The organism is Litorisediminicola beolgyonensis (genome assembly GCF_042679605.1).
GTDB classification, from domain to species: domain Bacteria; phylum Pseudomonadota; class Alphaproteobacteria; order Rhodobacterales; family Rhodobacteraceae; genus Litorisediminicola; species Litorisediminicola beolgyonensis.
Genome location: NZ_JBHTMU010000014.1, coordinates 54,644 through 100,146, shown reverse-complemented (window position 1 = coordinate 100,146; position 45,503 = coordinate 54,644). Strand labels below are relative to the sequence as shown.

Here is a 45,503-nt window from a genome sequence, read left to right as displayed (position 1 = left end):
GTCGCGCGCACGGGCGCGCGGGTCGGGGGTCTGGGCCTTGGGAGTGGTTTCGGGCGCGGATGCCGCCAGCCGTTCCGCCCGGCGGCGCGCCAACCGTTCGGCGCGGCTTTCGAGCGGCGGGACCGGGCGCAGATCGTCCTCGGGCGAGGCCGGGTCCGGCGCCGGTGCGCGGCGGGAGAATTTCTTGCGGTCCATGAGCGTCACCGGCCGCTCCGCGTCATTTGCGCGGTCGGTGCGATCCGGTCATCTGCCGGCTGCCGGAAATTCGGTCTGCTCATCTCACGCGGCCTTCGTTCATGCGGGCGCTCCAAGAGTTAACTCTGATCCCTGAATCTGTCAGGAATGGGGACAAATCTCGGGCATTGTTGACGCAAGAGAGTTCAAAATCCGAACAGCCCTGCCGCGTCGATCGCCTCTTTTAGGAACTCCTCGCGGGTCGGGACCGGCCTCCAGCCAAGCTGATCCACCGGCTTGCTGTTGTCGAACCGGGAGAGATGCGCGCGGCTCTTCCAGTCCGACAGCGACGCGCGCACAACGCCAGGGCGCTTCAAGGCATGGGTCTTCAACGCCGATTTGACCGCATCTGTCGCCCAGAACGCGTGCAGATTGCCGGGACTGACGCGGATACGGGCACCAAGCCGGGCGTGGATCGCGTCGAAATAGTCCCGCGCGCTCATGCGGTAATCGCCGACGAGATTGTAATCCTCGCCGAGCGCAGCCTCGCTTTCGGCCATCAGGATCAGACCGTCGGCGACATCGTCGTTCAGAACGAAGGGCAGCGCGTTGCGCCCGTCGCCCCAGATCCGCACCGCGCCCGCGCCATGCCAACGCCCGATGCCCCAATGCTGAAGCGGACCGCCTGCTCCGAGCACGATACCCGGGCGCGCGATGGTGAGCGGCAGGCCTTGGTCGCGATGCATCGCCATGAGCCGCTTTTCGCATTCGGCCTTGGAGCGCGCGTAGAGATTGCGGTCGCTCATGTCCTCGGCGAAGCCGGTCGCCTCGGTGATGGTCCGGGACGGATCGGACATGTCGTAGCTGGCGATCGTGCCGGTATAGACCAGCCGCTTCACGCCCGCGTCGAGCGCGGCCTCGGCGATGGTCACCGCGACGCCCACATCGCGCCTGAGGCAATCCTCCCAGTCGGCGCCATGGGCGCGGGCGAGGTTGTAGACGTGGTCGATCCCCTGCATCGCATCGGCCAGAGCGGCGCGGTCGGACAGCGATACGCCGACGGTCTCGACCTGATCGGGCAGATCCGGGAACGGTCCGTGCCGCCCGCGCGAGACGACGCGCACATCGCGGCCCTCCGCCACCAGCCGACGGGTCAGGGCGCGTCCGATGAAGCCGGTCCCGCCGATCACCATCGCGCTGGGCTTAGGGTGCCGCGTGGCGATAGCGGGCGCTTTTGGAGTGAGTTTCTCGGCAGGGACATGGCCCAGCGCGGCGTCGAGTGCCTCCATCACCCAGACGGCGCGCTCGGGTGAGAGCCGTGGATCCGGTGTGTCTCCCCAGGCGGCGGCACAGAGGCCGCGGAAACTTTCGGCATAGGGATTGCGACGGTTGAGAGAGCGCAGGTGCTTGGCCGCGTTGCCGAGCCCCGCCGTCAGGTGCTGGCGCGACAGGCCCATCTGGCGGCGCACCGGGTTCAGGACCAGGTCCGAGGCGTTCTCGCGGTCGACGACCAGCGTATCGGCAGCGAAGTCGAGCGCGGCACGGGCCGACGAGCCCCGCAGCACCACGCTGCGCTGATCCACCGTTTCGACGAGCGACAGGGTGAAGGTCAGGTCGACATGCCCGGCGCGCGCCAGGATGCGGATCGATTGCGGGCGCATGTCGTCGCCGGGCAGGGCGACCGGCTTCGAGAAGACCGTATGCTCGATCTCGACCGGTCCGAACAGGTCGACCGCAAAGGCCATCAGATGCGGCCCGATCTCGAGAAGCAGGTTTCGGGGCTCGCGCAGGAGCCAGAGAGTGTAGGGCCCGGACCGCAGCGGCGCGAGCGGCAGCGCCCAGGTGATCTCAGCCGCGGAAATACGCCCGAGATCGCCGGTCTCGGCCAGGTCTTTCATCCGGACATAGGAGGGCAGGCAGAGAAAATTGTGCCCCGGCACGAGGCGCCGACGCGTGTCGCGTGCGATCTCTGCCAGCGCGCGCGTCTCCTCGGCGCTCTCAGCGACGGGCTTTTCGATCAGCACATCGAGCCCGGCGTCCAGACAGGTGCGCGCGAGCGGAACGTGCAGATGCGGCGGGGTCAGGATGTGGACGGCGTCGCAGCTGCCCGACGCGATCAGGTCTTCGACCGAGGTGAAGACCTGTGCGCCATGCGCGGCGGCCAGCGCCTCGGCGGCGCTCTGTGCGGGGTCGCAGACGGCGGCAACCTGCACACCCGGCGTCGCGCGAAGCGCGTCGGCGTGCCAGGTGGCGATGTATCCGGCGCCGACAAGTCCGATGCGGCGGTCAGTCATGGGCGGATCTCCGGTCCCTTGTATTCGATGAGGCGCATCTCCGCGCCGCGGAGGCGACGGAGGTGAAACCGCGCCATGCCGATGAGGTTGGGCAGCTTCGACAGCGTGAGAAGTGCTGCGAACCCGGTTGGGTCGCTGGCCTCTTCTCGGCGCAACCGGGCGCGGGTTCTTTGGAAGTTCAGCCCATAGGCTGCGAGCGGGCCCAGGACGAGCGGCGGCCAGAGCAGGCCAAGCGCGCAAGCGCCGAGGGGCAGCGCGGCCCCGTAGACCAGCGCGCGGCGCCGTTCGGTGACGAAATACTGCGGGTGCAAGTGTCCGACCTGCGCAAAGCCGTGCCCGGTGCGCTCGGCCCTTCGCCACCATTGTCCGAAGCGGGTCATCGCGGCGTCGTGCCGTGTCATCTCGTGCGGGAGACGGTGCAGAGACCAGCCGGCCTTGCGCAGGCGCTGGCACAGCTCGTCATCCTCGGCGGCGATCACGGTCGGATCGAAGCCCTCGGTCGCCTCGAAGGCGCTCCACCGCACCAGCATGTCGCCGCCGCAGGCCTCGATCTCGCCCGCAGGCCGATGCCACTCCCAATCACAGAGCCGATTGTAGAGGCTGGCCTCGGGAGATTTCTCGGACCGCCAGCCCGCCACCAGCGCGTGGCCGGGGTTCTGATCGAGAAACGCAACGCCAGCGGCGACCCATCCGGGCACAAGCGCGCAGTCCCCGTCGATGAACTGCACATAGTCCGGCGGATCATAGGCCAGAGCGGCGGCGCCTGCATTCCGGGCGCGGGCGGCGGTGAAGGGCGTGCTTGTGTCGAGCGTGACGATTTCGGCCCCGGCGGCCCGCGCAGCGTCGACCGAGCCGTCGGTCGAGCCGGAATCGACATAGACGATCCGACGCGCCTGGCCGGTCGCGGCGCGCAGGGCGTCGATCAGCCGTTGGCCTTCGTTGCGGCCGATCAGGACGAGATCGACCGTGCTCATGTCTCCGCCTCGATCAGGGCCGAGAGCTTGGCGCCCTCGCGGCGGCTGTCGAACTCGGCGCGGACCTTGCGCTGACCGGCGGCTCCCATGCGTCGACGCCTGTCCGGGTCGGTGATCAGCGTGGCGATGGCGGAGGTGAGCGCCTCCGGATTTCCGGCGGGCACCAGAAGGCCGGTCTCGCCGTCCTCGACCAGCTCGGGCACGCCGGCGATCCGGGTCGTGACGACCGGAACGCCCGCGGCCATGGCCTCCATCAGGACGACCGGCACGCCTTCCGCGAAGCTTGGCAGCACGAAGAGGTCGGTCTCGACGAGCGCGTCGGCCACGGCCTCCTGGTTGCGATAGCCGAGAAACCGTATCCGGTCCGAGAGGCCGGCGTTGGTCACCTTGGCCTCGAGCGCGGCGCGGTCGGGACCGTCGCCGATGAGATCGAGTTGCACGTCGGGATGGTCGGATGCGAGCCTGCGCACGGCATCGACGAGGAGCGGCACGCCCTTCACGCCCGCGAGCCGTCCGACGAAGAGAAGCCGCGTCCCCGGCCCTTTCTCGGACGCCTCGCGCCCGTAGCGATCCGGTTCGACGCCGCAATGCACGATGTGCAGCCGGTCCCAATGCTCCGGCGCGGCAAAGCACATGAGCTGCGATCTTGCGAAACTGGAAATGCAGATCGTGAATCGCGCCCGGGCGGCTTTCTCGTCGATCCGCCAATGCATCGGCTCGAAGAAGATGTCGGGACCGTGCAGCGTGAAGCTGAAAGGGATGCCCGACAGCTCCGAGGCGAGCATCGCCACGGAGCAGGACGCCTTCGCGATATGGTTGTGCAGATGCGCGACGTTGCGGCGCCGGAGCATGTCGGCGAGAACCAGCGCCTCGATCAGGTAGAAGCCCTGCCAGAGCTTAGCGCGCAGCCCCTTCGGAGCGGTTCGCCACGCCAGACCCGCGGTCTTGGCCAGCGCTCCGGGCCTCGCGATTGCCGCCCCAAGCGCGCGGAGGAGCGTCCCGGGCCGTTTCGCGGCCTCCAGGACGTGCCAGGTTTCGGATTGCAGCGCCCGCTGCTCGGGGCCGACGAGATGTTCGGGACCCGTGCGCCGGATCGAGCAGGGCAGAACCTCGTGCCCGAGCGCCCTCAGCGCGGCGATCTCGCGCTGGATGAAAGTGTCGGAGGCGCGGGGAAATTCGCCGGTGAGATAGGCCACGCGCTTCATGCCGCGCCCTCGCGGACGGCCCGGGCGAGAAGCTGCTCGAACCTTGGTTGCGCGCGTGGTTTCAGGCGCTTTCGAAGCTGATCGTTGGGATAGCTGAGCGGCATCAGCCGGGCCTTGAGCGCCGGGCCGCGCAGAAGCCCCGGCAGGCGCGACTCGATCGGCGACAGCGTGCCGCTCACCGCCTGCCAGATGGCAAAGGGCAGGGGCAGCACGAGGCGCGGCCAGCCGGTCTGGCGTTCGAGCGCCCTGAGGAACCGCTCGCGGTCGGGGCGGTCGTCGTCGAGGAGGTTCAGCGCCCCGGGCTCCGGCGTCGGGGTCAGCGCGGCGCTGACCAGCGCTTCGGCCACGCGGTCGACATGCACGAGCGGCAACTCGCCGCCCGATCCGCAGCCGATCAGAACCGGTCCGGCCTTGATCCCGAGATGGGCATTCCAGAGCCGCGCCGCGCCGAACACGATCCCCGGCCGCAACAGCCACAGCTCCGAGCCCGATGCGGTCGCGTGGCTGCGGCAGAGCTGCTCCTGCGCAAGTTTCGCGCCGACATAGGCGTCGCGCGGGGCGCTCCCGTCATCGAGCGCGGTGCTTTCCGTCACGTCTGCACCCGGATCGAGCGCGGATGTGCGATAGACCGCGATGGTGCTGACGAGCACGATCCTCGGAGGTGCGTCGGGATCGAGCGCCGCAAGAAGCCGCTCGGTCGCCTCCACCGTGTCGGTGGCGTGGCGGCGGGGGTCGGCCCCGAGATGGGCCGCGCAATGCAGAACCGCGCCGACGCCCACGGCCGCCTCGCGCAGCACGACTTCCGCGCCCGGCTCCGAGAGATCGGCGCGCACCAGCGTGATCTCAGGGTCGCGTTCCCAGTCGACGGGGCGCGATCCGCGGATCACGGCGCGGACGGCAAGGCCGCGGCGGCGCGCTTCGGCCACGGTCGCGCGACCGATGAAACCGCCCGCGCCGGTGATCAGGACGGTCATCTCGCCCATGGCATCGGCTCCATCGGGGCGCATCGGGTGCTCATGTTCTGCGGACCGCTGGTCAATCCGGCATTCTGGATCGCGAGCGTCACCTCGGTCATGTGCAGCGCGTAATCCCCCGCAAGACGGCTGTCGCGCCCGGTCTCGATCGCGTCGGCCAGCTCGGCGGGACCGAGCGCGAAATTCATCGACGCCGCCCCGCGACGTCCCAGCTTGGGATGGGTCGGCCCGGAGAGGCGCAGGCGGCGCGGAAAGGGATGCTCCATCAGTCGCCGTCGCAGCCGAAACCGGCGCGCGAAGCGCACCGGCGCGGCATTGTCCCAGGCGGCGTTGCAGGACAGGACGCCTTCGTCGCCGATAAGTCGGATGCGGTGATCATGCGGCGCGACGATCGAGCAGGTCAGCCGCGTCAGGGGCCCGTCCTCGAACTCCAGCACCGCGACCGAGAGGTCCGGCGCCATCGGACCGGTGCCCAGCTTGTCCGGCACCGTCTCGGCCGAGATCGCGTGAACGGTCGTCACGCTGCCGAACCAGGCGATGAGCCAGCTCAGCCAATAGCCCGCGTGTTCCAGCGTGCAGCCGGTGCGGAACTCGTCCTCGGCGGGCCAGGGCGCGCCCGATTCCGAGAGCCATTTGTCATAAGCGGCCTGCGGCACGAACCCGTCGTCCAGCTCGGCATAAATCGCCCGCAGCGCACCGGCGGTGCCGTCCCGGACCGCGCGCCCGAGGGTCTGCGCGGCTTCGCCGAGCACGGAGCATGGGGCCGAGGCAAGCTGCAGGCCCCGGTCCCTGGCCAGGGTCACGAGATCCCGCGCCTGATTGATGTCGAGCGCCAACGGCTTCTCGCAATAGACATGGTGACCGGCCAGGAGACAGGCGCGGTTGACCGCGAAATGCTCCGACGGGTTGGTGAGGTTCAGGACGATCCCGCCCTCGGGCAGATCGGCCAGCATCTGGTCGAGACCCTGCGCGGCGGGCACTGACCAGAACGTCGAAAACGCCGCAAGCCGCTTAGGGTCGCTATCCCAGGCCGCGACGACGGCCAGTCCCGGAAAGGTCGCGAGCCCGCGCATGTAGAGATCGGCGACGAAGCCGCAGCCGATCAGCGCGACGGGAACGCTCATAGGTCCCGCGCGGCGCGCTCATCGCCGTCCCTGATCCGCGTCGCGGTCATCTGCCTGCCTTTCAGCCTGCCGGCCCCTCGATTCGCCCGGTGCCGGTCGTTCGGACTGCTTCAAGCAGCCGATCATGGCACCAGTTCGACCATTCTTCGCTGATGCGGAAAAAGTCTCAAGCCGGGCGCGGGATTGTTGCGCGATCCGTGGCGATCAATCCCGGAAAACTCCGGATTCATTGCATTTTCCGGCTCCAAATGAGGTAGGATTGTGGTATTGAGATGGCGGGGGCAGCGATATGGGGTTGCCTGTTTCATGGAGTTTCTGGTCGACGAGTGTCGTGTGACCGTCAACGTGCCCGACTGGGCCGCGTTGGATGCCGCTGTCTCCGGGCGGCTGGCCGCACGGCGTGGATTTTCTCTCGCCACGCTGAATCTCGACCATCTCGTGAAGCTCGCCGGGTCGCGCGACTTCCGCACCGCCTACGCGGCGCAGGATTTCGTCACGGCGGACGGCAACCCCATCGTCTGGATGTCGCGTCTCGCGGGCAAACCGGTCTCTCTCGTCCCGGGCTCCGACGCGATCCTGCCGATATGCCGCATCGCTGCGCGCATGGAGGTTCCGGTGGCGCTCGTCGGCAGCTCTCGGCCGACGCTCGCCGCCGCCAAGGCGCATCTAGAAGAGGCCGTCCCGGGCCTGACCGTCGCACTGACCCACGCGCCGGATTACGGGTTCGACCCCGAAGGCGCCGCTGCCGAGGATGTGATCGCGCAGATTCGCGACAGCGGCGCGCGGCTCTGCTTCCTGGCCCTCTCTGCTCCGAAACAGGAGATGTTCGCCGTGCGCGCGCGTGACCGTCTTGGCGAGGTCGGCTTCGTGTCCATCGGCGCCGGTCTCGATTTCTTCTCGGGCGAGCAGCGCCGTGCGCCGAAGCTGGTCAGGCGGTTGGCGCTGGAATGGCTCTGGCGGATGGCGATGAACCCGGCGCGGCTCGGCCCGCGCTATCTGCGCTGCGCCGCGATCCTGCCGGGGCAGGCGGCGCAGGCGTTGGGCCAGCGTTTCCGCGCGGCCTGATCAGTCGATCGGTCGCGGCGCAGGTCCGTCGGTGCCGCTCAGAACCCAATCGTAGACCTGCCGCACCTGCCGCGCTTTCGCGCTCCAGGTGAAGGATTGCGCGACCCGTTGGCGCGCCGCGTCCCCGATCGGACAAAGAGGCGACGGATCCTCGGCCAGCGCGGTCAGTCGCGCCCTCACATCCGCGACGATCCCCGCGCGGTCCGAGCAGGGGACGGTGAACCCCGTCTCCGGCGTCACCAGCTCGGCCGGTCCGCCATATTCTACCACGAGCGGGGGCAGCCCGAGCGCCATCGCCTCGAGCACCACGCCGCCGCCGAACTCGCGGATGGACGGAAAAAGCAGGATATGCGCCTTGGCCATGATGTCCTGCACCTCCTTGTGCGGACGCCACCCGTGGAAGCGCACGGAGGTTCCGAACCGCGCGGCCTGAGCTTCGAGCAACGCGCGCATCGGACCATCGCCGACGATGTCGAGGCTCATGCGCCCGGACTCGATCAGCGGTGCGGCGGCCTCCAGCGCCATGTCCGGCCCCTTGTAGGGCACGAGCCGCCCCACGAAGACCGCTCTCAGAGGCTCCCCGGGGGAAGGCGGAGCGGCGCGGCGATTGAACCGGGCCGGGTCGATGCCGTTCTCGGGCAGCCAGACGAGTTTCGAGGCAAGGCGCTCGGGGATTTCCGACGCCGTGTGGCGACTCCCGGCCAGGATGGCCGAGGCATGGTCCAGCGTCGCATTGCGGCCCGGCAGGATTTTGTAGACCGAGCGCAGGTTCGTCAGCCACTCACGCTCGGCCCGGCGCTCGGCGTCGAACCCGGCGGGCCAGGGCACGCCGCCGTTCAGCGGTCCGATCACGAAGGGCACGCCCGCGCGCGAGATCCGGGGCGCGAGCGGCGAGGGGGCGGTGGGCGAGAGCGGCGTCACCCGGTGCACGATATCCCAGTTGCCGCGGGCGATCTGGGCGCCGAAGCGCTGCCAGACCAGGCGCTCGAAATAGGGATAGCTGAGCGAGCTGAGCGCGGTGACGAGCGTCCAGCCCTTGCCCTCGCCCATGCGCAGCCATTCCGAGAGCTTCCAGAGCGGCTTCGCGATCGCGTCGCTGTCGATGGCCGTGAAGTCGCGCCCCTCGACCTGGCCTGCGCGCAAAAAGGCGTCGCGGTTGCGCAGATGCGTGACCACATGCGTGTCTGCGACCTCGCCAAGCGCCTGAGACATGGACCAGCCCACGAGCGGGACCGAAACCCATTCCGGGTTCGCCGCCTCGGCGATCACGAGAACCTTCGGGCGGGCCATCTCAGATCACCGGCTTCCACGTCAGGGGATCGGTCGCGGTCGATAGCGGGGCCTTGCTGCGCACCCTGTCGCAATAGCTCAGGAGCATCCCGGCCACGATCCAGGTCACCACCGTCAGTGTCGCGTTCGGCAGGAGGTCGAACATGTTCACCGCCAGAAACAGCGCCATCGTCGCGCTGAGCGGGCTGACGGCCCCAGGATCCCGGGTGCGGAACTGCCACCAGAGCGTGATGAGCGGCAACAGCAGAAGGCCGAACTGCGCGACGAAGCCGAGGAACCCGAAGGTGCCGAGCACGATCACCCATTCCCCGTCCGAGATCGTCACGCTTTCGCCGCTGCGGGGGTCGAGGATCTGGTTTCTGCCCCAGCTGCCCCATCCGAAGAGCGGTTTCTCCATCGCGCGGTCGCGCAACACGTTTTCGTTGGCGAAGCGGAAGGAGATCGAGCGCGAGCGATCCTCGTCGATCTGAGCGACGCGCTCGACAATGACGCGCTCGGGGATCAGGTCGATGCTCTTCAGCGCCGGATAGGCGACGGACACGCTGGCGATCACCAGCGCGAGGAGCATCTGCTGGCGTGCCCCCAAGAGCACGACGGCCGGGACGACCACCATGGCGAAAAGCAGCGCTCCGAGGGATTTCGCGAGCACCAGGACCACAGCCAGATAGGCCGCGGCGAGGAACCACTTCCGGCGGTCGCCCTCGCGATCGTGCTTCCACAGGCCGACAGCGGCGATGAGCGCGGCGAAGCAGAAGAACGCGACCCAGAGCCCGTGATAGAGAAAGACCATGGGGCGGAACCCGCCGAAGCGGATCGTCTGGGCGAAGGAGTGCTGGTAGTAGCCGTAGACCCACATGTTGAGCTGCGGCGACAGGCGGACCTCGATCAGCATCAGGACGCTGTAGGCGAGGCCTGCGATGACGAGCGCGATGAAGGTGTCGCGCAGGTCCTTGGACGTATGCAGAACCTGCGCCGCCAGAAGAAACGGCAGGATGTGCATGAGGTGCTGGAGCGGCAGCGCAATGGCGTCTTTCAAACCAAGGCCAGGAAGGCCGATGCGGCCCCAGAAGACCGGCTCGGTATTGGTGATGACGGTGAAGACCGGCGTCACCGCATAAATTGCTAAGAGCACGCGCGCCGCGGTCGACCGGGGGATCAGCGTCTGCAACTGGCCCAGCGCCATCATCGCGCCGATGCAGCTGAGCGACGGGATCACGTGTTTCGTCAGAGGCGGAAAGAGTGGCAGGTCGAAGGCGGCAGGCGGTTCCGGCAGCAGGAGGTAGCCGCCGAGCATGGCCGCTAGAAAGGCGTGCTGAACCGACAGCCGCCGGAACAGGACGACCGTCACCACCGGCCAGAGGGCCAGCATCAGAAAGGCTATCGCGTTGGGCATCCGGCCCTGTCTCGCTTCTCTGCCTCGGTAGGTCCGGCGGCGCCGCCTGGCGCATGCCGGTCCCGGGTCTGCATCTCCGCCCGGTTCAGACTACCCTAACCCGACCGATGTGGCAGCCTTATGGCGACGAGGTGCCGGGTTCAGCGCTTGGCTTGTCGGCTCCGGCTGACCTTTGCGCGGGTCTTGGCCGATTTCTTGCGCGCCTTGTCGAGCTTGCGCTTGGGGCCGCCCTTCCCGGGTTTGCCGCCGCGGCGTCCGCCGCCGCCGCGCCTGCGGTCGTCACCGCGGCCGCCGGGCATCTCGCGGTCTTCGAGCTTGATCAGTTCGAGCCCGATGCCGCCCGTCACCGGCGCGACGTCGACTAGCTTGACGGTGACGCGCTGGCCGAGCCCGATCTCGACCCCGGTATCGGCGCCCATGAGCGTCTGGCTCGCCTGGTCGTAGTGGAAATACTCGCGGCCGAGATTGCGCATCGGGATCAGCCCGTCGGCGCCGGTCTCGTCGAGCTTCACGAAGACGCCGAACCGGGCGATGCCGCTGATCCGGCCCCCAAGCTCGGCGCCGACGCGGTCCGAGAGGAACGCGGCGAGATAGCGGTCCGTGGTGTCGCGCTCGGCGGTCATTGAGCGGCGTTCGGTCTGCGAGATATGCTCGGCCGTCGCCTCGAGCCGCTCGATATCGCGCTCGGTCAGCCCGTCCGTGCCCCAGCCATGCGCCGAGATCAGCGCGCGATGCACGATCAGGTCGGAATAGCGCCGGATCGGCGAGGTGAAATGCGCGTAATGGGTCAGCGCGAGGCCGAAATGCCCGAAATTCTGCGGGCTGTAATAGGCCTGCGTCATCGCACGCAGCGTCGATATGTTGATCAGCTCGGCCTCGTCCAGACCGGCCGCATCGTGCAGAAGCCGGTTGAGATGCGCGGTCTTCAGGACCTGGCCCTTGGCGAGCGTGAGCCCCGAGGCCTGGGCCGTCTCGCGCAGCGCGTCGAGCTTCTCGGGCGGCGGCTCTTCATGCACCCGGAAGAGAAGCGGCGTCTTCTTCGCGATCAGCGTCTCGGCTGCGCAGACATTGGCGAGGACCATGAACTCCTCGATCAGCCGATGCGCGTCGAGCCGTTCGGCGAAATTCACGCTCTCGACAGTGCCATCCTCGGCGAGAACGATCTTGCGCTCCGGCAGGTCGAGATCGAGCGGTTGCCGACAGTGCCGCGCGGACTGGAGCGCGTGGAAGGCGGCGAAGATGGGCTTGATCACATCCTCGACCAGCGGCGCGGTCTTCTCGTCCGGGTTGCCGTCGAAGGCCGATTGCGCCTGACGATAGTTCAGCGCGGCGGGCGACCGCATCAGGCCGCGGTGGAAGCTGTGGCTCTTCTTGTCGCCATGCGCATCGATCACCATGCGCACCGCGACGCAGGCGCGCGGCACGCCCTCGTGCAGCGAGCAGAGATCGCCCGACAGCCGGTCGGGCAGCATCGGCACGACGCGGTCGGGGAAATAGCTGGAATTGCCGCGCCGCCAGGCCTCCTGGTCGAGCGCGCTGCCGGTGTGGACGTAATGGGCGACATCGGCGATCGCGACCCAGATCACGTGACCGCCCTCGTTGGCGGGATCGGTGTCGGGCTGCGCGAAACAGGCGTCGTCGCGGTCGCGGGCATCGACCGGGTCGATGGTGATAAGCGGCAGCTCGCGAAGATCCTCGCGGCCCATCAGGCCCGCGGGCTTCATCGCGTCGGCCTCGGCCAGGACCTCTTCGGGGAAATCGTCCGCAATGCCGTGCTGGTGGATAGCGATGAGCGAGACCGCCTTCGGCTCGGACGGATCGCCGACCCGCTCGGTGATCCGCGCGCGGGGCAGGCCCATGCGACCGCGCGGGCCGATCTGTTCGGCCTCGACCAGCTCGCCTTCCTTGGCGCCCGCGGTCGCGTCCGCCGCGACGCTCCACTCGGCGTCGGCGCCCTTGTCGATGGCGACGATCCGCCCGCCTTCCGAGCCCTTGCGGAAAATGCCGACGATCCGCTTCGGGCTCGCCCCGATCCGCCGTATCAGCCGCGCCTCGTAGCCGATCTCGCCGTCATTGACCTGGGTGAGACGCGCGAGGATGCGGTCGCCCTTTCCCAGGGCCGGATCGCTGTCGCGCGGGATGATCAGGACCACCGGCTCCGCGCCGTCTCCGTGCCATTCCAGCGGCTTGGCGAAGAGATCGCCGTCCCGGGACGGGGCCTTGACCTCCAGGACCGAAACGGGCGGCAGCCGGTCGGGATCGCGGTAGGTCTTGCGGCGCTTCTCGAGATGGCCTTCGGCTTCCAGCTCTTTCAGAACGCGCTTCAGGTCGATGCGCTGGGCACCTTTCAGGCCGAAGGCCTTGGCGATGTCGCGCTTGGCCGACAGGGTCGGATTGTCGGCGATCCAGTCGAGAATCTGCGCCTTGGAAGGAAGCTCTTTCATGATCGGCACCTAGCACGCGGCAAGCGGAGCGTCACGGGCGAAGACGCGCACGATGCCGTGCCTGCCAAAGCTCCAGAAACGCGAGCGGGACGAGGTAGAAGGCGAAGAACATCGTGATGTCGAAGGCGCCGGTGAAGGCCTCGTTGCTCCAGAGGCCATCGGTCGCGAGATACCACAGCCCATAGGCCACCCGGTAGACCCAGGATCCGAGCGCGAGGACGGCCAGCCTGAGCGCCCAGGCGCGGTGCCGCTCGAAATCTCGCGCGCGGGCGGCGCTCCAGGCGCACCCGGCGGCGGCGCCAAGAAGAAGCCCGTAAAGCGCGAAGCCCGCCGACATCCACGGCCCGCCAATCGTGCCGCGCCAGACGATATAGGCAAGCCCGGCCAGCGCGGTGAGAAGGGCGAGCGACACGGCCAGCCGCCCGGTCCAGCGGTGGAAGGCCGGAAACTGGCTGCGGAGCGCGCGCGGGACCTGCAGGAACACCAGAAGCGTCAGCACGCCGCCCGTCGCCATATGCGCGTAGACGGCCGCGGTGGCGATCGGTCGGTCCGGGGCGAAGAAGCGCGACGGCTCCGACGGTCCGCCAAGGGCATCGACCGCCAGCGCGACCGCGTAAAGCGCGAAGGGCGCCGCCAGGAGCGCCCCGAGCGCCGCGGCCAGCGCGCCCGGCCAGCCGGAGGGAAGGCGTCTTGCGAGCGACATATGTTCAGTCTTGCCCGGAATCCGCGCCGGTGAAAGCCTGTCTTGAAACCGTGGGTTGCCCTTGAGATGCGCAGGCATAGACTCCTGCGAGAAACCGGAAGGCGGCGGGCATGGCAGAGAAACATCGTTCCTTCGGCGTCGTGGGCCTTGGAAACTTCGGGAGCACGGTCGCGCGCGAGCTGACCCGGTTCGGCAACGCCGTGATCGGCATCGATATCGACGAGGCGCGCGTCTCGGCCCATGCCGATGAGCTCAGCCAGGCGCTGATCGTCGATGCGCGCGACGAACAGGCGGTCCGCGAGTCAGGGATAGGCGAGTGCGACATGGTGCTCGTCGCGATGGGCTCGGATCTCGAGGCCTCGATTATCACCGCGATCAACCTCAAGCTCGTAGGCGTCGAGAAGATCTGGGCCAAGGCCCGCACCAAGACCCATCACCGGATCCTGTCGCGCCTCGGCGTCGACCGGATCGTGCATCCCGAGGTCGAGGTCGGCCAGCATGTCGCGCAGGTCCTGAACAACCCGGTCATCCGCGACTTCATCAGCCTCGGAAACAGCTACTACGTCGTCAATGTGCGCGTGCCCGAGGCGCTGGAGGGCAAGACGCTCGACGATCTCGATCACCGCGAGGAGTTTTCGCTCAGGTGCCTTGGCGTGATGCGCGGGACCGAGTTCATCGGCGACGATGGCAAGCCCTGCGAACTGCGCTGCGACGACCTGCTCCTGCTTCTGGGCAAGCGCGGCGATCTGCGGCGCTTCGCGGCGCAGATCTAGACCGGTGGCGATGATCGGCATCCGCGCTCGGCTCCGCTACCGGGCGTTGCACCTGTCGCCGCCGATGCTTCTGGCGACCTTCTACCTGTTCTTCGTGGTCCTCGGCGGCTTCGTCCTCTGGCTGCCCTGGTCGAACAACGTTCCGCTGAGCTTCATGGAGGCGCTGTTCACCTCGACCTCCGCGGTGACGGTCACGGGGCTCGTGGTGGTCGATACCGGCGCGACCTTCACGATGTTCGGACAGGGCGTCCTGATGGTGTTGATGCAGCTCGGCGGCCTCGGGCTCATGACCTTCGCGGTCTTCGTGCTCTCGGCCATCGGCGTCTCCGTGGGCCTCAACCAGCGCCTGATCCTGCGCGAGGACCTGAACCAATCCTCGATCGGCGACCTCCTGACGCTCGTGCGCATCATCTTCTTCGTGGCCGTGGGCTGCGAGATCGCAGGCGCGGTGCTCCTGGCTTTCGTTTTCGTGCCCGAGCTTGGCTGGGGCAGGGGGCTCTGGTTCTCGGCCTTCCACGCGGTCTCGGCGTTCAACAACGCGGGCTTCGGGCTGAAATCCTCGAGCCTCATGGACTATGTCGGCGACCCGATCGTGAACCTCGTGATCCCGACGCTCTTCATCCTCGGCGGGCTCGGGTTCATGGTGCTGGGCGATCTCTACACGCGCCGGAAATGGCGCAGCCTGACGCTGCATTCGAAGCTCATGCTGGCGGGCACCGCGGGTCTGATCGTGTGGGCTTTCGTGACCTTCGCGGCGCTCGAATGGACCAATCCCGGCACCCTGGGCGGGCTCGAGACCACCGGAGAGCGTCTCATGGCCGCGTGGTTCCAGTCGGTCACGCCGCGGACCGCGGGGTTCAACACGCTCGACTATTCCAGCATGCACGACACCACGATCCTGATGACCATCGCCCTGATGATCATCGGGGGCGGCTCAACCTCGACCGCGGGCGGCATCAAGGTCACGACCTTCATCGTGCTGATCCTCGCCACCATCGCCTTTTTCCGCCGCCGCCCGTCGCTCAACGCCTTCGGGCGGAGCCTCGGCGTCAACGAGGTCATGAAGGTGATGGCGCTGATGACGGTCTCGACGCTGATCATCTTCGTCGGCCTCTTCGTCGTCTCGGTCAGCCATGACGGCGATTTCAAACGGCTGCTCTTCGAGGTGGTCTCGGCCTTCGGCACGGTCGGCCTGTCGATGGGCGAGACCGCGAACCTCGACTTTGGAGGCCGGATCGCCATCATGGCGGTGATGTTCCTGGGACGAGTCGGTCCTCTGACGCTGGGGTTTTTCCTGGCCCGGCATTCGGTGGCCAAGGTGCGCTACCCGGCCGGGCAGGTTTTCCTCGGGTGAGGCTGTTTTTGACCCCGGGCCCGCCAAGCCTATCTTTTTGGTGGGAATCTTCTTGTGCTCCGGGGCGACATTTCGGAGACACGTTGGCACCGGTCGGAGAACCGGAACCTTAGGGAGGGACACACGTGTCGCTGTTCTTAGTGGTTGCCATGCCGTTTCTCGGCGCGCTTCTGCCCGGTCTTCTGATCGGCGCGGGCCGTCGGACCTGCGCCCTCGGAACGCTCGGGGTGACGGTCACGGCATTGATCGGCCTGATCTCGAACCTGCCCGCGCTCCTGCGCGGCGAGACCGTGATGGCGCGGCTCGAGTGGATGCCCGAGCTTGGTCTGAACGTCACGCTGATGCTCGATCCCTTGGGGTTCTTCTTCGCCGGGCTGATCCTCGGGATCGGCATGCTGATCATCATCTACGGGCGCTACTACCTCTCCCGAAACGACAATATGGGCGAGTTCTTCACCTATCTGCTGCTCTTCCAGGGCGCGATGGTGGGGATCGTGCTCTCGGACAACATCCTGCTTCTCCTGGTGTTCTGGGAGCTCACGTCGCTGTCGTCCTTCCTGCTGATCGGCTACTGGAAGCACCTTCCCGAAGGCCGACAGGGCGCGCGCATGGCGCTTGCGGTCACCGGCATGGGGGGCCTCGCGCTGATCGGCGGCATGCTGATCCTCGGCCAGATCGTCGGCAGCTACGACCTGAGCGTGATCCTCGAGAACCGCGAGGCGATCCAGGCCTCGCCGCTCTACACCCCGGCGCTGATCCTGATCCTTCTGGGCTGCTTCACCAAGTCGGCGCAATTCCCGTTCCATTTCTGGCTGCCGCACGCGATGGCAGCGCCGACGCCGGTCTCGGCTTACCTGCACTCGGCGACGATGGTGAAGGCGGGCATCTTCCTGATGGCGCGGCTCTGGCCGGTGCTCTCGGGGACCGAGGCCTGGTTCTACACCGTCACCACGGCGGGGCTCGTGACCATGTGCCTCGGCGCGGTGATCGCGCTCTTCAAGCACGACCTGAAGGCGCTTCTGGCCTTCTCGACGGTCTCGCATCTGGGTCTGATCACCATGCTCCTCGGCACCAGCACCGCCTTCGGAGCGCTGACGGCGGTGTTCCACATCCTCAACCACGCGACCTTCAAGGCGGCGCTCTTCATGTCGGCGGGCATCGTCGATCACGAGGCGCATACGCGCGACATCCGGCGGCTCGGAGGCCTGCGGCATCTGATGCCCGTGACCGCGACGATCGCCATCGTGGCCGCGCTGTCGATGGCGGGGATTCCGCTCTTCAACGGCTTCATCTCGAAGGAGATGATGCTGGAAGAGGCGCTCCACACCGAGCTGTTCGGCCCCAACTGGCTGGTGCCCGCGCTCGCGACCTTCGGGGCGCTCTTCTCGGCGGCCTATTCCTTCCGCTTCATCGTGCACACGTTCTTCGGCAAGGTCCGCGACGACTACCCGCACAAGCCGCATGATCCGAACATGGGCATGTGGGTGTCCCCGGCCTTCCTCGCCACGCTCGTCATCATCATCGGCCTCGCGCCGTTCCTCGTGGAACCCGCGGTCAAGGCGGTGACCGGGGCGGTTCTGGGCGGCGTCGCCGAGGTGCCGTCCTACCACCTCGCGATCTGGCACGGTGTCACGGTTCCGCTCTTCATGTCGGGCATCGCAGTCGCGGGCGGCATCCTGCTTCTCCTGACCCACAAGGCGCTGCAACGCGGCTGGGACGGCGCGCCGCGCCCCGAGGCCAAGGTGATCTTCGACGGCCTGATCGAAACCTGCGCCGGTATTGCGCGCTGGATCACGCACACGCTGCATGACGGCGCCTTCACCCGCTACGCCGCGATCTTCACCGTGGCCGTTCTCGCGGCGGCGGGCCATGCGTGGCTGACCGGCACACACGGCGTCCACCTGCGCCCCGCCGAACTGCCGAACCTTGCCGCGACCGCGGGCTGGCTGATGCTGGTGGCGGCGACCGGGTTCCTGGTCTTCAAGCATCGCGACCGGCTCGTCGCGCTGATCCTGATGGGCATCATCGGCACGATCGTGTCGGTCGGCTTCGTCTATTTCTCGGCCCCCGACCTCGCCATGACGCAGATCTCGGTCGAGGTCGTGACCATCATCCTGATGCTTCTGGCGCTGAACTTCCTGCCGAACTCCACTCCGCTGGAAAGCTCGGGCGGCAAGCGGGTCGTCGACGGCGTGATCGCCATCCTCGGCGGGCTCGGAGCCGCGACGCTCTCCTACCATCTTATGCTGGGCGATTTCGTCGAACCGTCGATCTCGGCCTATCACCTGGAGAACTCCTACGATGGCGGCGGCGGCACCAACGTCGTCAACGTGATCCTCGTGGACTTCCGGGGCTTCGACACCTTCGGCGAGATCATCGTTCTGGGCATCGCGGCCCTTGTGATCTACGCGCTGACTGAGGCGCTCCTCGCCGGACCGATCCGCGCGCGCCTTCTCAACCGCGAGCCGGACAAGGCGCTCTCGGGCGAGCGTCATCCGCTGATGATGGTGGTCCTGACCCGCGTCATGATGCCGGTCGTCCTGATGGTGGGCGTCTTCATCTTCCTGCGCGGCCATAACGAGCCCGGAGGCGGCTTCATCGCCGGTCTGATCGTCGCGATCGCGGTGGTGATGCAGTACATGGCCTCGGGCTTCGCCTGGGCCTCCGACCGGCAGCGCTATCCCTACCACACGATCATCGGCGCGGGCGTTCTCTGCGCCGGGCTCACGGGAATCGGCGCGTGGTTCACCGGGCACGAATTCCTCACCTCGTCCTTCGGCTACGTCACCATCCCGCCGCTCGAGAAATTCGAGATCGCCAGCGCCATGGCCTTCGATCTCGGCGTCTTCCTCGCGGTCGTCGGCGCGGTGATGCTGTCTCTCGAAAGCTTCTCGCGGCTCGCCCGGCGCGCCCATGTCGAGGACAGCGACGAGCCCATGGATATCGATCCGTCCCGCGACACCATCGAGGGAGGCGCCTGATGGAGCTGCTCGTTTCCTCCGCCATCGGCATTCTCACCGCCGCAGGCCTCTACCTCGTCTTCCGTCTCCGGACCTTTCCGGTGATCCTCGGGACGGCGCTTCTGACCTACGCGGTCAACGTCTTCCTCTTCGCCTCCGGGCGGCTGGTCGTCGGCGCGCCTCCGATCCTGATCGACGGGGTCGAGACCTATACCGACCCGCTGCCGCAGGCGCTGGTCCTGACTGCCATCGTGATCTCCTTCGGCATGACCGCGGTGGTCGTGGTCATCGCGCTCGGCGCCTATCTCGGAGCCGATGACGACCACGTCAACGACCGCGAGGGCGAGTTCGACGAGGTGCGCGCACGGGAGGGCCGGTCGTGAGCCACTGGATCATCGCTCCCGTCGCCCTTCCGGCGCTCTTGGCAGCCTTCATCGTCCTCGTGACGCGCTATCACCTGAACATGCAGCGCGTCTTCTCGCTCGCCGGGACCGTGGCGCTGGCGATCATCGGAGCGGGGCTCTTCTGGCGCGCCTCGGACGGAACGATCACGCTCTACCAGCTCGGAGACTGGGCCGCGCCCTTCGGGATCGTGCTGGTCGGAGACCGGCTGTCGACGCTCATGGTGCTTCTGACCTCGATCCTCGCGGTCTGCGTGCTTCTGCACGCCATCGGAACGGGATGGGACAAGCGCGGACGCCATTTCCACGCGCTCTTCCAGTTCCAGATCATGGGGATCATGGGGGCGTTCCTGACCGGCGACATCTTCAACCTCTTCGTGTTCTTCGAGGTTCTGCTGATCGCCTCCTACGGCCTGATGATCCATTCGGGCGGCACGCCGAGGGTCAAGGCCGGCACGCAATACGTGCTCTACAACCTCCTGGGCTCGACGCTCTTCCTCTTCGCGCTGGGCGCGCTCTACGCCGAGACCGGGACGCTGAACATGGCCGATCTCGCGGGGCGGGTGGCGGCGATTTCGCCGGATGCCTCGGCCGGGATCCGCGTCGCCGCGGTTCTTCTGATCATGGTCTTCGGGGTCAAGGCCGCCATCGCGCCGCTGCAGTTCTGGCTCCCGTCCTCCTATGCCGAGGCGCCCGGGCCGGTGGCTGCGCTCTTCGCGATCATGACCAAGGTCGGCGCCTACTCGATCATCCGCATCTACACTCTGGTCTTCCCGCCCGATCTCGAAGTTACCTCAGGCCTGATGGGCGCCTGGCTTCTGCCGGTCGGCCTGATCAGTCTCGTGATCGGCATGGTGGGCGTGCTTGGGGCCAAGCGTCTCGACCGGCTGGTGGCGTTCTCGGTGATCGGGTCGATGGGCATGCTGACCATCACGCTCGGCCTTTTCACCGAAGAGGGCACCGCCGCGGCGCTCTATTACGTTGTGCATTCGACCTTCGCCACCGCGGCGCTGTTCCTGATCGTCGACCTGGTCGCGCGGTCGCGTGGCGGGCTCGACCTCTCGGCAAAGCGGCCGGTGGCAGGGGCACCGCTTCTGGCCGGCATGTTCTTCGCCGCGTCCATTGCCATGACCGGACTGCCGCCGCTCTCGGGCTTCCTCGGCAAGCTGCTGATCCTCGATGCGGCCTTTGCCTCGGATTGGGTCGTCTGGGCCTGGGCGGCGATCCTCGGCTCCTCGCTCATCGCCGTTGTCGGCTTCGCGCGCGCGGGCTCGACCGTCTTCTGGAAGAGCCACGCCGTCGCGGCCGACCTGGAGAAAGCACCGAAACCCGATCCCGACGCGCGTGTGCCGAGCCTCGCGGCGGTGGCCGTCGGGCTGCTGATCGCGCTTCTCGTCGCGCATACGGTGCTCGCGGGCCCGATCATGCGGGTGATGTCGGCCACCTCGGCGCAGCTCTACGCGCCATCGCCCTATATCACGACCGTGCTCGACACGCCGGGCAAGGAGATCGTCGCGCATGGAGACGATCATGGCGACGGGCACGGCGAGGACAGCCATGACGACGGCGAGGGTGGCGACGATCACGACGGCGGCGCCGATGCCACGCAGGGCAATGCCGATCACGGCGACAGCGCATCGGAGGGACACTGACATGCCGACAAGCACGGTAAGACGCCTCGTTCCGCACCCGTTCCTGACGCTGGTCCTGATCGTGACCTGGTGTCTTCTCGCCAACACGATCAGCCTCGGGACGCTGGTCCTCGGGATCATCCTCGGGCTCCTGATCCCGCAGGTCACCTTTGCCTACTGGCCCGACGCGCCGCGCAACAGCCGTCCGATGAAGCTCATCGGCTACAGCCTGCTCGTCATCTGGGACATCGTGGTCGCAAACGTCGAGGTTGCCTGGATCGTCCTGACCCGCCGCAACCAGGACATGCGCTCGACCTGGGTGACGATCCCGCTCGACATCCGCACGCCCGAGGCGATCACCATCCTGGCGGGCACGATCACTCTGACGCCGGGGACGGTGTCGGCGGATCTCTCCGATGGCGGGCATTGCCTTCTGGTCCACGCGCTCGACGCGGATGACCCGGTCGCCGTCCGGAACGAGATCAAGTCCCGCTACGAGGCCCGTCTCAAGGAGATCTTCGAATGAGCGCCTTCGCGGAAATCAGCCTCGCCATCGCCTTCGCCGCCGTGAGCCTTGCGCAGATCCTCGCCATGGTGCGCCTCGTGAAAGGTCCCGGCACCGGAGACCGCATCCTCGCGCTCGACACGATGGTTCTGAACGCCATCGGCATGATCGTCCTCGTGGGGCTCGCGCAGGGCAGCCAGATCTATTTCGAGGCCGCGCTGATTGTGGCGATGCTGGGCTTCGTCTCGACCGTCGCCTATGCGCGCTTCGTTCTGAGGGGGGACATCATCGAATGATCTGGCTTGCGGATATCCTTATTGGCCTGTCGCTTCTGATCGGGGCCGCCTTCACGCTGATCGGCTCGTACGGCCTTGTGAAGCTCGACCAGCCGATGAAGCGCCTGCATGCGCCGACCAAGGCCGGAACGCTCGGCATCGGGTCGCTGCTGATGGCGTCTATGGTCTATGCCTTCGCCTATGGCGACGGCTCGCTGCACGAGGTTCTGATCATGGCGTTTCTCTTCGTGACCGCGCCGATTTCGGCGCATTTCGTCTCGAAGGTGAACCTCCATCACGGCACCTGCGAGGCGCCGCCGCCGCCGCCTCTCGACGAGACCTGGTCGACGCTCGACACCGGCACGCAGGAGCAGGCGGCGCCGAAAGAGACGCGCGCCTAAAGGCTCGCTCGAATCGACCTGCGTGTTAGGCTGGCGGGACCCGGAATAAGGAATCCCGCCATGCGCCTCGCCCCAGCCCTGATCCCCATCCTTCTCGCCGCCCCTCTCGCGGCGCAGCAGGCCGCAGATGCGGTCGATCCCGAGGCCGCGTCCGAGGCACCCGCCGCGTTCGCGTCGCTGTCGGAGGCCGGTCAGGCAGCGCTCGCGGCCAAGGAGGCGGGCGAGCCCACCACCGCCGAGACCTGGATGGTCGCCGCGGCCAATCCGCTCGCGGTCGAGGCCGGGGCCAAGATCCTGCGCGCGGGCGGCACCGCGGCGGATGCGATGGTTGCCGTGCAGACGGTCCTGGGGCTCGTGGAGCCGCAAAGCTCAGGGTTAGGCGGAGGCGCCTTTCTCGTATGGTACGATGCCGCGAGCGGCGAATTGACGACGCTCGACGCGCGCGAAACCGCGCCCCTGGCCGCCACGCCCACCTATTTTCAGGACGAGACCGGCGCGCCGCTCGGCTTCTTCGACGCCGTGGTGGGCGGACGGTCCGTCGGCACGCCCGGGACGCCGATGCTCTTGGAAGAGGCCCATCGCCGCTGGGGCAAATCCGAATGGACCGCGCTGTTCGAGGACGCCATCGGCCTTGCCGAAGAGGGCTTCGCCGTCTCGCCCCGGCTGGCGTCCCTCGTCGCGGGCGACAGTGAACGGCTGCAACGCTTCGCAGCCACCGCCGCCTATTTCTTCCCCGACGGCGCTCCGTTGGCCGAAGGCGCGGTGGTGACGAACCAGCCCTATGCCGACACGCTTCGCGCCATTGCCGAGGGGGGCGCGAGCGCCTTCTACACCGGCGAGATCGCCGAGGATATCGTGGCGACGGTGCAGGGTGCAGAGGGCAATCCGGGCCTGCTCTCGACCACCGATCTGTCGCTCTACCGGGTGATCGAACGCCCGCCCGTCTGCGCGACCTACCGCGCCTTCGACGTCTGCGGCATGGGCCCGCCGTCCTCGGGCGCGCTGACCGTCGGGCAGATCCTCGGAACGCTCGACTGGTTCGAACTGGGCGACAAGTCCCCGCTCGACCCCGAGGTGTGGCGGCTCGTGGGCGATGCCTCGCGGCTCGCCTTCGCGGATCGCGGCCGCTACATGGCCGACAGCGATTTCGTGCCCATGCCGACCGAGGGTCTGGTCGATCCCGATTACCTCGAGACCCGCGCGGCCCTTCTGGAGCCCGGGGCCGATGGGGCCGCGGCCTTGGAGAGCGCGGAGCCGGGGACCCCTTCCTGGGATCACGCCGCGCTCTGGGGCGACGATCAGTCCATCGAGTTCCCCTCGACCTCGCATATCTCGATCGTCGATGGCGACGGCAACGCCCTGTCGATGACCACGACTATCGAGAACGGGTTCGGGTCGCGGCTTTTCGTGCGCGGCTTTCTCCTGAACAACGAGCTCACGGATTTCTCGTTCGCCACCCATGAGGACGGGCGCCCCATCGCCAACCGGGTCGAGCCCGGCAAGCGCCCGCGCTCGTCCATGGCGCCGACCATCGTGATGCGCGACGGAGCGCCCCGCATCGTGATCGGCTCGCCCGGCGGGAGCCGGATCATCGGCTATGTCGCGCAGACGATCATCAACCATCTCGATTTCGGGATGAACCCGCAGGAGGCCGTCGCCGCGCCGCATATCGTCAACCGCTTCGGCCCGATGGATGTCGAGCTCGGCACAGCGGCCGAGGACATCCTGCCCGCGCTGACCGAGCTTGGCTTCGAGGCGGGCGCGCGCGATCTGACCTCGGGTCTGCACATGATCGTCATCGGTGAGGACGGTCTGACCGGGGGCGCCGATCCGCGCCGCGAAGGCATCGCGCTCGGCGAGTGACCTTACCGGAGAGCGGGCCGCCCGCTCTCCGTCACGTCTCCGAAGGACACGGCGTGTCTCACGCCGCGCCGCTCAGATGTCGAGCCAGGGCGTGTCGCCGCTGTCTTCCAGCGACCAGAAGGCGCGCCACGCGCCCTTGCGCCGCTCGAGCACGAGGAAATTGCGCTCAGCGCAGTAGAATTTCCGCTGTCCCGGCAGGGGATGAATCCGGATCGGATGCTTGCTCAGCGGCGCTTCGCCCAGCCGCGCCAAGAGCGACAGCGCCCCAGCCCAGGCGCTTGGCGGCGCGCGGTGCGAGATGCCCGAGGCCACGAGCTGGTGCATCGCGCCTTCGGGAGCCGCGAGGGTCGCGCGCGTCGCCAGGTGGATCTCGCCCGAGAGCGCCGTGACCCGCGGCCCCTCGGCCTCGATGGCGATCACCTGGCGCAGCATCCGCTTCCATTCTTCGCGATGCGCGCGGCTCTGCCACTGATCGCGCAGGTCGTCCTCGTATTTGTTGATGCCGGGCCACCAGTTCAGCAGCGATTCAAAGAGCGACAGGCGCGGCCCGAGAAGCGGCACCGAGGAAATCAAGAGGACGCGCTCCTCGGTGTCCCGGAACGCCTGCGAGACCGCCGCCCAGCCGGTTTCGGCCATCACCTGGTGCTTGGTCCGCTCCGAGCGCAGGTCGGGCGCGATGATCGAGACGCCCGGGAAATCGCGACGCCAGCTCAGGGACGACCCCGTCGGGTCGAGGAACAGCTTATCGATCTCGTCCTCGGTGCAGCCATGCTGGTAGAGCAGGTAGGCCTCGCGCGCGCATTCGAAGAGCATCTGCCCGGCCTGGCTGCCGGTGAAGTCGGGACCGAGCGAGCCCCATCCGTCGCAGATATCGTGATCGTCCCAGACCATCAGCGACGGCACCTCGCGGCCCAGCTGATCGAAGCCCGGGGCGGCGTAGGTCATGGCGTAGCGGTGCAGGAAGCCCAGCCGCAGGTGATCGCGGAGCGTCTCGAGCTCTCCGGGCTCCGGGGACGGCGGCGCCTTGTCCGGCCAGGCATCGGTCAGCCGGTGGCCGTTCGTGACCTCGTCGGCATAGACCTGATCGCCGCCATGCAGCAGGATCTGGAACCGGTCCTCGTGGTGGCGGTCGAGCAGGCGCAGCCACATCAGGTTGCGCTCTTCCGAGTCGCGGTCGAGATCGCCGTCCTCTTCGCCGTTGCAGGAGACAAAGGCGATCCGCAGGTCGCCGCCGAACTCCGTGCTGACCGGATACTCGACGCCCTCGAAGCGGTATCCGGTCTCCCGGTCCGGCGTCAGCGCGAACTCGGCGCGCCAGACGACATGCTCGCCGATGCGCGCAAGCTCCTTGAAAGGCGCGCTGCGTCCCTCGGCCTCGATCGGCTCAGGCGCGGTGTCTCCCTCGCGCACGAGGATGGTCGCGAGCGTCACCGCGAAGGGGCCTGCCTCGCGCAGTATCAATACCGGTCCGAACTGCACTAGGATGGTCCCCGCTTCTTTCGCTCCTGACCAACATAGGGACCCATGCGTCAGGTTCCATGCGGGCGCACGTTTCTCATTGCGGCCCGAGGCTTTCGCGCCATCGCGCGATGAAGCCCGCCCGGGTCTGGCGGTCGAGCGCGACAAGAAGCGTCGGCGCCAAAGCGATGGGCCTGAGGGCGGTTTCAGAGAGGGCCCCGGTCTCGGCGACGACGTCGGTATCGAGAAGCGGCGAGATCAGTCGCTGACGTTCGAGCTCTGCCCGACCTTCGGGACCGAGGAGGTAGTCGAGCAGCGCCTGCGCCTCCGCCGTCCGGTCAGCACCCTTGGGGATCATAAGGGCACGCGACAGCACCAGCGTGTAATCGGCGGGCAGGACGATTCCGAGCCGCGGATCGGCGGCGGCCGCGCCCTGGGCATAGGAGCCGAGGACGTTGTAGGCGATCCGGTACCGGCCCTCGGCGACGCCGCGGATGATCTCGACCGAACAGCAGGTCGCGACCGCTCCGGCGCGCCCGAAGCCTTCGAGAAGCGCCCCGAAGGTGGTGGCCTGGCGCGCGTCCGAGAAAGCGAAAAGATAACCCAGGCCCGAGGCCTCGATATCGTAGGTCGCGACCCGGCCGCGATAACCCGGATCGGAGCGCAGGAGGTCGAGCAGGTCGAACCGGGTCACCGGCACCTCCTCGGGCGGCACCGAGCTTCGGTCATAGACCATCACCGCCGGTTCGCGGGTGATGCCCCAGAGCTCGTCGCGCCAGTTCAGCCGCTCGGGCAGGGCCAACGTGAGGTCCGAGGTGTAAGGCTGGGCGCAGGCCTCGTTGACCAGCATGACCATCTGGTGAACGCCCGAGGAGATCACCATGTCGGCCTCGAAGTCTCCCTCGTGGCATTCCGTGCGGCTGCGGTCGAACAGCGCGTTCGATCCCCATTGCTCGTAGCGCACGGCGGTGGCGGGTCGCGTCTCGAGCCAGGCTTCGAGAACCGGGGCGAAGATCGCGATATCCGTAGTGGAGCGCAGCACCATCGGCTCCGTCCCCGCGGCGCCGAACAGCGCGACATCCTCCGGCTCGGCGCGGAGCGACGTCGTGAGGCAGACGGTCAGGAGCAGGGCGAAGGCGAGCCTCATCGCGCCTCCGGCAGGATCAGCGCGGCGCGAAATCCGGTCTCGGTCTTCGCGAGATCCAGCCGCCCGTCATAGGCCTCGGCGACCGCCCGGGCGATGGCGAGGCCGAGACCGGTGCCCCCGGAGCGACCCGCGCGCAGGAACCGGTCGGTATTGCCAAGGATCTCCGGCGACGGTCCCGGACCGCTGTCCGAGACGAAGATCATGCCGTGGCCGTTCTCCAGGTCGGCCCCCAGAACCACAGGCGGCCTGCCGTGGCGCAAGGCGTTGCCGAGGAGATTCTTGACCGCCTCGTTCAGCGACAGCGCGTCGCCCGAGACGCAGACCGGAGCGTCGCCGAGCCGCAGCTCGACCCGGGCGCCGGGGGCCAGGATCGCGTGATCGCCGGTCTCGAAGATCTCGAGCGCCACGTCCCGCAGATCCACCTGTTCGCGCGGCGCGCTGTCGGTCCGGTGCACGACCAGCGCCCGGCTCAGCATCCGGTCGAGCAGCAGCCCCAAATCCACTGTGCGGCGGTGGATCAGCGCGACGATGTCGGCGCGCCGCGCCGGATCGGGTTCCTCGGCGGCGAGATCGGCCTGCGCCCGGAGCGCGGCGACCGGCGTGCGAAGCTGATGGGCGCTGTCCGAGATCAGGCGCTTCATCGTCTCGACCTGCCGGTCGATCCGCCCCATGAAGCCGTTCAGCGCCAGGACCATGCCCTGCGCCTCAGAGGGCACCGCCTGATTGACCGGCGTCAGGTCGAGCGGGTCGCGCGCCGCGAAGCTCTCGGCCATTCGGTCGAGCGGTCGCAGGGCGCGGCGGATCACCAGCGCGGCCAGCAGGATCATCGCGACGCCTGCGGAGAAGACCGTCACGAGCGCGCGGCGGGCAATGTCGAGTGCCAGCGCTTCGCGGGCGCGCAGGGTCTGCCCGACGGTGATCTCGACCGCGCCCGAGAGCGTCCGCTCGGCGAACCGGCGCGAGATGGTGACGAAGCGCGCGGGCTCGCCGAAGAAGTCGCCATCGTAGAACCGCGCGTCGGCGGGCGGCGCGGGGAGGTTCTCGTAGCCGGTCAGCACCGCGCCGGACGGATCGCGGACCGCGTAGGCGATCCGGTCGTCGGGCGCGAGGGCGAGGAGTTGGAAGGCCGAGACTGGAAGATCCACCGACAGCCCCTCGGCGCCGCTCGACACCGCTGCGGCGATATCGTTGGCCGCGCCGATCAGGAGCCGGTCATAGGTCTCTTCCGCCGCCTGCCGGCCATAGGCAAAGGCCGCCACGGTCACGAGCGCGCCGCCCACCGCCAGAAGCAGCCCGACGCCCAGACCGACGCGCGCGGCGATGGAGCGGGGGCGCAGCCGGTCGCGCCAGCTGTCACTCATCGGCATCGAGGCGATAGCCGAGCCCCCTCTGGGTGGAGATGCTGACGCCGCTCCCCGCCAGCTTCTTCCTCAGCCGTGCGACATAAAGCTCGACCGCGTTCAGCCCGACATCCTCTTCGTCGAAGCTGAAGAGCCCTTGGTAGAGCCGGTCCTTCGACATCACCCGTCCCCGGTTGCGCAGAAGCAGGCCGAGCAGCGTCATCTCGCGGCGGGTCATCGAGAGCGGCGCGTCTCCGAGCCGCGCGGTCCGGGCGCTCGGGTTGAAGCGTAGCGTGCCGAGCGCGATCTCGGCCTCGGGCGCGCCCGCATCGCGTCGCGCGAGCGCATGGAGCCGCGCTTCGAGCTCGCGCTGGTCGAAGGGCTTCACGAGGTAATCGTCGGCCCCGAGGTTGAGCGCCGAGACCCGGTCGTCGACGGAAAAGGCGGCGGTCAGCATCAGGACCGGAAGTCGGGTGCCGCGGGCGCGGATCTCCTGCAGAAGGTCGGTGCCGAGCCCGTCGGGCAGGTCGATATCGAGCACCGCGACGTCATACTCCTGCACGTCGAGGCAATCGCGCGCCTCGGCCAGCGAGCCCGCGACATCGCAGGCGAGACCGGCGCGGCCGAGCCGGATGGCGATGGCCTCGGCCATATCCGCGGTATCCTCGACCAGCAGGATGCGCACCTGTCCCTCTCTTCCCGTCCGTCCCCCTGGCGGCTCTCCTCACGGTCTGACAGGTTGGTGACAGGTTCAAGGCCTATAAGGCCCGGGTCCCCGACGGAGAGGGAGACCGGGCACGGGGCCCGGGCACCGTCGGCGACCAAGGGAGGATATTCATGTTCAAGGCACATCGCCTGACCCTCGCGGCTGTCGCGCTCGGCTTGTCGGCCTTTGCGGCGCAGGCCCAGGACTTCGCCATCGAGAACCCCGAATGCATCGCACCGGCCAACCCGGGCGGCGGCTGGGACTTCACCTGCCGCCAGGTCGGCAAGTCGCTTCAGGATCAGGGTCTGCTCGATCAGACCGTCCAGGTCGTCAACCTCGCCGGTGGCGGCGGCGGCGTGGCCTTCGCCGAGGTCGTCAACAAGCGCGGCGACGACAATGACCTGATCGTCGCGGCCTCCTCGGCCACCGCGACCCGTCTGGCGCAGGGCGCCTATCCGGGCAACACCATGGACCAGGTCCGCTGGCTCGCGTCGATCGGCGCCGATTACGGCGTGATCGCTGTCGCCGCAGACAGCGAGATCGACACGCTTCCCGCCCTGCTCGACCAGATCAAGTCCGACCCGACCTCGGTGTCGGTCGCAGGCGGTTCGGCCGTGGGCGGCTGGGACCACCTCAAGGTCCTGATCGCGGCCAATGCCTATGGCATCGAGGACGTGCGCTCGGTCAAGTACATCGCGTTTGACGGCGGCGGCGAGGCGGTGACCCAGCTTCTGGCGGGCTCCGTGCAGGCCTTCACCGGCGACATCTCCGAAGCCAAGGGCTTCGTCGACTCCGGCGACATCAAGGTGATCGCGGTCCTCGCGCCCGAGCGGCTCGACGGCGAGTTCTCCGAGATGCCGACCGCCAAGGAGCAGGGCATCGACGCCATCGGCGCCAACTGGCGCGGCTTCTACGCCCCGGGCGGCATGTCCGACGCGGCCTATGACACCTGGGTGTCGAAGATTGCCGATCTCTACGCCTCGGATGTGTGGAAAGAGGTGATGGCGGCCAACGGCCTTGCGCCGCTCGACCTGCAGGGCGCTGAGTTCCAGGAGTTCGTGGCCAACTCGGTCCAGCAGATCCAGGACATCTCCCGCGAGATCGGCATCATCAAGTAAGCATGACTGGCTCCGGGGCGGGACAAGAGCTGCCCCGGGACGGGCGGGCCAGACCCCTGGCTCGCCCGCGTCTTTTCCACATCCGGACATCTGGGAGGTTGCCATGAGCGACCGTATTTTCGGCCTCGTCGGGCTTCTGCTCGCCGCCGGTTTCGCGCTGGCCGCGCTGAGCATCGAGGAGAGCTTTCTCTCTGACGCCGTGGGGCCCAAGGCCTTTCCGCTGATCCTCGCGGCCATGCTGGCGCTTGCGTCTCTGGCGATCATCCTCAAGCCCGATCCCGAGCCGCACTGGCCCGATATGGGCCGGCTCGTCGAGATCGGCGCCGCCGTCGTGATGATGCTGCTCTATGCCGAGTTCCTGCCCATCGCAGGGTTCGTCGTCGCCACCGCCGTGGCCGCCGCCTATCTGAGCTGGCGGCTGGGCTCGAGCCTTCTCGGCGCGCTCGCCACCGGCGTCGGCACCTCGGTCGGCATCTACGTCATTTTCCATCTCGTCCTCGGCCTGTCGCTCGCGCGCGGCCCCTGGGGCTTCTGAGGAGACCCGATCCATGGACATTCTCGCCTCTCTCGGCGACGGCTTCGCCATCGCCCTCACCCTCGAAAATCTCGGGCTTGCTCTTCTGGGCTGCTTTCTCGGCACTATCATGGGCGCGCTGCCCGGTCTCGGGCCCTCGAACGGCGTCGCGATCCTGATCCCGCTGGCCTTTACCCTCGGCCTCGGCGCCACGCCGTCGCTGATCCTGCTGACCTCGGTCTATTACGGCGCGATGTATGGGGGGCGGATCTCGTCGATCCTTCTGAACATCCCCGGCGACGAGCCCGCGATGATGACCTGCCTCGACGGCTACCCGATGGCCCAGAAGGGTCAGGCGGGCGAGGCCCTGTCGCTCTCGGGCATCGCCTCCTTCGTCGGCGCGTTCCTCGCCACCTGGGGTCTGATCATGCTCGCCCCGCAGCTCGTGAAGATCGCGCTGCTCTTCGGACCGGCGGAATATTTCGCGCTCTTCGCGCTGGCCTTCGCCACGCTCGGCGGTGTGTCCTCGACGAACCAGGCCAAATCCGCCTTTGCCGCGGCGCTGGGCCTCGGGCTCGCCACCATCGGCGTCGACACCCAGACCGGCGTCCCGCGCTTCACCTTCGGCGAGGTGCATCTCTATGACGGTCTCGACTTCCTCGTGGCCATTGTCGGCCTCTTCGCGCTGTCCGAGGTGTTCATCTTCCTCGAGCATCGCCACGGCGAGGCCTCCGGCGCCAAGAAGGTCGAGATCGGGCGTCTCTACCCGCCGATGTCGATGATCAAGCAATGCACGCCGACCATGCTGCGGACCTCGGTCCTGGGCTTTGTCGCGGGCGTCCTGCCCGGGGCGGGGGCGTCTCTCGGCTCGTTCATCTCCTATTCGATGGAAAAGCGGCTGGTGGATCGCGACGGCACCTTCGGCACCGGCGACCCGCGCGGCGTCGCCGCCCCCGAGGCCGGGAACAACGCGGCCGCCGGTGGTGCGCTTGTTCCGATGCTGGCGCTGGGCGTTCCGGGCTCGGGCACCACGGCGGTGCTGCTTGCGGTGCTCCTGTCGCTCAACATCACGCCGGGGCCGCTTCTCTTCCAGGACAACCCCGACGTGGTCTGGGGCCTGATCGCGGCGCTCTTCATCGCGAACTTCATGCTCCTGATCATGAACATCCCGATGGTCGGTCTCTTCACCCGCGTGCTGATGGTGCCGCCGCGCATCCTCATGCCCATCGTGGCGATGGTGAGCTTCGTCGGCATCTACGGCATCTCGGGCTCGAGCTTCGACCTCCTGGTGATGGTGGGCTTCGGCGTGATGGGCTGGGTGCTGCGCAAGCTCGACGTGCCGCTGGTGCCGATCATCCTCGGCACGCTCCTGGGCAACGCGATGGAGAACAACCTCCGGCGCGCCGTCACCATCGACAATGGCGACTGGTGGACGCTCGTGGACAGCCCCTTGTCGCTGACCCTCTGGGCCATCGCGATCATCGGCTTCATCCTGCCGCTGATCGTCGGCAAGGTGATCAAGCGCAAGATGCGCGGCGAAGACGAAGGATCGGTCCGCGACTGATCCCTCCGGAACGGCGGTCAGGCTCAGCCCTCGACCGCCGTCCCGAAGAGCGCGATGGCGATCCCCAGACCGCTCAGGGCGACAAAGCCCGCGCGCCGCCAGCCGGTCGAATTGAGTGCCGCGATGGCGCATTGCAGCGCGTAGTAGATGGCGAAGGCGCGGCTCGCGTAGGCGACGATCTCGAACACATCCGCGGCCCAGGTCAGCCACAGCCCGACCGCCACCAGCACCGCGTAAGCCGAGCGCGCCAGGATGCGCCCGCCCGAGAGCTCCTTGGCCAGGCCCCCCGCGCCCCCGGTATCCGCAATCGCCGCCGAGAGCTGCGCGGCCAGCGCCGCGAGCACCAGAAGCGTCGGCAGGACCGGCGCGACGATCTGCATGAGGTCGATGATCGCGGTCTCGTCGAGGGCGAGGGATCCGGCCGGGAAAACATAGGCCAGAAGCAGCACGTAGATCAGGTAGATCGCGCTCGCCAAGCCTTGCGCGAGCTTCATCGAGCGGATGCGGACCGAGGGGTCGTACGCGTCTCCGAGATAGCGCGAAATCTCGAACCCCTGCACCGTAATCACCAGCCCGAACAGCAGGGTCATGGTCTCCAGTGGCTTCAGCGTCACCGGATTCAGGACCAGCGCGCCTGCGGTGGCGCGCTCGACGGTGAAGACGGCAAGCCCCGCCAGAAGCCCCGCGATGATCGCGAGTTTCATCGTGACCGAGAGCGCCTCGAGACGTTCCAGCGCGCCGAAGCCGCGCCGAAATCCGAGGATCAGGATCACCACGAAAGCCGCCGAGGTCAGGAGCCGCGCATGCTCGGGGTCCTCCGCTCCGGCGAGCCGCGTCCCGAAGGCGCCGAAAAGCCCGAGGTAATAGGCGACCGAGACGATGTAGCAGACGGCCAGCGCCCAGTCGGAGACCGACTCAAGGAGCGCGACCGGTCCGGTGGGCGTCGCGTGATTGCGTGCCGCGATGTTGCAGCGCACCGCAGCGCCGAAGCTCCAGGCCACCGCGCAGAGAAGCAGCATCGCCAGCGGCGCCCATGCCCCGAACCGCGAATTGAGAATCGGCCCGAGCACCAGGAAGCCGGAACCGATGATCGAGGCGAGGGGCGTGATCGTGGCGCGCCAAAGCTCCGCCCGGGCAATGCGCGGGAGAAACAGCACCGCGCCCACGGCCACAGTCACTGCAAGGATCACCGCGTCGAGCATGCCGTTCGCTAGCGCCGGCGCCTTGGCGGCACAAGGGCGTTCAGGCGTCGCCGATCCGCACGACGGGACCGCGCGCGGCCTCGGCATCCTCCTGCTCGTGCGTGACCATCAGGACCGGCAACCCGCGGTCCTGGGCCCGGGCAAAGACCAGTTCGCGCATCTGCGCGCGAAGATCGGCGTCGAGCCCGGAGAAGGCCTCGTCCAGGAGCAGCGCGCGCGGCTCCGACAGGAGCATCCGCATCAGCGCCACGCGCGCCTTCTGGCCGCCCGACAGCGTCGCGGGATCGCGGTCGGCGAAGCCCGCGAGGCCGATCTCGCCCAAGGCATCGTCGATCCTCGCACGCCGTTCGGCGCGGGAGCCTCCGGGCGCGAGGCCGAAGGCGAGGTTTTGCCCGACGCTCAGATGCGGGAAGAGCAGGTCGTCCTGGAAGAGAATGCCGATCCGGCGCGCCTCGGGCGGCACCTCGGTTACATCGTCCCCGTCGAGCAGCACGCGCCCGCTGGCGCTGAAGTCCGGTGCCAATGTGCCAGTGAGAAACGACAGAAGCGTCGATTTCCCCGATCCGGACGGCCCCATCACGGTCAGCACCTCGCCCGGTGCGATGCGCGTGTCGAGGCGCAGCAGCACCTCGTCCCCGCGCGACAGCACGATCTGCCGAAGCTCCAGACCGTCAGACATGCAGCCCCCTGCGATTGCGCCAGAGAAGGGTTGGCACGGCAAGCGCCAGGGCGAAGGGCAGGATCACGGCGACAGTCTGGGCGACGCCATAGACGCCGATTGCCCGCCGGTCGCCGCCCGAAGCGAGCGCCACGGCTTCGGTCGTCAGCGTCGGCACCCGGCCGCCTCCGACGAGAAGCGTCGGGAGATACTGCCCGACGCTGACCGCCGCGCCGACTGCGGCAGCGGTCAGGAGAGGGCGGATCAGCATCGGCAGCCGCAGCGTCGCGAAGACCCGCCAGGGCGAGGCCCCCAGCGCGCGGCCGACCGTGTCGTAGCGCGTCTCCCAGGCGCGCCAGGGATCGCCGAGCGACAGGAAAACATAGGGCAGTACGAAGACCAGATGCGCGAGGATGACCGGGACGAGGCCTCCTTTCAGGCCCAGCACCAGAAGCAGGGTCTGCAGGCCGGGCAGGAAGGCGATCTGCGGCACGAGAAGCGGCATGTAGAGAAGCCAGAGACCCCGTCGCGACAAGGGCCTGCCTCGCCGGTGCTCCGCCTCGAGGCAAAGCGTGGTCAGGATAAGAGCGATTGCGACCGAGGCGAGCGCGATCCAGAGGGTCGTCGCGCCGCTCTCGGCGATGCCTGCGCCATGGCGCATCCAGTTGTCCCACGAGGCCGAGAGCGGCAGCGCGTCCGGGAAACCCCAGTATCCGGCGACACTCCAGACGGCGAGACCGGCGATGCCGCCGAAGACCGCCCCGGCGGACAGGAAGGCCGCGGACAATCCGAGACCGCGCAGGGCGGCATCTTCGCGCCGCCCGCGTGCGCCGGTGGCAATCGACCGGGCGGCGAGGCGCGCGACCGAGGCCTCGCCCAGGCGCCACAGGCCCAGACCGAGGATCACCAGGCCCAATTGCAGAAGCGCACCCGCGCTGGCGACGAGCCGCATCGACAGGTCCGGATCGGCCATCCAGCGCACGACCTGAACCGAGAGCGGCGGCGGCGTCGACGGCCCGAGGATCATGGCGACGTCGGCGACCGACATCGAATAGGCCAGCACGACATAGACCGGCAGCCGGATTTGCGCGTAGACAGATGGGAACACCCCCACCATCCAGCCCCGCACCCGCCCGTAGCCCAAGGCCTGCGTCACGCGCATGCGGCGCGCGGCATCCGCCTGTCCCAGCGCCGCCAGCGCCATCAGCAAAAGGAAAGGCATTTCCTTGGCGACGAGCCCCGCGGTCATCGCAAGCCCCCAGGGGTCCTGCACGATCAGCACGTCCGGGGGCCGCGTCCAACCGGTCGCCCAGGGCGAGACCAGCCGCACGAGCCAGCCCGAGGGGGCGATCAGGAAGGCCAGCCCGAAGGCCATCGCCGCATGCGGCACCGACAACAGCGGTGACAGGAGCCTTTGCGCCAGCCGCATCACCGGCGTCCCGCCCCATCCCGCAAGCAACAGCGCAACGCCCGTCAGGGCCAGCGCCGTCGCTGCAAGGCCCGTGGTCAGGGACAGCCGCACGGCCGCGCCGATCCCGGGCCAGTCGAAGAGCGCGGCGAACGGCGCAAGCGACAGACCTTCAGCGCCGGCTGCCGGGTAGTGTCCGAAGGCGGGCAGGGCGGTGCCCGCCATCCCCGCCACCAGCGGCCCGAGCATGACCAGAAGCGTCACGCCCGGAAGGACCGAGAGCGGGACAGGCGCGGTTCGGGGCACGTCGAGCCTGCGTTACTGGCCGCTGCCGTAGCGCTCGGTCCAGATCTCGGTGACGCGGGTCATCCAGGACGGGTGCGGCTCGGGCTGCACCGTGCCGAGCTCGGCCGGAGAGAGAGTCGCGACACCCAGGTCGATCTCCTCGAACAGCGCGCGTTGCTCGCCCGAGAGCTTGTCCATCGCAAGGACCGTGTTGTAGCCCAGAACCTCCGGGTCCTGCGCGCGGGCCTGCACTTCCGGCGCGAGAAGCGCGTTCGCCACCACCATTGCCCCGGCCTTGGAGCCGGAATTGTAGGGGATCGCTACGAAGCTCGCGTTCCCGAGGGTCCCGTCTTCGAGAACGAAGGTGCGCACGGTCGGCGGCAACTGGTTCTGAGCGATGAAGAGCGAGGCCTCGTTCGGGCTGAAGGACACCGCGAGGTCGATCTCGTTGTCGGCGATCAGCTGGACCTGCGCCGGGCCGGTGGCCGGATAGGCCTGCCCCTGTCGCCACAGGACGGGCGTCAGGCGGTCGAGATAGGACCAGAGCGGCGCGGTGACGCCGTCGAACTCGGCTTCCTCGGCGGGCGCTTGCAGGACGGCGGGATCGTCGACCAGCTCGATCAGTATCTGCTTGAGAAAGGTCGAGCCCAGGAAATCAGGCGGCTGCGGGAAGGTGAAGCGGCCCGGGTTGGCCTCGGCCCACTCCAGGATGGCCTCGGCCGACGGCAGCGGCTCGACCAGATCGGCGGTGTCATACATGAAGACCACCTGCGCCATCGCCCAGGGACTCTCGAGCCCGTCCGTCGGAACGGTGAAATCCGTCTGCACCGTCTTGCCGTCGACATCGACATATTGCCAGTTCGGAAGCGCCTCGGCGAAGGGGCCGAAGAGCAGGCCCTGCTCTTTCATCGAGGCGAAGTTTGGACCGTTGATCCAGATCAGGTCCACCGCGCCGTCCTCGTTTTCGCCGGCCTGCTTCTCGGACAGCACCCGCGTCACGGCGTCCGCGGTATCCGACAGTTTCACATGCTCCAGCGTCACGCCCTGTTCGGCCAAGCGCTCGCCGACCCAGGCGATGAAATCGTTGGTCGCCGTCGCGCCACCCCAAGCGTGCCAATAGACGGTCTGGCCCTCGGCAGCCTCCAGCACGGCGTCCCAGTCCGAAGGATCGGGCGCCTCGGTCTGTGCGACGGCGGCGAGGGGCAGGCTGAGGCTCGCGGCAAGTGCGACGGGCAGGACAAAGCGGACCATGGGGGCTCCTTCAGTCGGAAAAAACGGCACGCGCGCCCCAGAGGCGCAGCGCGGCAGTGGCATAGCAGAGCGCACCGAACGCCCAGGCGAGCGGCGCGAAGTGTTGGGGAACGAGGCACAGGAGCACGAAGAACGCGATGGTCTCCGTCCCTTCCAAGAGCCCGTTCGAGAAATAGAGCGATTTCGATCCCTGCGCGCTGGTCTCCATGCCGTGTTTCTCGGCGAGGATGGCGTAGCCGAGAAAGCTCGCGGCGTTGAAGTAGAAAGACGCGATCAGGAAGGCCCCGGCGACGCCATTGGCGATGGGGTCGAGCACGACGAAGGCCAGGGGGATCGCGCCGTAGAAGAAGAAGTCGCAGGCGATGTCGAGATAGCCGCCGAAATCGCTCTTTCGCGTTGCGCGCGCGACCGCGCCGTCCAGCCCGTCGGCAAGCCGCGACGCCAGAAGCGGCAGGAGCGCCAGCAGCGGCGCGCCCATCGCGATCACGACCGCCGCGATCACACCGAGCCCGAGGCCGGTCAGCGTCACGACGTTCGGCGTCGCGCCGATACCGGCCAAAGACCGTCCGATCGCGTCGAGCGGCGGATCGATCAGGCGGCGGGCAAAGGCGTCGAGCATCGCGTCTCCTCTTTCGCGGGCATAAAGGCATATGGGTCGCGCAGGCGACAATTCCCTCAACGACAACGTGATAACCCGTAACGTGGCGCGCGGGTCCTCAGAGGGGTGCGCTGGCGAGGAGGATCGAGTGACGGTCGCACTCGGGATCTTCGGCGTGAAACGCCGTGATCCTGAGACCGTGACGCGCAAGCATCCGGCGATAGCCGGCGGGCGAGTGGCTGGCATGGTAGACAGGCTCGCCGCCGACGCGCCCGGTCGCTTCGCCGCGTCTCGGACCGACGGTCAGGAGCAGCACGCCGCCGGGCAAAAGGTGACGCGTCATGGCGGCGACGGCGCGCGACTGGTCCGGGCGGTCGAGATGGAAGAAGGCGTTCCAGCTGAGGACGCCGTGAAACCGCTCGCCAAGATCGAATTCCCGCATGTCTCCGTGCCGCCAGTCGCCCTCGGGCGCATGGGCCCGGGCCAGCGCGATCATCGCCTCGGCCCCGTCGAGACCGGTCACCCGAGCGCCCTGCGCGGCCAGATAGGCGGCGATCGGTCGGCCGGACCCGCAGCCGACATCGAGGACGCGCGGCGCGTCGGGAAGCCGTTCGAGGAACCGGTCGAGCCAGGATTTCTCGAAGAGCACCTGGCTGCGCTGGCTGTCGAACTCAGCGGCCTGCCGCTCGTAGGTGTCGAGAATATCGCCGGGGCGGCTCACTTGCGCCGCTTCAGGATCGGCCAGAGACCGGGCAGCACTGCGGCGAGGAAAATGAGCCCGAAGGCGACGCTTGCCGCCAGCCCCGCCGAGCCCGACGCGCCGGCGACAGGGAAGATCGTCGCCGCGGCGCCTTCGCGCAGGCCCCATCCGGCGATGGTGAAGGGCACGAGCATCATGAACAGGATCAGCGGCACCAGTCCGAGCGTCGCGGCCAGCGGCAGCTCGGTGCCGATGGCGCGGGCGCAGGCGTAGAAGGCGAGGATGTTGCAGCCCGAGGTGATCAGCGACAACAGCACATGCACGGGCAGGCGGCGCGGTTTCAGGAGCGATACCCAGAGCGCCGACTTGAGGCTCTCGAGGTAGCGGCGCTGGGGGCCGGGAAGATAGGAGGTCAGCCAGAAGACCGCCGGAAGCGCCAGGCCGATCAGAAGCGCCGGTGTGGTGATCGAGGTCAGCCAGACCGGCCAGCGCAGCCCGCCGGGCAGGATTGTCGTGACCACGAAGGTGCCCGCGAAGATCGCGAACATGCCCGCCTGCTGCGCGATACGTTCGAACACGACGGCCTGGCTCGCCTTTAGAAGCCCAGCCTGCTTGCGCGCGCGATAGGCCCGTCCGGCATCGCCCATCATTCCGCCCGGGAGCGACTGATTGAGGACCTGGCTCATGAAATACTCGGACTGCGCCTTCCAGAAGGTGAAGCTTTGCCCGAGATCGGCGGCGATGAGCTTCCAGCGCAGGGCCGAAAGCAGCGTCTGCACCACCATCACCGCCCAGCCGAGGACCAGCCAGCGCGGGTCGGCGCGGCTGAGGATGCGCGCCGCCTCGGCCCCGTCGAGGGTGAAGTAGAGCAACGCGAGCAGACCCAGGCTGACGGCGATCTGAAGCACGCGCATCTGGCCGCGCGACATGCGCCCGCGCCATGTCGACTCGATCTTTTCACCGCGTTCGTAACTGGCGCTCATGGCCGCGCTATAGTGCCAGAAGGCCGCCGGTGGCAACAGCGACGAACCGGATGCGGCGGCGCCGCGCCAGCGGGACGCAGGGTTTTTGCCCCATGTCTCAGGTGGACCAGAAAGCGGCGTTTTTCATCCATCACGGTGGACCGAGGAAGCGCAATACGATGCGCAGAAAATACCGAATCCACCCTCTGATCCAAGGTGACAGCATGCTCCGAGACGCCGATGTGCTCTCCCTGCTCCTTCAGCGCCGTCCCGGCCACTCGCTGGAGCAACCCTTCTACACCGATCCCGACCTGTACCAGATCGACCTAGAGCGTATCTGGTACCGCGACTGGCTGATGACCGCGGTCTCGGCGGAACTGCCCAAGACCGGCAATTACGTGACCCGCCAGATCGGCGCGTATTCGGTGATCGTGGTGCGGGGCGCCGACGGCATCGCGCGGGCGTTCCACAATTCCTGCCGCCACCGGGGCAGCCGGATCTGCTCGGCCGCGAAGGGCTCGAACCCCAAGCTCGTCTGCCCGTATCACCAGTGGACCTACGAGCTTGACGGGCGGCTTTTGTGGGCGCGCGAGATGGGCGACGATTTCGACCCGACCAAGCATGGGCTGAAACCGGTGCATTGCCAGGAAGTCGCGGGCTTCATCATGATCTGCCTCGCGGACAACGCGCCCGATTTCGCGCCCTTCCGCGCCCAGGCCGAAGCCTATGCCGGTCCCCACGGGCTGAAGGACCTGAAGGTCGCGCACCAGTCCTCTATCGTCGAGAACGGCAACTGGAAGCTGGTGATGGAGAACAACCGCGAGTGCTATCATTGCGCGGGCTCGCATCCCTCGCTCTGCCGCACCTTCCCCGAAGACCCGCGCGTCTTCGGCACCAATCCAGGCGAACAGGCGCCCGAGCTGCGCAACCATATCGCCAAATGCGAGGCCGCCGGACTGCCGTCGCAATTCATGGCCGCCCCGGATCTGCAGTGGCGCTTCATCCGCATCCCGTTCCTCGGCGGCGCGGCGAGCTACACGATGGACGGCAAGCCCGCCGTCGCCAAGCGCGTGGGCCGCGTGCCCTTCGATGATGCCGGGTCGTGCCTGGCCTATCACTACCCGTCGAGCTGGAACCACTTCCTGTCCGATCAGGGCCTGATCTTCCGCATGAACCCGATCTCGCCGACCGAGACCGAGGTCACCACGACCTGGCTCGTGCACAAGGACGCGGTCGAGGGCGTGGATTACGATCTCGACAGGCTGACCGAGGTCTGGATCGCGACGAACAACGAGGACCGCGCCATCGTCGAGGAGAACCAGAAGGGTGTCTTCTCGCCTGCCTACGAGCCGGGGCCCTATTCGACGACCCACGAATCCGGCGTCATCCAGTTCGTCGACTGGTATGCGCGCACGCTCCAGACCCGCCTGACGGGCCGTGGCGTGATCGCGGCGGAGTAAGTCCATGATCCCAATGCCGCGCGACGGGTCCGAGGTCTGGACCGACGAGGAGCTTCTCGAATGCACGACCACCGTGCCCGAGGCGCCCGGCGTCATGACCTTCGTGTTCCGTCCGCCCTCGGGGCGCGTCTTCCGCTTCAAGGCGGGGCAGTTCGTGACGCTCGATCTGCCCGTGCCCGGCGGCAATGTGCAGCGCACCTACACGGTCTCGTCCTCGCCCGCGACCAACGCCTATCTCTCGGTCACGGTGAAGGCGCAGAAGGACAGCGTCGCCTCGCGCTGGATGCACGAGAACCTCAGGCCCGGAGTTCGGATCAAGGCCTATGGTCCTGCGGGCCATTTCCACCTGCCCGACGATCCGGACGGCAAGTTCCTGATGATCTCGGCGGGCTCCGGCGTCACGCCGATGATGTCGATGATCAACCATCTCTGGCAGCGTGGCGAGGATCCGGACATCAGCCTGATCTGCTGCGCGCATCGCCCGTCCGACCTGATCTTCCGGCGCAGGCTCGAGCACATGTCGAGCCGCGTGCGCGGTCTGGATCTGCATTTCGTCGTCTCCGAGCCCGATCCCTACGAGGCCTGGATCGGCTATCGCGGCAGGTTCAACCAGCTCATGCTCGGCCTGATGGCGCCCGACTACCTTGAGCGCGATGTCTATTGCTGCGGGCCAGAGGCCTTCATGGACAGCGTGCGCGACATGCTGATCGCGCTCGGCTACGACATGTCGCGCTACCACCAGGAAAGCTTCTCGGCCCCGGCGGAGAGCCGCGCGGAACTCTCGGAGTTCGACGATGTCGTGCCCGCCGAGGGCGTGGCCGCCGAGATCGCCTTTGCCAAGAGCGGGCTTACGGTTCCCTGCACCGAAACCGACACGATCCTGTCGGTCGCCAAGGCGGCGGGTCTCAATATCCCCTCGGGCTGCACGTTTGGCCTCTGCGGCACCTGCAAGATCCGCAAGGTCTCGGGCGAGGCGCATATGGTCCATAACGGGGGCATCTCGGACGAGGACATCGAAGAGGGCTACATTCTCGCCTGCTGCTCGCGGCCCATCGGCAAGGTGGAAGTCGCAGTCTGAAGAGGGAAACGGGGCGGCCCGAACCGCCCCGTCCGTCCGGTCTCAGTCGTCGCCGTCGATGAGGTCGATCGTGGCCGCGAGGGTGCCGCGCTCGACGACATTCGCAAGGCCCGAGCGGGGGTTGTCACCATCGCCTTTGCCGCGCCCGTCGCCCGAGGGATCGGAGGCGTGAGCGCCTTGATCGAAGCCGTTGGCGATGCTCGATTTGGTCAGCTCTCCGAGCGACGTGCCGTCGTCGATCCCTGGGGTATCCTGCGCCGTCGCGGCGGTGGCGAGCAACAGGGCGGTGGCGGTGATGGTCAAAACGCGCATGTGAAATCCTTCCGTGAAAACATCGGCAGCAGCGCCGACCGTCTCAATCTATCAAGATACACCTCGAGACAGAGAGCCTTATTTCGACGCGAGCGCCCGCTCCATCATCTGGTGGGGAACGCCGCCGTCGTCGTAAACCTCACCGCGCGGCAGGAAACCGAGCGCCTCGTAAAAGCCCTGCGCCCGCACTTGCGCGCCAAGCGCCACGCGGGTCTCTCCTCTCGCGCGCAACTCTGACATCCCGGCCTCGACCAGCCGCGCGCCGAGCCCGCGTCCGCGATGTGAGCGCGCGACGCAGATCCGGCCGATCCGTCCCTCTCCGTCCGCGGAAAAGACGCGCGCGCAGCCGACCAGCGTTTCGCCGTCGGAGAGCATCAGGTGCAGCGCGTCGTGGTCGCGCGCGTCGAACTCGTCCTCTTCGCTGAAGCCTTGCTCGTCCACGAAGACGGCATGCCGGAGCGCGCGGACATCCTCGACATTGCGCGTGGTGCTCAGGGTGAGCGTCACGCGAAATAGCGCGACAAGATGCGCGTGTAGATCGCCTTGAGCTGTTCCACCTGCGCGACCGAGACGCGCTCGTCGACCTGGTGCATGGTCTGACCAACCAGCCCGAATTCGACCACCGGGCAGTGATCCTTGACGAAGCGCGCATCCGACGTGCCGCCCGAAGTGGACAGCTCCGGCCGGACGCCGGTCTCGGCCTCGACCGCGTCCGAGACCAGGTCCGAAAGCGCACCCGGCGGTGTCAGGAAGCTCTCGCCCGAGACTTTGACCTCGACCGTCGAGCGGGTGCCGAAGGCCTCGTCGAGCTCGCGGCAGGCGGTCTCCAGGTTTTCGGTCAGCGACGCGCCGGAATGGAGATCGTTGAACCGGATGTTGAGCGTCGCCCGCGCCTGCGCCGGGATGACATTGGTCGCTGGGTTGCCGACATCCATCGTCACCACCGCCAGCGTCGAGGCATCGAAATGGTCGGTCCCGTCGTCGAGCGGTTCCGAGGCCAGCCGGTCCAGCAAGCGCGCCAGTGCATGGCACGGGTTCACCGCGCGATGGGGGTAGGCGGAGTGCCCCTGCACGCCCTGCACGCGGATCTTGGCGTTGAGCGACCCGCGCCGCCCGATCTTGATCATCTCGCCCATACGCTCGGGGCAGGTCGGTTCGCCGACAAGGCAGACCGTCATGCGCTCGCCTTCGGCCTCCATCCAGTCGAGAAGCGCCGTCGTGCCGTCGAGCGCGTCGCCTTCCTCGTCCCCGGTGATCGCCAGGAGAAGCGCGCCGTCGGGTGGCGTCTCGGTGACGAAGTCGATGGCGGCGGCGACGAAGGCCGCGACGCCGGATTTCATGTCGGTCGTGCCGCGCCCCCAGATCTGGCCGTCGCGGATCTCGGCGCCGAAGGGATCGACGCTCCAATCCTGCGGATCGCCGACGGGCACGACATCCGTGTGCCCGTTGAACCCGAAGCTTTTCGCATGGCCCTTGTCGCCCCACCGGGCAAAGAGGTTCGACACGCCGCCACGATCGACCCGCCAAGAGCGGAACCCGGCCTGCCGAAGCTGCGTCTCGAGAAGTTCCAGCGCGCCCCCTTCTTCGGGCGTCACGGAGGGGCATCGCACCAGTTCGCGGGTGAGTTCGACGGGATCGACGGTCATGGCGGGCCTCAAGGCGAAAAGATCACCGATACGGGCTAGCCCGAACCGCGAGCGAGGGCAAACGTGGCGAAAAAGACGCAAGCCCCGAGCACCTCGCACGGCCCCGAACGCGAACCGGCAATCTCGTGTTATGGTGGTGCTCATAAGAACCAGTGCCGGGTTAATTTCGTGAGCAGAGGATCATTCGGCGACCGTTATCCTCCCGTCGGTCGCCATGTGTCGCACCTTTGCTTCCGGGGCCCGGGGTCGGCCAAAGACCGGTCGGCACGGTCCTGCCGCATAAGGGTGGCAGGACCGTTTTTGTCGCCCAAGCCCTCCTCGGCAGAATGACCTGGATCGCGCTGGCGGACTCCGCCTCGTCCTGGACAGATCCCAGCCTCGCCCCGACCGGCGCGGGTGCCATGCGGCAGCTCATGCGCGGCTCGCTCATGGTCGAGACGCGGCTGTCTCCGGATCATCGCCCGCAAACCCTTCTGGGATACGAGAGACGCCACCCCTGGGAGGGTCGTCTGTCGTTGCAGGCGCTTCCCGGTGGCGGTGTCGTGCTGATCATGGCGCTGGGCGAGCGCGTCTTTCACAAGGTGCTGCCCTCGCCCGAGGATATCCGTGCCGAGGCGCTGCGTCTGACTTTTTCCTGGGACAGCGCGGCGAACTGGGGGCGACTGACGGTCGAACACCCCGAGGGCGACCGGCTGACGATGGTCGAAACGCCCGCGCCGCCGCCGATCCTGCGCGAAGACATTCACCTGATGATCCACCATCCCGAGCTTTGCGCGCGCGATCCCGACGTGATCTATTTCGCCGTGTCCGACCGGATCGAGCCCGTCGGCCCGGCCCCGAGCCTGATGGCCGGTGCGCCGGCGATGACGGCGGACGGACCCTGTCCGGTCGAGGAGCTGAAGCCGGGGATGCAGGTCATCACCCGCGAACGCGGCGCGCAACCGGTCCTGGGCGTGATCTCGCGCGAGGTGCCCGCGATGGGCTCCTTCCGGCCGATCCGGCTTCACGCGCCCTATCTGGGGCTGACCGAGGATGTGCAGGTCTCTCCGCGGCAGCGGCTGGTGATCGACGGGTCGGTCGTGGAGTATCTCTTCGGGCGCGAGCAGGTGCTCGTCCCGGCGGCCAACCTCGTCAACGAGCGGACGGGCGAGCGCATCTCGACCGGCCGCACCGTGCGCTATCACCAGGTATTGCTCCCGCAGCACGACGCGCTGCTCGTCGCCGGAGCGGCGTTCGAGAGCCTCTATATCGGGCGCATCCGGCGCGACAAGACGCGGCTCGCCGCATCGCTTCTGGCCCGCGCGGACGCGGCGCGGCTGCCGGAACATCACCGGGCGGGCATCCAGATCCTGAAGGCCTTCGAGGCGATCACGCTGGCCGAGGCACGGGCCGCGTGAGCGGCGTCATGGTTCGTCGAAAAACGGCGTGACCTGCGCGACGATGACGGCGTTCTCGGCCAGAGCGCGCTCCATCAGCTCGCGCTCGTCCGGCTCGATCTCGGGTCCGTCCGCTTCTCGGTCCGCCGCGGTGCCGTAGCCGGTGACATCGAGCGGCGCCATGTCGGCCTGCTTGAGGATCGCGACCGTCTCGCGCACCGCCTCGGCCTCGTCGACGCCGGAGGCATAGCACATCAGCGCCGCACCGGTCGCGGATTTCGGAAGCCCGTCGCCGGACTTGCGACCGACTTGGACGACCAGTGTATAGACCTGCTGCCGGGATTGACCGCTCTTGCTCATGGCTCCCGGAATCCGCTGCCTGTCGGTGGAAGTCAATGCCGAAGCCGCCGCCGCGCTAGCCAAGAAATTGCCTAAAATTCGAGCTACCTATTAACGCAACGTCGAAGAATCGATTTACGCAAAAGATGAAGCGTCAATGTCGGATTATCCTGTCTCCTATCAGCAATACTTCGGATCGCTGCTGAACGTAGACTTCTTCAGCGGCACCCAGACCCTGCTGTTCTCGTTCCTCGGCGGCGTGAACAACTCTGCCACGCTGACCGATACGTCGGGCGTGCTCTATGTGGGCGAGGAGTTCATTCTCGATGGCCGCACCGTGAGCCTCATCGGCTCGGGAACGGCGCAGCCGGGGGTCGATATCCTCGGGGTCACCGTGCCGTCGGGCACGATCAAGGACCTGCTCTACGTCGAGGACACTACGACCGGGGAGAAGTTCTTCGTCTACCCGGACGGCGCGCCGAACTTCACCGGCGCGATCGCGCTGGTCGTCGACCTGCAGCCTGTCGGCTACTCGATGACCGCGGCGACGCCGATCTGCTTCTGCCGTGGCACCGAAA

At 67.8% G+C, this 45,503-nt stretch carries 41 protein-coding genes and 1 pseudogene (1 of these 42 cut by a window edge); 17 read left to right on the top strand and 25 right to left on the bottom strand.

Annotated features, from left to right (window positions below):
* From ACFQ4E_RS09875 to ACFQ4E_RS09850, 6 genes and pseudogenes are all read right to left on the bottom strand, one after another.
* Window positions 1-204, bottom strand: a pseudogene (locus ACFQ4E_RS09875) (hypothetical protein); the annotation flags it as partial.
* 176 nt (window positions 205-380) lie between these two features.
* Entirely contained in the window at window positions 381-2,468 is a 2,088-nt protein-coding gene (locus tag ACFQ4E_RS09870; RefSeq protein WP_386803059.1) for an NAD-dependent epimerase/dehydratase family protein, read from the bottom strand.
* Complete coding sequence (locus ACFQ4E_RS09865; RefSeq protein WP_386803057.1) at window positions 2,465-3,442, bottom strand: glycosyltransferase; 978 nt, start codon at window positions 3,440-3,442, stop codon at window positions 2,465-2,467. Before ACFQ4E_RS09865 ends, ACFQ4E_RS09870 begins: the two co-directional genes overlap by 4 nt.
* Window positions 3,439-4,647, bottom strand: a complete 1,209-nt coding sequence (locus ACFQ4E_RS09860) for a glycosyltransferase family 4 protein (RefSeq protein WP_386803055.1) — start codon at window positions 4,645-4,647, stop codon at window positions 3,439-3,441. The genes ACFQ4E_RS09865 and ACFQ4E_RS09860 overlap by 4 nt, the downstream gene beginning before the upstream one ends.
* Window positions 4,644-5,630, bottom strand: a complete 987-nt coding sequence (locus ACFQ4E_RS09855) for an NAD-dependent epimerase/dehydratase family protein (protein ID WP_386803053.1) — start codon at window positions 5,628-5,630, stop codon at window positions 4,644-4,646. The genes ACFQ4E_RS09860 and ACFQ4E_RS09855 overlap by 4 nt, the downstream gene beginning before the upstream one ends.
* A complete protein-coding gene (locus ACFQ4E_RS09850; RefSeq protein WP_386803051.1) occupies window positions 5,618-6,745 on the bottom strand; it encodes a Gfo/Idh/MocA family protein in 1,128 nt (375 codons plus the stop codon). Before ACFQ4E_RS09850 ends, ACFQ4E_RS09855 begins: the two co-directional genes overlap by 13 nt.
* A 306-nt stretch (window positions 6,746-7,051) precedes the next feature.
* On the opposite strand from ACFQ4E_RS09850, the gene ACFQ4E_RS09845 reads away from it, so the two are divergent.
* On the top strand, window positions 7,052-7,810 hold the full coding sequence (locus ACFQ4E_RS09845) for a WecB/TagA/CpsF family glycosyltransferase (protein ID WP_386803049.1): 759 nt from the start codon (window positions 7,052-7,054) through the stop codon (window positions 7,808-7,810).
* On the opposite strand, the gene ACFQ4E_RS09840 is transcribed toward ACFQ4E_RS09845, so the two are convergent.
* The 4 genes from ACFQ4E_RS09840 to ACFQ4E_RS09825 form a co-directional block, all read right to left on the bottom strand.
* Entirely contained in the window at window positions 7,811-9,100 is a 1,290-nt protein-coding gene (locus tag ACFQ4E_RS09840; RefSeq protein WP_386803047.1) for a glycosyltransferase family 4 protein, read from the bottom strand. It lies immediately after the preceding gene.
* Between the two features lies 1 nt (window position 9,101).
* Window positions 9,102-10,493, bottom strand: a complete 1,392-nt coding sequence (locus ACFQ4E_RS09835; RefSeq protein WP_386803045.1) for a hypothetical protein — start codon at window positions 10,491-10,493, stop codon at window positions 9,102-9,104.
* 140 nt (window positions 10,494-10,633) lie between these two features.
* Window positions 10,634-12,937 (bottom strand): ribonuclease R, encoded by a 2,304-nt coding sequence (gene rnr, locus ACFQ4E_RS09830; RefSeq protein ID WP_386803043.1) that lies wholly within the window; start codon window positions 12,935-12,937, stop codon window positions 10,634-10,636.
* Between the two features lie 31 nt (window positions 12,938-12,968).
* Complete coding sequence (locus tag ACFQ4E_RS09825) at window positions 12,969-13,640, bottom strand: DUF2306 domain-containing protein (RefSeq protein ID WP_386803041.1); 672 nt, start codon at window positions 13,638-13,640, stop codon at window positions 12,969-12,971.
* Between the two features lie 110 nt (window positions 13,641-13,750).
* Between ACFQ4E_RS09825 and ACFQ4E_RS09820 the strand changes: the two genes are divergently transcribed.
* The 9 genes from ACFQ4E_RS09820 to ggt all read left to right on the top strand — a co-directional run bounded on the left by ACFQ4E_RS09820 (window position 13,751) and on the right by ggt (window position 23,803).
* The gene (locus ACFQ4E_RS09820; protein WP_386803040.1) at window positions 13,751-14,413 is read left to right on the top strand and encodes a potassium channel family protein; all 663 of its coding nucleotides are present in this window, start codon (window positions 13,751-13,753) and stop codon (window positions 14,411-14,413) included.
* A gap of 10 nt (window positions 14,414-14,423) precedes the next feature.
* Window positions 14,424-15,767, top strand: a complete 1,344-nt coding sequence (locus ACFQ4E_RS09815) for a TrkH family potassium uptake protein (RefSeq protein ID WP_386803038.1) — start codon at window positions 14,424-14,426, stop codon at window positions 15,765-15,767.
* A gap of 125 nt (window positions 15,768-15,892) precedes the next feature.
* Window positions 15,893-18,748: a monovalent cation/H+ antiporter subunit A gene (locus ACFQ4E_RS09810; RefSeq protein ID WP_386803036.1), complete on the top strand. Its 2,856-nt coding sequence runs from the start codon at window positions 15,893-15,895 to the stop codon at window positions 18,746-18,748.
* On the top strand, window positions 18,748-19,110 hold the full coding sequence (locus ACFQ4E_RS09805; RefSeq protein ID WP_386803035.1) for a Na+/H+ antiporter subunit C: 363 nt from the start codon (window positions 18,748-18,750) through the stop codon (window positions 19,108-19,110). Before ACFQ4E_RS09810 ends, ACFQ4E_RS09805 begins: the two co-directional genes overlap by 1 nt.
* Window positions 19,107-20,780: a monovalent cation/H+ antiporter subunit D gene (locus tag ACFQ4E_RS09800; protein WP_386803033.1), complete on the top strand. Its 1,674-nt coding sequence runs from the start codon at window positions 19,107-19,109 to the stop codon at window positions 20,778-20,780. Before ACFQ4E_RS09805 ends, ACFQ4E_RS09800 begins: the two co-directional genes overlap by 4 nt.
* Window position 20,781: 1 nt before the next feature.
* Complete coding sequence (locus tag ACFQ4E_RS09795) at window positions 20,782-21,285, top strand: Na+/H+ antiporter subunit E (protein WP_386803031.1); 504 nt, start codon at window positions 20,782-20,784, stop codon at window positions 21,283-21,285.
* Window positions 21,282-21,560, top strand: a complete 279-nt coding sequence (locus tag ACFQ4E_RS09790; protein ID WP_386803029.1) for a K+/H+ antiporter subunit F — start codon at window positions 21,282-21,284, stop codon at window positions 21,558-21,560. Before ACFQ4E_RS09795 ends, ACFQ4E_RS09790 begins: the two co-directional genes overlap by 4 nt.
* Window positions 21,557-21,940, top strand: coding sequence for a Na+/H+ antiporter subunit G (locus ACFQ4E_RS09785; RefSeq protein WP_386803027.1), 384 nt, complete (start codon window positions 21,557-21,559; stop codon window positions 21,938-21,940). Before ACFQ4E_RS09790 ends, ACFQ4E_RS09785 begins: the two co-directional genes overlap by 4 nt.
* A gap of 60 nt (window positions 21,941-22,000) precedes the next feature.
* Window positions 22,001-23,803, top strand: coding sequence for a gamma-glutamyltransferase (gene ggt / locus ACFQ4E_RS09780; RefSeq protein WP_386803025.1), 1,803 nt, complete (start codon window positions 22,001-22,003; stop codon window positions 23,801-23,803).
* 72 nt (window positions 23,804-23,875) lie between these two features.
* On the opposite strand, the gene ACFQ4E_RS09775 is transcribed toward ggt, so the two are convergent.
* The 4 genes from ACFQ4E_RS09775 to ACFQ4E_RS09760 form a co-directional block, all read right to left on the bottom strand.
* Window positions 23,876-25,282, bottom strand: a complete 1,407-nt coding sequence (locus ACFQ4E_RS09775; protein ID WP_386803023.1) for an alkaline phosphatase D family protein — start codon at window positions 25,280-25,282, stop codon at window positions 23,876-23,878.
* A gap of 76 nt (window positions 25,283-25,358) precedes the next feature.
* A complete protein-coding gene (locus ACFQ4E_RS09770; protein ID WP_386803021.1) occupies window positions 25,359-26,408 on the bottom strand; it encodes an ABC transporter substrate-binding protein in 1,050 nt (349 codons plus the stop codon).
* Window positions 26,405-27,775, bottom strand: coding sequence for a sensor histidine kinase N-terminal domain-containing protein (locus ACFQ4E_RS09765; protein ID WP_386803019.1), 1,371 nt, complete (start codon window positions 27,773-27,775; stop codon window positions 26,405-26,407). The genes ACFQ4E_RS09770 and ACFQ4E_RS09765 overlap by 4 nt, the downstream gene beginning before the upstream one ends.
* On the bottom strand, window positions 27,762-28,433 hold the full coding sequence (locus tag ACFQ4E_RS09760) for a response regulator (protein WP_386803017.1): 672 nt from the start codon (window positions 28,431-28,433) through the stop codon (window positions 27,762-27,764). The genes ACFQ4E_RS09765 and ACFQ4E_RS09760 overlap by 14 nt, the downstream gene beginning before the upstream one ends.
* A gap of 152 nt (window positions 28,434-28,585) precedes the next feature.
* On the opposite strand from ACFQ4E_RS09760, the gene ACFQ4E_RS09755 reads away from it, so the two are divergent.
* The 3 genes from ACFQ4E_RS09755 (at window position 28,586) to ACFQ4E_RS09745 (ending at window position 31,650) form a co-directional block, all read left to right on the top strand.
* On the top strand, window positions 28,586-29,572 hold the full coding sequence (locus ACFQ4E_RS09755; protein ID WP_386803015.1) for a Bug family tripartite tricarboxylate transporter substrate binding protein: 987 nt from the start codon (window positions 28,586-28,588) through the stop codon (window positions 29,570-29,572).
* A gap of 103 nt (window positions 29,573-29,675) precedes the next feature.
* Complete coding sequence (locus ACFQ4E_RS09750; RefSeq protein ID WP_386803013.1) at window positions 29,676-30,107, top strand: tripartite tricarboxylate transporter TctB family protein; 432 nt, start codon at window positions 29,676-29,678, stop codon at window positions 30,105-30,107.
* 13 nt (window positions 30,108-30,120) lie between these two features.
* The gene (locus ACFQ4E_RS09745; RefSeq protein WP_386803011.1) at window positions 30,121-31,650 is read left to right on the top strand and encodes a tripartite tricarboxylate transporter permease; all 1,530 of its coding nucleotides are present in this window, start codon (window positions 30,121-30,123) and stop codon (window positions 31,648-31,650) included.
* A gap of 23 nt (window positions 31,651-31,673) precedes the next feature.
* On the opposite strand, the gene ACFQ4E_RS09740 is transcribed toward ACFQ4E_RS09745, so the two are convergent.
* From ACFQ4E_RS09740 to ACFQ4E_RS09710, 7 genes are all read right to left on the bottom strand, one after another.
* Window positions 31,674-32,852, bottom strand: coding sequence for a hypothetical protein (locus ACFQ4E_RS09740; protein WP_386803009.1), 1,179 nt, complete (start codon window positions 32,850-32,852; stop codon window positions 31,674-31,676).
* Between the two features lie 40 nt (window positions 32,853-32,892).
* Window positions 32,893-33,531, bottom strand: a complete 639-nt coding sequence (locus tag ACFQ4E_RS09735; protein ID WP_386803008.1) for an ATP-binding cassette domain-containing protein — start codon at window positions 33,529-33,531, stop codon at window positions 32,893-32,895.
* Window positions 33,524-35,167: an ABC transporter permease gene (locus ACFQ4E_RS09730; protein WP_386803063.1), complete on the bottom strand. Its 1,644-nt coding sequence runs from the start codon at window positions 35,165-35,167 to the stop codon at window positions 33,524-33,526. Before ACFQ4E_RS09730 ends, ACFQ4E_RS09735 begins: the two co-directional genes overlap by 8 nt.
* Before the next feature lie 69 nt (window positions 35,168-35,236).
* Entirely contained in the window at window positions 35,237-36,454 is a 1,218-nt protein-coding gene (locus ACFQ4E_RS09725) for an ABC transporter substrate-binding protein (protein ID WP_386803006.1), read from the bottom strand.
* 10 nt (window positions 36,455-36,464) lie between these two features.
* On the bottom strand, window positions 36,465-37,073 hold the full coding sequence (locus tag ACFQ4E_RS09720) for a CDP-alcohol phosphatidyltransferase family protein (protein WP_386803004.1): 609 nt from the start codon (window positions 37,071-37,073) through the stop codon (window positions 36,465-36,467).
* A 97-nt stretch (window positions 37,074-37,170) separates the two neighbouring features.
* Window positions 37,171-37,773, bottom strand: a complete 603-nt coding sequence (locus tag ACFQ4E_RS09715) for a class I SAM-dependent methyltransferase (RefSeq protein ID WP_386803002.1) — start codon at window positions 37,771-37,773, stop codon at window positions 37,171-37,173.
* The gene (locus ACFQ4E_RS09710) at window positions 37,770-38,735 is read right to left on the bottom strand and encodes a lysylphosphatidylglycerol synthase transmembrane domain-containing protein (protein WP_386803000.1); all 966 of its coding nucleotides are present in this window, start codon (window positions 38,733-38,735) and stop codon (window positions 37,770-37,772) included. The genes ACFQ4E_RS09715 and ACFQ4E_RS09710 overlap by 4 nt, the downstream gene beginning before the upstream one ends.
* A gap of 203 nt (window positions 38,736-38,938) precedes the next feature.
* On the opposite strand from ACFQ4E_RS09710, the gene ACFQ4E_RS09705 reads away from it, so the two are divergent.
* Both ACFQ4E_RS09705 and ACFQ4E_RS09700 read left to right on the top strand, forming a co-directional pair.
* Window positions 38,939-40,174, top strand: coding sequence for an aromatic ring-hydroxylating oxygenase subunit alpha (locus tag ACFQ4E_RS09705; RefSeq protein ID WP_386802998.1), 1,236 nt, complete (start codon window positions 38,939-38,941; stop codon window positions 40,172-40,174).
* 13 nt (window positions 40,175-40,187) lie between these two features.
* A complete protein-coding gene (locus ACFQ4E_RS09700; RefSeq protein ID WP_386803061.1) occupies window positions 40,188-41,252 on the top strand; it encodes a 2Fe-2S iron-sulfur cluster-binding protein in 1,065 nt (354 codons plus the stop codon).
* Window positions 41,253-41,294: 42 nt separating this feature from the next.
* Here the strand turns inward: ACFQ4E_RS09700 and ACFQ4E_RS09695 are convergent, their stop codons facing one another.
* The 3 genes from ACFQ4E_RS09695 to dapE all read right to left on the bottom strand — a co-directional run bounded on the left by ACFQ4E_RS09695 (window position 41,295) and on the right by dapE (window position 43,210).
* A complete protein-coding gene (locus ACFQ4E_RS09695; RefSeq protein WP_386802996.1) occupies window positions 41,295-41,564 on the bottom strand; it encodes a hypothetical protein in 270 nt (89 codons plus the stop codon).
* 78 nt (window positions 41,565-41,642) lie between these two features.
* A complete protein-coding gene (locus tag ACFQ4E_RS09690; protein ID WP_386802995.1) occupies window positions 41,643-42,071 on the bottom strand; it encodes a GNAT family N-acetyltransferase in 429 nt (142 codons plus the stop codon).
* On the bottom strand, window positions 42,068-43,210 hold the full coding sequence (gene dapE / locus ACFQ4E_RS09685; protein WP_386802993.1) for a succinyl-diaminopimelate desuccinylase: 1,143 nt from the start codon (window positions 43,208-43,210) through the stop codon (window positions 42,068-42,070). The genes ACFQ4E_RS09690 and dapE overlap by 4 nt, the downstream gene beginning before the upstream one ends.
* A 326-nt stretch (window positions 43,211-43,536) precedes the next feature.
* Between dapE and ACFQ4E_RS09680 the strand changes: the two genes are divergently transcribed.
* Entirely contained in the window at window positions 43,537-44,607 is a 1,071-nt protein-coding gene (locus ACFQ4E_RS09680; protein ID WP_386802991.1) for a Hint domain-containing protein, read from the top strand.
* Between the two features lie 6 nt (window positions 44,608-44,613).
* Here the strand turns inward: ACFQ4E_RS09680 and ACFQ4E_RS09675 are convergent, their stop codons facing one another.
* On the bottom strand, window positions 44,614-44,946 hold the full coding sequence (locus ACFQ4E_RS09675) for a hypothetical protein (protein WP_386802989.1): 333 nt from the start codon (window positions 44,944-44,946) through the stop codon (window positions 44,614-44,616).
* 136 nt (window positions 44,947-45,082) lie between these two features.
* Between ACFQ4E_RS09675 and ACFQ4E_RS09670 the strand changes: the two genes are divergently transcribed.
* Window positions 45,083-45,503, top strand: the 5' portion of a protein-coding gene (locus ACFQ4E_RS09670) for a Hint domain-containing protein (protein WP_386802987.1). The gene runs 614 nt beyond the window's last position; the window shows 421 of its 1,035 coding nt (coding positions 1-421); the start codon lies at window positions 45,083-45,085; its stop codon lies beyond the right edge, outside the window.

What these genes read in the sequence shown, in the direction of transcription:
- ACFQ4E_RS09840 (WP_386803047.1), bottom strand. Translation starts at nt 9,100, where the DNA reads ATGGCCCGCCCGAAGGTTCTCGTGATCGCCGAGGCGGCGAACCCGGAA.
- ACFQ4E_RS09815 (WP_386803038.1), top strand. Translation starts at nt 14,424, where the DNA reads ATGATCGGCATCCGCGCTCGGCTCCGCTACCGGGCGTTGCACCTGTCG.
- ACFQ4E_RS09740 (WP_386803009.1), bottom strand. Translation starts at nt 32,852, where the DNA reads ATGCTCGACGCGGTGATCCTTGCAGTGACTGTGGCCGTGGGCGCGGTG.
- ACFQ4E_RS09755 (WP_386803015.1), top strand. Translation starts at nt 28,586, where the DNA reads ATGTTCAAGGCACATCGCCTGACCCTCGCGGCTGTCGCGCTCGGCTTG.
- ACFQ4E_RS09720 (WP_386803004.1), bottom strand. Translation starts at nt 37,073, where the DNA reads ATGCTCGACGCCTTTGCCCGCCGCCTGATCGATCCGCCGCTCGACGCG.
- ACFQ4E_RS09850 (WP_386803051.1), bottom strand. Translation starts at nt 6,745, where the DNA reads ATGAGCGTTCCCGTCGCGCTGATCGGCTGCGGCTTCGTCGCCGATCTC.
- ACFQ4E_RS09725 (WP_386803006.1), bottom strand. Translation starts at nt 36,454, where the DNA reads ATGGTCCGCTTTGTCCTGCCCGTCGCACTTGCCGCGAGCCTCAGCCTG.
- ACFQ4E_RS09805 (WP_386803035.1), top strand. Translation starts at nt 18,748, where the DNA reads ATGGAGCTGCTCGTTTCCTCCGCCATCGGCATTCTCACCGCCGCAGGC.
- ACFQ4E_RS09870 (WP_386803059.1), bottom strand. Translation starts at nt 2,468, where the DNA reads ATGACTGACCGCCGCATCGGACTTGTCGGCGCCGGATACATCGCCACC.
- ACFQ4E_RS09700 (WP_386803061.1), top strand. Translation starts at nt 40,188, where the DNA reads ATGCCGCGCGACGGGTCCGAGGTCTGGACCGACGAGGAGCTTCTCGAA.
- ACFQ4E_RS09770 (WP_386803021.1), bottom strand. Translation starts at nt 26,408, where the DNA reads ATGAGGCTCGCCTTCGCCCTGCTCCTGACCGTCTGCCTCACGACGTCG.
- ACFQ4E_RS09750 (WP_386803013.1), top strand. Translation starts at nt 29,676, where the DNA reads ATGAGCGACCGTATTTTCGGCCTCGTCGGGCTTCTGCTCGCCGCCGGT.
- ACFQ4E_RS09730 (WP_386803063.1), bottom strand. Translation starts at nt 35,167, where the DNA reads ATGCTCGGGCCGCTGGTGGCGGGGATGGCGGGCACCGCCCTGCCCGCC.
- ACFQ4E_RS09825 (WP_386803041.1), bottom strand. Translation starts at nt 13,640, where the DNA reads ATGTCGCTCGCAAGACGCCTTCCCTCCGGCTGGCCGGGCGCGCTGGCC.
- ACFQ4E_RS09675 (WP_386802989.1), bottom strand. Translation starts at nt 44,946, where the DNA reads ATGAGCAAGAGCGGTCAATCCCGGCAGCAGGTCTATACACTGGTCGTC.
- rnr (WP_386803043.1), bottom strand. Translation starts at nt 12,937, where the DNA reads ATGAAAGAGCTTCCTTCCAAGGCGCAGATTCTCGACTGGATCGCCGAC.
- ggt (WP_386803025.1), top strand. Translation starts at nt 22,001, where the DNA reads ATGCGCCTCGCCCCAGCCCTGATCCCCATCCTTCTCGCCGCCCCTCTC.
- ACFQ4E_RS09835 (WP_386803045.1), bottom strand. Translation starts at nt 10,493, where the DNA reads ATGCCCAACGCGATAGCCTTTCTGATGCTGGCCCTCTGGCCGGTGGTG.
- dapE (WP_386802993.1), bottom strand. Translation starts at nt 43,210, where the DNA reads ATGACCGTCGATCCCGTCGAACTCACCCGCGAACTGGTGCGATGCCCC.
- ACFQ4E_RS09860 (WP_386803055.1), bottom strand. Translation starts at nt 4,647, where the DNA reads ATGAAGCGCGTGGCCTATCTCACCGGCGAATTTCCCCGCGCCTCCGAC.
- ACFQ4E_RS09735 (WP_386803008.1), bottom strand. Translation starts at nt 33,531, where the DNA reads ATGTCTGACGGTCTGGAGCTTCGGCAGATCGTGCTGTCGCGCGGGGAC.
- ACFQ4E_RS09745 (WP_386803011.1), top strand. Translation starts at nt 30,121, where the DNA reads ATGGACATTCTCGCCTCTCTCGGCGACGGCTTCGCCATCGCCCTCACC.
- ACFQ4E_RS09680 (WP_386802991.1), top strand. Translation starts at nt 43,537, where the DNA reads ATGACCTGGATCGCGCTGGCGGACTCCGCCTCGTCCTGGACAGATCCC.
- ACFQ4E_RS09855 (WP_386803053.1), bottom strand. Translation starts at nt 5,630, where the DNA reads ATGGGCGAGATGACCGTCCTGATCACCGGCGCGGGCGGTTTCATCGGT.
- ACFQ4E_RS09710 (WP_386803000.1), bottom strand. Translation starts at nt 38,735, where the DNA reads ATGAGCGCCAGTTACGAACGCGGTGAAAAGATCGAGTCGACATGGCGC.
- ACFQ4E_RS09785 (WP_386803027.1), top strand. Translation starts at nt 21,557, where the DNA reads ATGATCTGGCTTGCGGATATCCTTATTGGCCTGTCGCTTCTGATCGGG.
- ACFQ4E_RS09795 (WP_386803031.1), top strand. Translation starts at nt 20,782, where the DNA reads ATGCCGACAAGCACGGTAAGACGCCTCGTTCCGCACCCGTTCCTGACG.
- ACFQ4E_RS09695 (WP_386802996.1), bottom strand. Translation starts at nt 41,564, where the DNA reads ATGCGCGTTTTGACCATCACCGCCACCGCCCTGTTGCTCGCCACCGCC.
- ACFQ4E_RS09865 (WP_386803057.1), bottom strand. Translation starts at nt 3,442, where the DNA reads ATGAGCACGGTCGATCTCGTCCTGATCGGCCGCAACGAAGGCCAACGG.
- ACFQ4E_RS09845 (WP_386803049.1), top strand. Translation starts at nt 7,052, where the DNA reads ATGGAGTTTCTGGTCGACGAGTGTCGTGTGACCGTCAACGTGCCCGAC.
- ACFQ4E_RS09705 (WP_386802998.1), top strand. Translation starts at nt 38,939, where the DNA reads ATGCTCCGAGACGCCGATGTGCTCTCCCTGCTCCTTCAGCGCCGTCCC.
- ACFQ4E_RS09820 (WP_386803040.1), top strand. Translation starts at nt 13,751, where the DNA reads ATGGCAGAGAAACATCGTTCCTTCGGCGTCGTGGGCCTTGGAAACTTC.
- ACFQ4E_RS09765 (WP_386803019.1), bottom strand. Translation starts at nt 27,775, where the DNA reads ATGCCGATGAGTGACAGCTGGCGCGACCGGCTGCGCCCCCGCTCCATC.
- ACFQ4E_RS09790 (WP_386803029.1), top strand. Translation starts at nt 21,282, where the DNA reads ATGAGCGCCTTCGCGGAAATCAGCCTCGCCATCGCCTTCGCCGCCGTG.